This is a genomic window from Mesorhizobium sp. BR1-1-16 (genome assembly GCF_020165495.1).
Taxonomy (GTDB): Bacteria; Pseudomonadota; Alphaproteobacteria; order Rhizobiales; family Kaistiaceae; genus Kaistia.
Window position 1 is genome coordinate 230,687 of the sequence record NZ_JAIUIE010000005.1, and the last position, 54,588, is coordinate 285,274.

At 65.6% G+C, this 54,588-nt stretch carries 59 protein-coding genes, 1 tRNA gene and 1 pseudogene (2 of these 61 only partly in view); 26 read left to right on the top strand and 35 right to left on the bottom strand.

What is annotated here, in order from left to right; translation table 11 throughout:
* On the top strand, positions 1-458 hold the 3' portion of the coding sequence (locus LB518_RS13660; protein ID WP_224578063.1) for a lysophospholipid acyltransferase family protein. Its footprint begins 319 nt before the window's first position; the window shows 458 of its 777 coding nt (coding positions 320-777); its start codon lies off the left edge, out of view; its stop codon occupies positions 456-458.
* A 14-nt stretch (positions 459-472) separates the two neighbouring features.
* Here LB518_RS13660 and LB518_RS13665 read toward each other — a convergent pair whose 3' ends face one another.
* Complete coding sequence (locus LB518_RS13665) at positions 473-1,009, bottom strand: gamma-glutamylcyclotransferase (RefSeq protein WP_224578064.1); 537 nt, start codon at positions 1,007-1,009, stop codon at positions 473-475.
* Positions 1,010-1,080: 71 nt separating this feature from the next.
* Here LB518_RS13665 and LB518_RS13670 point away from each other — a divergent pair, with 71 nt between their 5' ends.
* The 4 genes from LB518_RS13670 to LB518_RS13685 all read left to right on the top strand — a co-directional run bounded on the left by LB518_RS13670 (position 1,081) and on the right by LB518_RS13685 (position 6,159).
* Positions 1,081-2,382: a DUF2125 domain-containing protein gene (locus tag LB518_RS13670; protein WP_224578065.1), complete on the top strand. Its 1,302-nt coding sequence runs from the start codon at positions 1,081-1,083 to the stop codon at positions 2,380-2,382.
* Positions 2,383-2,723: 341 nt separating this feature from the next.
* Positions 2,724-3,131, top strand: a complete 408-nt coding sequence (locus LB518_RS13675; protein WP_224578066.1) for a chalcone isomerase family protein — start codon at positions 2,724-2,726, stop codon at positions 3,129-3,131.
* A 1-nt stretch (position 3,132) separates the two neighbouring features.
* Positions 3,133-3,912, top strand: a complete 780-nt coding sequence (locus LB518_RS13680) for a hypothetical protein (RefSeq protein WP_224578067.1) — start codon at positions 3,133-3,135, stop codon at positions 3,910-3,912.
* 3 nt (positions 3,913-3,915) lie between these two features.
* The gene (locus tag LB518_RS13685) at positions 3,916-6,159 is read left to right on the top strand and encodes a phage head spike fiber domain-containing protein (protein WP_224578068.1); all 2,244 of its coding nucleotides are present in this window, start codon (positions 3,916-3,918) and stop codon (positions 6,157-6,159) included.
* Between the two features lie 51 nt (positions 6,160-6,210).
* Here the strand turns inward: LB518_RS13685 and LB518_RS13690 are convergent, their stop codons facing one another.
* The 3 genes from LB518_RS13690 to LB518_RS13700 are packed head-to-tail and all read right to left on the bottom strand — an operon-like array spanning position 6,211 to position 9,132.
* Positions 6,211-7,137, bottom strand: coding sequence for a prephenate/arogenate dehydrogenase family protein (locus LB518_RS13690; RefSeq protein WP_224578069.1), 927 nt, complete (start codon positions 7,135-7,137; stop codon positions 6,211-6,213).
* Entirely contained in the window at positions 7,137-8,255 is a 1,119-nt protein-coding gene (locus tag LB518_RS13695; protein ID WP_224578070.1) for a pyridoxal phosphate-dependent aminotransferase, read from the bottom strand. The genes LB518_RS13690 and LB518_RS13695 overlap by 1 nt, the downstream gene beginning before the upstream one ends.
* Before the next feature lie 4 nt (positions 8,256-8,259).
* Positions 8,260-9,132 (bottom strand): chorismate mutase, encoded by an 873-nt coding sequence (locus LB518_RS13700; protein WP_224578071.1) that lies wholly within the window; start codon positions 9,130-9,132, stop codon positions 8,260-8,262.
* A 188-nt stretch (positions 9,133-9,320) separates the two neighbouring features.
* Between LB518_RS13700 and metX the strand changes: the two genes are divergently transcribed.
* Positions 9,321-10,505, top strand: coding sequence for a homoserine O-acetyltransferase MetX (gene metX / locus LB518_RS13705; protein ID WP_224578072.1), 1,185 nt, complete (start codon positions 9,321-9,323; stop codon positions 10,503-10,505).
* A gap of 9 nt (positions 10,506-10,514) precedes the next feature.
* Positions 10,515-11,174 carry a methionine biosynthesis protein MetW gene (gene metW, locus LB518_RS13710; protein ID WP_224578073.1) on the top strand — a complete coding sequence of 220 codons (660 nt, stop codon included), beginning with the start codon at positions 10,515-10,517 and terminating at the stop codon, positions 11,172-11,174.
* 20 nt (positions 11,175-11,194) lie between these two features.
* On the opposite strand, the gene LB518_RS13715 is transcribed toward metW, so the two are convergent.
* Entirely contained in the window at positions 11,195-11,974 is a 780-nt protein-coding gene (locus tag LB518_RS13715; protein WP_224578074.1) for a class I SAM-dependent methyltransferase, read from the bottom strand.
* Between the two features lie 104 nt (positions 11,975-12,078).
* Here LB518_RS13715 and gloB point away from each other — a divergent pair, with 104 nt between their 5' ends.
* The 5 genes and pseudogenes from gloB (at position 12,079) to leuC (ending at position 16,433) form a co-directional block, all read left to right on the top strand.
* Entirely contained in the window at positions 12,079-12,852 is a 774-nt protein-coding gene (gene gloB / locus LB518_RS13720; protein ID WP_224578075.1) for a hydroxyacylglutathione hydrolase, read from the top strand.
* Entirely contained in the window at positions 12,849-13,289 is a 441-nt protein-coding gene (locus tag LB518_RS13725) for a cupin domain-containing protein (RefSeq protein WP_224578076.1), read from the top strand. The genes gloB and LB518_RS13725 overlap by 4 nt, the downstream gene beginning before the upstream one ends.
* A gap of 156 nt (positions 13,290-13,445) precedes the next feature.
* Positions 13,446-13,820: pseudogene (gene rplS / locus LB518_RS13730) on the top strand (50S ribosomal protein L19); the annotation flags it as partial.
* A 98-nt stretch (positions 13,821-13,918) separates the two neighbouring features.
* Positions 13,919-14,734, top strand: a complete 816-nt coding sequence (locus LB518_RS13735; protein ID WP_224578078.1) for a class I SAM-dependent methyltransferase — start codon at positions 13,919-13,921, stop codon at positions 14,732-14,734.
* 280 nt (positions 14,735-15,014) lie between these two features.
* Positions 15,015-16,433: a 3-isopropylmalate dehydratase large subunit gene (gene leuC, locus LB518_RS13740; RefSeq protein ID WP_224578079.1), complete on the top strand. Its 1,419-nt coding sequence runs from the start codon at positions 15,015-15,017 to the stop codon at positions 16,431-16,433.
* Between the two features lie 42 nt (positions 16,434-16,475).
* On the opposite strand, the gene LB518_RS13745 is transcribed toward leuC, so the two are convergent.
* Positions 16,476-16,763 carry a hypothetical protein gene (locus LB518_RS13745; RefSeq protein WP_224578080.1) on the bottom strand — a complete coding sequence of 96 codons (288 nt, stop codon included), beginning with the start codon at positions 16,761-16,763 and terminating at the stop codon, positions 16,476-16,478.
* A gap of 161 nt (positions 16,764-16,924) precedes the next feature.
* Here LB518_RS13745 and LB518_RS13750 point away from each other — a divergent pair, with 161 nt between their 5' ends.
* Both LB518_RS13750 and leuD read left to right on the top strand, forming a co-directional pair.
* A complete protein-coding gene (locus LB518_RS13750) occupies positions 16,925-17,338 on the top strand; it encodes a metallopeptidase family protein (protein ID WP_224578081.1) in 414 nt (137 codons plus the stop codon).
* Positions 17,339-17,432: 94 nt separating this feature from the next.
* Entirely contained in the window at positions 17,433-18,038 is a 606-nt protein-coding gene (leuD, locus tag LB518_RS13755) for a 3-isopropylmalate dehydratase small subunit (protein WP_224578082.1), read from the top strand.
* A gap of 86 nt (positions 18,039-18,124) precedes the next feature.
* Here leuD and LB518_RS13760 read toward each other — a convergent pair whose 3' ends face one another.
* From LB518_RS13760 to LB518_RS13775, 4 genes are all read right to left on the bottom strand, one after another.
* Complete coding sequence (locus LB518_RS13760; protein WP_224578083.1) at positions 18,125-18,400, bottom strand: DUF1344 domain-containing protein; 276 nt, start codon at positions 18,398-18,400, stop codon at positions 18,125-18,127.
* Positions 18,401-18,465: 65 nt separating this feature from the next.
* Positions 18,466-18,738, bottom strand: coding sequence for a hypothetical protein (locus LB518_RS13765; protein WP_224578084.1), 273 nt, complete (start codon positions 18,736-18,738; stop codon positions 18,466-18,468).
* A gap of 68 nt (positions 18,739-18,806) precedes the next feature.
* Positions 18,807-19,079, bottom strand: coding sequence for a hypothetical protein (locus tag LB518_RS13770; protein WP_224578085.1), 273 nt, complete (start codon positions 19,077-19,079; stop codon positions 18,807-18,809).
* 361 nt (positions 19,080-19,440) lie between these two features.
* A complete protein-coding gene (locus LB518_RS13775; protein WP_224578086.1) occupies positions 19,441-20,325 on the bottom strand; it encodes an HpcH/HpaI aldolase/citrate lyase family protein in 885 nt (294 codons plus the stop codon).
* A gap of 93 nt (positions 20,326-20,418) precedes the next feature.
* Here LB518_RS13775 and pdxY point away from each other — a divergent pair, with 93 nt between their 5' ends.
* From pdxY to LB518_RS13795, 4 genes are all read left to right on the top strand, one after another.
* Positions 20,419-21,282, top strand: coding sequence for a pyridoxal kinase (pdxY, locus tag LB518_RS13780; RefSeq protein ID WP_224578087.1), 864 nt, complete (start codon positions 20,419-20,421; stop codon positions 21,280-21,282).
* A complete protein-coding gene (locus tag LB518_RS13785) occupies positions 21,279-21,995 on the top strand; it encodes a DUF429 domain-containing protein (RefSeq protein ID WP_224578088.1) in 717 nt (238 codons plus the stop codon). Before pdxY ends, LB518_RS13785 begins: the two co-directional genes overlap by 4 nt.
* Positions 21,996-22,096: 101 nt before the next feature.
* Complete coding sequence (locus tag LB518_RS13790) at positions 22,097-22,513, top strand: DUF3830 family protein (protein ID WP_224578089.1); 417 nt, start codon at positions 22,097-22,099, stop codon at positions 22,511-22,513.
* Positions 22,514-22,613: 100 nt separating this feature from the next.
* Positions 22,614-23,123: a heme-degrading domain-containing protein gene (locus LB518_RS13795; protein WP_224578090.1), complete on the top strand. Its 510-nt coding sequence runs from the start codon at positions 22,614-22,616 to the stop codon at positions 23,121-23,123.
* A gap of 26 nt (positions 23,124-23,149) precedes the next feature.
* Here LB518_RS13795 and LB518_RS13800 read toward each other — a convergent pair whose 3' ends face one another.
* The 6 genes from LB518_RS13800 to LB518_RS13825 all read right to left on the bottom strand — a co-directional run bounded on the left by LB518_RS13800 (position 23,150) and on the right by LB518_RS13825 (position 30,814).
* Positions 23,150-24,016 (bottom strand): RNA polymerase factor sigma-32, encoded by an 867-nt coding sequence (locus LB518_RS13800; protein ID WP_502845830.1) that lies wholly within the window; start codon positions 24,014-24,016, stop codon positions 23,150-23,152.
* Between the two features lie 202 nt (positions 24,017-24,218).
* Positions 24,219-24,818 (bottom strand): CarD family transcriptional regulator, encoded by a 600-nt coding sequence (locus tag LB518_RS13805; protein WP_224578091.1) that lies wholly within the window; start codon positions 24,816-24,818, stop codon positions 24,219-24,221.
* Positions 24,819-25,276: 458 nt separating this feature from the next.
* A complete protein-coding gene (gene fdxA / locus LB518_RS13810) occupies positions 25,277-25,615 on the bottom strand; it encodes a ferredoxin FdxA (RefSeq protein ID WP_224578092.1) in 339 nt (112 codons plus the stop codon).
* Positions 25,616-25,730: 115 nt separating this feature from the next.
* On the bottom strand, positions 25,731-26,129 hold the full coding sequence (locus LB518_RS13815) for an RNA-binding S4 domain-containing protein (RefSeq protein ID WP_224578093.1): 399 nt from the start codon (positions 26,127-26,129) through the stop codon (positions 25,731-25,733).
* A 16-nt stretch (positions 26,130-26,145) separates the two neighbouring features.
* A complete protein-coding gene (locus LB518_RS13820) occupies positions 26,146-29,478 on the bottom strand; it encodes a helicase-related protein (protein WP_224578094.1) in 3,333 nt (1,110 codons plus the stop codon).
* A 478-nt stretch (positions 29,479-29,956) separates the two neighbouring features.
* Positions 29,957-30,814: a DUF3108 domain-containing protein gene (locus tag LB518_RS13825; RefSeq protein ID WP_224578095.1), complete on the bottom strand. Its 858-nt coding sequence runs from the start codon at positions 30,812-30,814 to the stop codon at positions 29,957-29,959.
* A 275-nt stretch (positions 30,815-31,089) separates the two neighbouring features.
* On the opposite strand from LB518_RS13825, the gene rpmB reads away from it, so the two are divergent.
* Positions 31,090-31,392: a 50S ribosomal protein L28 gene (gene rpmB, locus LB518_RS13830; protein ID WP_224578096.1), complete on the top strand. Its 303-nt coding sequence runs from the start codon at positions 31,090-31,092 to the stop codon at positions 31,390-31,392.
* Between the two features lie 65 nt (positions 31,393-31,457).
* On the opposite strand, the gene LB518_RS13835 is transcribed toward rpmB, so the two are convergent.
* From LB518_RS13835 to LB518_RS13850, 4 genes are all read right to left on the bottom strand, one after another.
* Positions 31,458-32,408, bottom strand: coding sequence for an esterase-like activity of phytase family protein (locus tag LB518_RS13835; RefSeq protein WP_224578097.1), 951 nt, complete (start codon positions 32,406-32,408; stop codon positions 31,458-31,460).
* Between the two features lie 80 nt (positions 32,409-32,488).
* Positions 32,489-34,384: a cobaltochelatase subunit CobT gene (gene cobT / locus LB518_RS13840; protein WP_224578098.1), complete on the bottom strand. Its 1,896-nt coding sequence runs from the start codon at positions 34,382-34,384 to the stop codon at positions 32,489-32,491.
* 13 nt (positions 34,385-34,397) lie between these two features.
* The gene (gene cobS, locus LB518_RS13845; protein ID WP_224578099.1) at positions 34,398-35,384 is read right to left on the bottom strand and encodes a cobaltochelatase subunit CobS; all 987 of its coding nucleotides are present in this window, start codon (positions 35,382-35,384) and stop codon (positions 34,398-34,400) included.
* 92 nt (positions 35,385-35,476) lie between these two features.
* Positions 35,477-36,094 (bottom strand): J domain-containing protein, encoded by a 618-nt coding sequence (locus tag LB518_RS13850; RefSeq protein ID WP_224578100.1) that lies wholly within the window; start codon positions 36,092-36,094, stop codon positions 35,477-35,479.
* Positions 36,095-36,164: 70 nt separating this feature from the next.
* Between LB518_RS13850 and LB518_RS13855 the strand changes: the two genes are divergently transcribed.
* Positions 36,165-36,428: a BolA family protein gene (locus LB518_RS13855; protein WP_224578101.1), complete on the top strand. Its 264-nt coding sequence runs from the start codon at positions 36,165-36,167 to the stop codon at positions 36,426-36,428.
* A gap of 4 nt (positions 36,429-36,432) precedes the next feature.
* Here the strand turns inward: LB518_RS13855 and LB518_RS13860 are convergent, their stop codons facing one another.
* From LB518_RS13860 to LB518_RS13870, 3 genes are read right to left on the bottom strand one after another with little or no spacing between them, the layout of a single operon-like run.
* Entirely contained in the window at positions 36,433-37,119 is a 687-nt protein-coding gene (locus LB518_RS13860) for a Crp/Fnr family transcriptional regulator (RefSeq protein ID WP_224578102.1), read from the bottom strand.
* A gap of 13 nt (positions 37,120-37,132) precedes the next feature.
* Positions 37,133-38,260 (bottom strand): 3-dehydroquinate synthase, encoded by a 1,128-nt coding sequence (gene aroB / locus LB518_RS13865; RefSeq protein ID WP_224578103.1) that lies wholly within the window; start codon positions 38,258-38,260, stop codon positions 37,133-37,135.
* On the bottom strand, positions 38,257-38,868 hold the full coding sequence (locus LB518_RS13870; RefSeq protein ID WP_224578104.1) for a shikimate kinase: 612 nt from the start codon (positions 38,866-38,868) through the stop codon (positions 38,257-38,259). The genes aroB and LB518_RS13870 overlap by 4 nt, the downstream gene beginning before the upstream one ends.
* 164 nt (positions 38,869-39,032) lie before the next feature.
* Here LB518_RS13870 and LB518_RS13875 point away from each other — a divergent pair, with 164 nt between their 5' ends.
* Positions 39,033-39,179: a hypothetical protein gene (locus LB518_RS13875; protein WP_224578105.1), complete on the top strand. Its 147-nt coding sequence runs from the start codon at positions 39,033-39,035 to the stop codon at positions 39,177-39,179.
* A gap of 2 nt (positions 39,180-39,181) precedes the next feature.
* On the top strand, positions 39,182-40,150 hold the full coding sequence (xerD, locus tag LB518_RS13880) for a site-specific tyrosine recombinase XerD (protein ID WP_224578106.1): 969 nt from the start codon (positions 39,182-39,184) through the stop codon (positions 40,148-40,150).
* Positions 40,151-40,154: 4 nt separating this feature from the next.
* On the opposite strand, the gene LB518_RS13885 is transcribed toward xerD, so the two are convergent.
* Both LB518_RS13885 and LB518_RS13890 read right to left on the bottom strand, forming a co-directional pair.
* Positions 40,155-40,790 carry an NrsF family protein gene (locus tag LB518_RS13885; RefSeq protein WP_224578107.1) on the bottom strand — a complete coding sequence of 212 codons (636 nt, stop codon included), beginning with the start codon at positions 40,788-40,790 and terminating at the stop codon, positions 40,155-40,157.
* A gap of 10 nt (positions 40,791-40,800) precedes the next feature.
* Positions 40,801-41,349: a sigma-70 family RNA polymerase sigma factor gene (locus tag LB518_RS13890; RefSeq protein WP_224578108.1), complete on the bottom strand. Its 549-nt coding sequence runs from the start codon at positions 41,347-41,349 to the stop codon at positions 40,801-40,803.
* Positions 41,350-41,538: 189 nt separating this feature from the next.
* Between LB518_RS13890 and LB518_RS13895 the strand changes: the two genes are divergently transcribed.
* Complete coding sequence (locus tag LB518_RS13895; protein ID WP_224578109.1) at positions 41,539-42,639, top strand: AI-2E family transporter; 1,101 nt, start codon at positions 41,539-41,541, stop codon at positions 42,637-42,639.
* A gap of 120 nt (positions 42,640-42,759) precedes the next feature.
* On the opposite strand, the gene LB518_RS13900 is transcribed toward LB518_RS13895, so the two are convergent.
* Positions 42,760-42,836 (bottom strand) — tRNA-Arg (locus LB518_RS13900).
* Positions 42,837-43,043: 207 nt separating this feature from the next.
* On the opposite strand from LB518_RS13900, the gene LB518_RS13905 reads away from it, so the two are divergent.
* Both LB518_RS13905 and LB518_RS13910 read left to right on the top strand, forming a co-directional pair.
* Complete coding sequence (locus tag LB518_RS13905) at positions 43,044-43,874, top strand: thermonuclease family protein (protein ID WP_224578110.1); 831 nt, start codon at positions 43,044-43,046, stop codon at positions 43,872-43,874.
* On the top strand, positions 43,874-45,379 hold the full coding sequence (locus LB518_RS13910; protein ID WP_224578111.1) for a M48 family metalloprotease: 1,506 nt from the start codon (positions 43,874-43,876) through the stop codon (positions 45,377-45,379). Before LB518_RS13905 ends, LB518_RS13910 begins: the two co-directional genes overlap by 1 nt.
* Before the next feature lie 30 nt (positions 45,380-45,409).
* Here LB518_RS13910 and LB518_RS13915 read toward each other — a convergent pair whose 3' ends face one another.
* Together LB518_RS13915 and ilvD are read right to left on the bottom strand one after the other, a co-directional pair.
* Positions 45,410-45,649 (bottom strand): hypothetical protein, encoded by a 240-nt coding sequence (locus LB518_RS13915; RefSeq protein WP_224578112.1) that lies wholly within the window; start codon positions 45,647-45,649, stop codon positions 45,410-45,412.
* A gap of 94 nt (positions 45,650-45,743) precedes the next feature.
* The gene (gene ilvD, locus LB518_RS13920; protein WP_224578113.1) at positions 45,744-47,594 is read right to left on the bottom strand and encodes a dihydroxy-acid dehydratase; all 1,851 of its coding nucleotides are present in this window, start codon (positions 47,592-47,594) and stop codon (positions 45,744-45,746) included.
* A 264-nt stretch (positions 47,595-47,858) separates the two neighbouring features.
* On the opposite strand from ilvD, the gene LB518_RS13925 reads away from it, so the two are divergent.
* Positions 47,859-48,881, top strand: a complete 1,023-nt coding sequence (locus tag LB518_RS13925; protein WP_224578114.1) for a TerC family protein — start codon at positions 47,859-47,861, stop codon at positions 48,879-48,881.
* A 62-nt stretch (positions 48,882-48,943) separates the two neighbouring features.
* Here the strand turns inward: LB518_RS13925 and LB518_RS13930 are convergent, their stop codons facing one another.
* From LB518_RS13930 to LB518_RS13960, 7 genes are all read right to left on the bottom strand, one after another.
* Complete coding sequence (locus LB518_RS13930) at positions 48,944-50,113, bottom strand: M20 aminoacylase family protein (protein ID WP_224578115.1); 1,170 nt, start codon at positions 50,111-50,113, stop codon at positions 48,944-48,946.
* 80 nt (positions 50,114-50,193) lie between these two features.
* Positions 50,194-50,820, bottom strand: a complete 627-nt coding sequence (gene ureG / locus LB518_RS13935) for an urease accessory protein UreG (RefSeq protein WP_224578116.1) — start codon at positions 50,818-50,820, stop codon at positions 50,194-50,196.
* Positions 50,817-51,530 (bottom strand): urease accessory protein UreF, encoded by a 714-nt coding sequence (locus LB518_RS13940; protein WP_224578117.1) that lies wholly within the window; start codon positions 51,528-51,530, stop codon positions 50,817-50,819. The genes ureG and LB518_RS13940 overlap by 4 nt, the downstream gene beginning before the upstream one ends.
* Positions 51,527-52,210 (bottom strand): urease accessory protein UreE, encoded by a 684-nt coding sequence (locus LB518_RS13945; RefSeq protein WP_224578118.1) that lies wholly within the window; start codon positions 52,208-52,210, stop codon positions 51,527-51,529. The genes LB518_RS13940 and LB518_RS13945 overlap by 4 nt, the downstream gene beginning before the upstream one ends.
* Positions 52,211-52,270: 60 nt before the next feature.
* Positions 52,271-53,983 carry an urease subunit alpha gene (ureC, locus tag LB518_RS13950; protein WP_224578119.1) on the bottom strand — a complete coding sequence of 571 codons (1,713 nt, stop codon included), beginning with the start codon at positions 53,981-53,983 and terminating at the stop codon, positions 52,271-52,273.
* Between the two features lie 12 nt (positions 53,984-53,995).
* Positions 53,996-54,304 (bottom strand): urease subunit beta, encoded by a 309-nt coding sequence (locus tag LB518_RS13955; protein WP_224578120.1) that lies wholly within the window; start codon positions 54,302-54,304, stop codon positions 53,996-53,998.
* A gap of 18 nt (positions 54,305-54,322) precedes the next feature.
* Positions 54,323-54,588, bottom strand: the 3' portion of a protein-coding gene (locus LB518_RS13960) for a DUF1272 domain-containing protein (RefSeq protein ID WP_224578121.1). It continues 4 nt past the right edge of the window; the window shows 266 of its 270 coding nt (coding positions 5-270); its start codon lies off the right edge, out of view; it ends in the stop codon at positions 54,323-54,325.

The window sequence follows — 54,588 nt, forward strand, 5'->3', positions numbered from 1 at the left end:
TGTTCGGCTGGTACACCTGGAAGGCTGGCATGATCGCCGTCGACCGCGCGGGCGGTTCCAAGGCGCTGCGCAAGCTGGCCGCCGACAGCAAGGCGGCGGCGGCAGAGGGCAGGCAGATCATTCTCTTTCCCGAAGGCACGCGGCGGCCGGTCGGCGCACCGCCCGACTACAAGTTCGGCATCATCCATCTCTATCGCGAGCTCAAGGTGCCGGTGATCCCGATCGCGCTCAATGCCGGGCTCTATTGGCCGCGCCGCAGCTTCATGCGCTATCCCGGCACCATCATCATCGAAGTGCTGGAGCCTATTCCGCCGGGACTCGATTCGAAGACCTTCCTCGCCCGCCTGATCGCAACCATCGAGCCGGCGACGGATCGCCTCGTGGCGGAGGCTGCTTCTGGCGCCCATCCGCCGCCGATCCCCGTTGCCGCAGCGCCGACCGCAGCCGCCAAGGCCTGACGACGGCGATGGCGTCAGACGCTGCGACCGCTCTCGCCTCCGAGCATGCCGGCAAGCCAGATCATCAGTCGATCCTCGATTCCGACCGCCGCGAGATGCTCGGCCGTCGCCAGCACATAGTCGCGGTTGTGCCCGGAAACGCCCGCGCTGTTGCGGACAAGTTCAAGCACCTCCTCGCGGCGGAGCTTGCCCGCATATTGCCGGTGGCTTCGGTCGACGACATAGGTTGTCGCCGCGACCACCGTGCCATCGGCCAGCCGCACCGGCCTGATCACCTCGCGATAGACATTGGTGACGAGTTCACGCTCGCGCAGATAGGTGAGCACGTCGTCGCGATCGGGCTCGGATATGCGAAAGGCAACGCCCCGGCACGAGCCGCCTTTATCGAGCCCCAATACCAGTCCAGGTTTCGCCTCCGTGCCGCGATGGACGAAGGACAGGATGCAGAGCGCCCGATGCTCGCCATGGAGCCGCGCCGGGACGCTTTCGGCATAAGCAAAGCCGGGCCGCCACATCAGCGAGCCATAGCCAAATACCCAGAGATCGGCCATCACCATCGTTCCTGTCCGGAGCTCTTCCGGCCTAGCAGCGGGCGAAGCGAACTTCAACGGAGAGACCTGCCGTGAGCAGCGCTACCGACACGGGGCCAGCGCCCGCGACGCCCGGCAAAGGCCGCCGCCGCTTCCAGATTCTCATTGTCGCCGTCCTTGCCATCGCTGTCCTGTGGACGGGGGGCTGGTTCGGCCTCCGCCACTATGTCGGCGGCAAGCTCGATGTGCTTGAAGCGCGCGCAAGCGCCGAGGGGGCCGTGCTGACCTGCGGCGACCGTTCGATCGGCGGCTTCCCGTTCCGCTTCGACGTGACCTGCATGCCGCTCGCCGCCGCCTGCCCGGCCGAAGCCGTCTCGCTCGCTCTCGCCGGCATCGAGGCCATCGGCATGGCTTATAATCCGAACCGTGCGCTCTTTGCCGCGAAGGGACCGCTTGCGCTGCAGGCTCCCGGCGGCGCGCGGCTCGATGCCAACTGGACCTCGCTGCAATCCAGCATCCGCATGGGACTTGGCGGACTGAAACTTGGCGGATCGGGATTTGGCGGTTTGAGCCGCTATTCGCTGGTCGCCGACGGGTTCGATGCGACGCTGGCGGATCCTTCGCGGCTCGCCGCTCCGATCCCGCTGCGCGCCCACCATGGCGAGTTCCATGTCCTGCCCGATCAGGCCGGGGCCGACATGGTCGACCTGTTCCTGTCGCTCGACCAGTTCACGGCACTGATCCCCGGTCGCCCCGCATTGCCGCCCGTCGATACCGATATCGCCGTCGCCGTTCCGGCCATGCTCGTCACGGCGCATGGTGATCGTGCCGCCGCCTGGGTCGCCTCGGGCAAGCCGGTCCGTATCGACCAGCTCGACACGACGATCGGTGGCGTCGCCTCCTCGATCACCGGCGAGCTTACGCCCGCCGCCGACGGCCTTCTGAACGGCCGCCTGACAGTGCGGCTCGACCAGCTCGATCATCTGCCCGACCTCGTCGAGACGCTGAAGCCCGGCAGCGGCGCCAGGGCACGGCAGATGATCGGGCTCGTCTCGGCGTTGCTGCGCCCCGTCACTGTCGACGGCAAGACCTGGCGCGAGGCGACGGTGACCGTGGCATCGGGCCGCGCGATGCTCGGCTTCATTCCGCTCGGCACGCTGCCGCGCATCGGCCCGGAACCTCTGGTCCAGCCGCCGGCCTCGACGTTCCCCGCGCCGCTGCCCGATACGTCCGAAGCGCCAAAACCTGTGGCGCCCGCGCCAACCCCGCCGGTCGCGTCGGCCGATCCTTCGGCAGTCATCGCCCCTGGCGGCGAGAGTGCCGGCAAACCGCTCAATCCGCAGCCGGGCGTCATGACCACCGCGCCGGTCAAGCGCTGCGCCATCACGTCCTGACGACAAGTCCCAAGAAGCGCCCTCGCCCCTGAGAGACCGCGGCAGGCACCATCCGCTTCACGCCCTTCGCCCCTGACGGACGCCTCTCCGGCGACCCTCGACCCCCGATCGGACTGACGCTTCGGCCCGCCGCGACCGCGCCGAGCACGGCACTTTATTCGTGACTTTTGCAACTTATAGTTGTATATCGGATAGCAGATGACGGCTGCAGCGCAGGCCCGCTCAGACACCCCTGCCAGGCAGCCGGTCATCGACTGAAACCCAATGCGCATACCGACGCCAGCCGCAATCACCGCGGTGGTTGTCGCTCGCCCGAATTTTCAAACGCAACCGGGGGTCTTATGCCTCTTCGAGTCGACCTTTCGATCTGGCGGGGCAACAACGGCCCTGCCCTCATCTGGACCCTGCCCGACGAGGTACCGCTCGCGGACTCAGCCTTCTTCCTGACCGTCGCGGCGGCGGGCACCCTGCTGCTCGCCAGGGACACGACGAGCGGAACGCTCGTCCTCGACGCGGAGGCGCGCCAGCTCCGCCTCGATTATACGACCGCCGAATCCCGGCTGATACCACCCGGCCAGATCGCCGAATATGAGATCGAGCGCCGCAATGCCGGCCTCGAGATCACCGAGCTCTACGGCTTCCTCGCCGGTCTCGGCGGCCTCAACGCCGACGAAGATGCGAGCAACGGCGTTCAGCTCGACTTCTCCAACCCCGACAATTCGAACCTGCAACTCCTGGGATGGATCTGACATGACCGCTTCCGTGACGACCAAGCAGATCAAGGACGCCGCCGGTAACATTTTCCTTCAGCGCGTGCTCGACGCGAGCGGCACCGGCGAGGGCCCCTTCCTGCCGCTGACCGGCCTTATCAATCCCGAGGGTGACGGCCCGGTCGACATCGCTGCTCTCGCTGACGCGATCATCGCTGCGATCGGCGCTGACGCTACCTTGCCGGCTGGCGCGTCGACCGAAGCAACCCTGGCCGACCTCAACGCCGCCATTGGCGGCACATCCGCCTCTGCAGCCGGCGATACAGGCGCTTCGACCAGCAATGGCTTCCTGCGCTATCTCCGCGACAAGCTTGCCGCTGGCATCACGCTGGGCACGAGCGCCGCGACCATCGGCAAGGTCGGAGCACAGGTTGCCGGCGCCGACGTGTCGGCAACCAATCCGCTGCCCGTCGGCTCGGCACAGATCGCGAGCGTGACGGCCACCATTGCCAACGGCGCCAGCCTGTCCAGCGCGGCCGACCTCGGCACGGGCCGGCTCGTCGGCCTGATCATGCCGGCTGCCTGGACGACGGCCTCGATCAGCTTCCAGGCATCTGCTGACGGCACGACCTTCTTCAACCTCCATGACGTCGGCGCGGAACGGACGATCGCGTCGAGCGACGCTGTTGCATCGCATTTCATTGCGCTGTGCCTTGCCGACTGGCTCGGCGTGCGCGCGATCAAGATCCGATCCGGCAGTGCCGATTCTGTCGTCAACCAGTCGGCCGATCGTGTCATCACTCTCGTGACGGCGCGCTGATCCATGTCGACCCTGATGGCAAGAAAGCTGGCGCCGCGGCCGTTCTGGCTGCCGCGCGGCGCGACCGAGCACGCCGATTTCACAAATGGGCTCTACTTCGCCGTCCGGCGCCAGCGGTCAACCTTGGCCGCGTGGCTGGCTGCCAGCGGCCACACCTTCGCCCGCGCATCCGAAGCCAGCTTCGTCGGCGCTGACGGCTTCATCGCCTGGGCGTCCGCCAACGCACCACGCGTCGATTACGATCCGGTCGCCTTGACGCCGTTTGGCCTGTTCCTCGAGGGCTCACGGACAAACCTGCAGCTGCGTTCGTCCGAGATGGATAACGGGTGGAGCGTCTCGGGCATCGCTGTCGTAGCCGATGCGGCGACGGCGCCAGACGGCACGACGACGGCCGATAAGGTCGCCGAGACAGCGGTAACCAACACGCACGCCTGTTACCGAGGCGTATCGATGACAAGTGGCGTCCCCTACGTCCGATCCTGCTTTGCAAAGCAGGCCGAGCGGATCTGGTGCTCGCTCAACTATGACTCGATCTACAAGTGGTTTCGCCTCTCCGATGGCACCATCGGGGCCTCAGGCTCTGGCGTTGCCGCGATCCAGCCAGCGCCGAACGGCTTCTTCAGATGTTCGGTTGTTGTGAGCCCCGGCTCTACGGCCTCTCACCAGATCGGCATTCGAACCTCTACAGGCGATAATGCCGGGTCTTTCCTCGGAATTGCCGGCTCCGGCATCTATGCGTGGGGCTATCAGCTCGAACAGGCAAGTTTCCCGAGTTCGCCGATCCGCACCGCCGGATCGACCGCGACGCGTGCCGCAGACATCTTGTCTCGGACCATTGCGCAGCCGGCCAGTCTCACCCGCGTGTTCAAAGTGCGAACGGCGCCAGGCGTTTCCGGCAATCAGGTCATCTGGTCGATCGGGGATGCCACGAACGGCGCCTTGCTCCGGCGCGCCAGCACCGGCCATATCCTGCTCACCGTCTTCGCCGCCGGCGTCTCCGTCGTCGACCTCGATGCGGGCGGCGTCGGCAGCCTCGGCGTCCATACGGTCGCCATCGCCCTCGACGGCACCAACGCCAGGCTCTGCCTCAATGGCGGCGATATCCTCTCGGCCGCTGCTGCCATGCCCACGCTGACGACGATGATCGAACGGATCGGATCGTCAGCGGCCGGCGAGGAATGGTTCGGCCATATCCAGACGGTCACGGCCTTTGCCGCACTTGGCGACGCGGAGATGATCGCGCGGACAGCGCCGCCGCAATACATCAATGCCCTGATCGGCATCGACAGCTTGAGCGATCCCCGCTCGACGGGCGCGGGTCGCTGGCTCGCCGATATCATGAAGGCCCGCATCGGTACCGCGTCAGCGGGCTGGGTTCCTCTGATCTTCACCTCAGATGCCCGCGTCAACGGCCTCAATTATACCGGTGGGGCGGAGATTTCCCATTCAACCGGTAACGCCGGCGACCCATTCACGCTGGACTTCCAGGGGCACTACTGGTCGGCGCCGAACAGCACGAGTTCTGGCGGATTTTTCACGCCAAAGGAACCTTACGACCAGTGCGACATGATCTATGTCAGCAATCCCGGTGACGGGTCATTCCGCTTCCAGTCGACCGGCAATGGAAGCGCGACGGTCGATGGTGACGCCGCGCCGGCGGCACGGAAACTCAGCGTCGAGTGTTTCACGGCTCCGAATGCAGCAGTGCGATGGGACCAGTTCGAAGACGGTAATCCGAACACGATCGTCGGCGTGAATTTCTCGCGGGCCGGCGCCGGCGGCTTCACTTACAACCCGATGGGCAATGGGGGTTGGAAAGTCCAATGGTTGGCCGAGATCGACGATGCCGCCATGCGGACGATCATCGGCACGATCCGGCCGACGCACTTCCTGTTCAACGGCGGCATGAACGATCGTGTCGACAGGACCGCCGTGCAGTTCGACGCCGATTGCCGCAAGGTCCTCGACAACGTCCGGGCTGCCGCGCCGCGTTGCAAGATCGTCATCATCCAGTCGCTCAATCCAGGCCCGACCGACACGAGCTATTTCGCGTCCTATGTGCCGGTCAAGCAGCAGCTCGCGATCGACTACGCAGCGCAGTATCTCGACGAGCGGACGATCAACGCCAACACGGCCACCTATGCGCTCGCCAGCGCCGCCGGCTACATGCAGGACGGTGTCCACCCGACGCTGGCGTTCAACCGCGACGTGATCGCACCGTGGCTGGCCGACAACGTCGCCTGGTAGACCTCAATCGCCAGATCGCGCGGCCGCATCATGCGGCCGCGCAACCGGCTCTCACGGCTTCGCGTGATCGCGACGGCCGAAATCGGCTTCGGCCGTATCCTGGCCGATCGCGACGATCGAGCGGCGGATCGCGCGCGTCCGGGTGAAGAGATCGAACAGCGTCTCGCCATCGCCATTGCGGATTGCCCGCGTCAACGTCGCGAGATCCTCATTGAAGCGCCCGAGCATCTCCAACACGGCATCCTTGTTGTTCATGAAGATGTCGCGCCACATCACGGGGTCCGACGCCGCAATGCGCGTGAAATCACGGAAACCAGACGCCGAGAATTTCAGGACTTCCGAGCGGATGCCAGCTTCGAGATCGGACGCCGTACCGACGATATTGTAGGCGATGAGATGCGGCAGATGGCTGGTGATCGCGAGCACGAGATCATGGTGCTCGGCCGACATCGTCTCGACATTGGCGCCGAGCGCTCGCCAGAACGCCATCATGCGGGCGACCGCAGCGGGATCGACTTCAGGTGCCGGCGTCAGCACGCACCAGCGGTTGTCGAAGAGTGCCGCGAAGCCGGCATCAGGGCCCGAATATTCCGTGCCGGCAATCGGATGGCCCGGCACGAACGAGACCGTCGGCGGCAGATGCGGCTGCATCGCGCGGACAACCGAGGCCTTGACCGAACCGACATCGGAAACGATCGAGCCAGCCTTGAGATGCGGCCCGATCTCGGCGGCGACCGCGCCGCAGGCGCCAACCGGAACCGAGACGATCACGCAATCGGCCCCCGCGACGGCCTCGGCGGCGGTCGCGAAATAGCGGTCGCCAAGGCGCAGCTCCTCGGCCCGCTTCAAGGTCTCGGGCCGGCGCGTCGACACGACGATCTCGCCGACGACACCGGCGCGGCGAGCGGCCAGCGCAATGGAAGCCCCGATGAGCCCGATACCGACCAGAGTCAGGCGGGGAAAGATGATCTCGGCCATCAGGCGCCACCGATCATGAAAGCCTTGAGAGCGGCGATTGCCGCCTCATTGGCCTCAGCCGAGCCGATGGTCATGCGGAGACTGTCGCCGAGCCCATAGCCGGCGATCCCGCGCAGCACGATCCCATGCTCGAGCAGGAACGGCTCGGCCCTGGCCGCTGTATGGCTCCCCGACTTCGGGAAATGGATCAGCACGAAATTGCCGACGCTCGGCGTCACCTCGAGGCCGATCGCCTCGATGCCCTTGGTGACACGCGGAAGCCATTCCTCGTTATGCGCAACCGAAGCTTCGACATGCGCGTGGTCGTCGAGGGCCGCGATGCCGGCATTGATCGCGGCGGTCGAGACATTGAACGGGCCGCGAATACGGTTGAGCGCGTCGACGACATGCGCCGGGCCATACAGCCAGCCGATGCGGAGCGAGGCCAGGCCGTGGATCTTCGAGAAGGTCCTGGTCATCACGACATTCTGCGTCTGCCCGACCAATTCGATGCCGCTCTCATAATCATTGCGGCGGACATATTCGGCGTAAGCCGCATCGAGCACGAGCAGGACACGCGGCGGCAGTCCGGCATGCAGGCGGCGGATTTCGCTGAACGGCAGATAGGTGCCGGTCGGGTTGTTCGGATTGGCGAGATAGACGATCCGCGTCTTCGCGCTGATGCGATCGAGGATCGCGTCGACATAGGCGGTATAGTTCTTCTCCGGCGCGACGACCGGCACGCCGCCGGCGGCGCGGATGGCGATCGCATAAACGAGAAAGCCATATTCGCTGTGAACCGCTTCGTCGCCAGGCGAGAGATAGGTATGGGCAATGAGGTTCAGCAACTCATCCGAGCCGGCACCGCACACGATGCGCGACGGCAAAATGCCATGCGCCGCGCCGATCGCGTCGCGAAGCTGCGGGGCCGAAGAATCCGGATAGATCTCGAGCCCTTGAGCGCTCACCTTGAACGCGGCAATCGCGGCCGGGCTGGCGCCGAGCGGCGACTCGTTCGCGGCAAGCTTGTAGAAGCGGCCGCCACCGGTCGCCGTGGTGCGGCCAGGATCATAGGCGGCGATGTCGAGAATGCCGGGGCGCGGCTGCGGCCGGTCTGCTCCGGTCTTCGAAGAAGTCATGGCCTTAGGCTCCGGCAACGCTCTGGTAGAGGACGGGATCGACAGCGATGTCGCCGATAGCGATGCCGCGCGAAAGTGCGCCGACCCGCGCGACATCGTCGAAACCGGCATGCGCAGAAAGATTGGCGACAGACGCCGTCGCTGGCAGCGCCACCAGCAGTTCACGGCCCGCCTCGGCCATCACGGTGCCGCTGGCGGCGCGAATGGCTCGGGCCGCCTCCGGGGCAATCGCCGTCACGGCGAACAGCGCAAGATCGGGCGGAGTCGGATCGGCAAGCTCAGGTGCGATGACGACGACCGGCATCTCGGCGGGACGGCCGGCCACGGCAATGAACGGCGCGAGTGCCATGATGCGCGGACCGGCGGGCCGGCCGAGAGCGCGCCACCAGGCGCCCGCGGCGGCGGGCTGCGCCAGCGAGATGAGGCCGAGATCGGTGCCGCTCTCGCGGATATGATTGATGGTGTCGAGCGCGCCTTGCTGGCGATGCAGCGCCACCGTGAAGCCGAACAGGAAGCGTGCGACATCCCGCATCGCATCGCCATGGGCGATCGCAGCTGGACCGCTGGCGCCCGGCGCGCCAGCGTCATAGGCGACATCGAACGGCGCCTGCATGCGCGTGAAGGTCGTGATGATCTCGCGCCAGATATGCTCGACTGTCCAGAGCGGCAGGGCGCCCTCGTGGCGCGCGACGAGGCGGCGCATCATGTCGGCCTCACGGCCGGGCCGGAACGCTGCACCGGGACGGCTGGTGCCCTTGACACGGATGAGCGTGCCGATCGCAGCGCCGCGTTCGATCAGACGCTCATGCATTTCGGCATCGAGCCGATCGATCGTCGCCCGGATCGCGGCAAGCTGGGCCGCGTCCTTCTCGCTCACGGAGGTCGTCGTCTCTGTCGTGGTCATTATCAAGGGAGGGTTCGAGCTGCAGGAAAAGGGCAGCGCTGCGCGCAGCCCGGCAGGGGCCGATTCATAGGCAAGCCCTCCCGCGAAAGCAAAGAAAACATTGACAGGCGAAAGGGTGCGACCCTAGCTAGACGCCCATTCCTAGCGGTCGCGAACCGAACATGGCCTCTTACAGGCAGTCCATTCCCGTCGACGGCGCCAGCCAGGCGCGCAGCGAAGCCGACACACCTTCCAGCCGCGTCATGCGCTTCGGGCTCGACCAGCCGCTCCGGCTCGATTCGGGACAGTTCATCGCGCCGCTGCAGATCGGGTACCAGACCTACGGAACGCTGAATGCCGACCGGTCAAACGCCATTCTCGTCTGCCACGCGCTGACCGGCGACCAGCATGTCGCGAGCGACAATCCCGTCACCGGCAAGCCCGGCTGGTGGGAAACAGTCGTCGGACCCGGCAAGCCGATCGACACCGACCGTTTCTTCGTCATCTGTTCCAATGTCGTCGGCGGCTGCATGGGCTCGACCGGCCCGGCGTCGACAAACCCCGAGACTGGCGAGCCCTATGGCCTCGACCTGCCGCTCATCACGATCCCCGACATGGTGCGAGCGCAGGCGATGCTGGTCGATGCGCTCGGCATCGATCAACTCTTCTGCGTCGCTGGCGGCTCGATGGGCGGTATGCAGGTGCTGCAATGGGCGGTCGCCTATCCGGAACGCGTGTTCACCGCGCTGCCGATCGCCACGGGTCCGCGTCATTCATCGCAGAACATCGCCTTCCACGAGGTTGGCCGGCAGGCGATCATGGCTGATCCGGACTGGCGCGGCGGCCGCTATCTCGCCGAAGGCACCAGCCCGCGCAAGGGTCTCGCGGTCGCGCGGATGGCGGCGCACATCACCTATATGTCCGACGAGGGCCTGCACCGGAAATTCGGCCGCAACCTGCAGGATCGCGACCGCGTCGCCTTCGGCTTCGACGCCGATTTCCAGATCGAATCCTATCTGCGCCACCAGGGCCTCTCCTTCGTCGAGCGTTTCGACGCCAATTCCTATCTCTACGTCACCCGCGCGATGGATTATTTCGACATCGCCGCCGACTATGGCGGACGCCTCGCCAATGCCTTCATGGGCTCGAAGACTCGCTTCTGCATCGTCTCGTTCACCTCGGACTGGCTGTTCCCGACCGTCGAAAGCAAGACCGTGGTCCGCGCGCTGAACGCAAGCGGCGCCAGCGTCTCCTTCGTCGAGATCGAGACCGATCGCGGCCACGACGCCTTCCTGCTCGATGAGCCCGTACTGTTCGCCTCGATCCGCGGCTTTCTCTCGTCGGCTGCCGCCGCGCGCTGGAAATAGGGATCGAGCATGCAGCCCCTTGCCGCCCCCGTTCATGGCGAACTCTCCAAGCGCCTCGATCTTCTCGTCATCTCCGAGCTCGTCGAGCCCGGCAGCCGCGTGCTCGATGTCGGCTGCGGCGACGGCGAGTTGCTGGCGCTGCTCGCTGAAAAGCGCGGCGTTGAAGGCCGCGGCATCGAATTGTCGCAGAGCGGGGTCAACCAGTGCCTCGCGCGCGGCCTCTCGGTGATCCAAGGCAATGCCGACACCGATCTCGTCGATTATCCCGACGACAGCTTCGATTACGTGGTCCTGTCGCAGACGATCCAGGCGACCGTGCATCCAAGGCGCGTGCTCACCGAGATGCTCCGCATCGGCCGCCGAGTCATCGTCTCATTCCCGAATTTTGGCCACTGGACCGTGCGCATGTCGCTCGGCTTCCGCGGCCGCATGCCCGTGACCGAGAACCTGCCCTATAGCTGGTACGATACGCCCAATATCCACTTCTGCACCATCCGCGATTTCGTCCAGCTCTGCCGTGACGTCGAAGCCGACATCGAGCGTGCGGTCGCGCTGGACGTCGGGGGGACCCGGATGACGCTGAATGCACCATGGTGGTTCTGGAATCTGTTCGGTCAGCAGGCCGTGTTCCTGCTCTCGCATCCCGATCGGCCGAAACCCAGCGGCTAGCCCGCTTCGCCGCAGAGGCGTCAGGCGCCACCCTCGCCGGGCCCCATCGCCTGTCGGCGACTGCCGGCCGGGATCAGCGCAGGTGCGAGCACAGACACACGGCGGCTCGAGCGCCGCGCCGGCACGCCCTGATACATGAGCTTCGTCACCTCGACGATCAGGACGCCTGGAAACGCCGGCCACATCACGCGGCCGATCCTGTCCCAGCCCTTGCCGCTTCTGAGGAACAGCCGGCTCGACGAAGGCGGCGCGAACAGCGCGCCCGACCAGCCGATCTCGCTGAACTGCGTCTCGCGCAGCAGCGTCGCGATCTGTCCGCGCGAAAAAGGTCGGCCATAGCCGAAGGGCGTCCGCTCGACGCGTGCCCAGATGCCGCGCCGGTTGGGCACGGCGATGATCAGCCGCCCGCCCGGCACCAGCACGCGCCACAATTCACGCAGGAGATCGCGGACATTGGCGGTCGTTTCCAGACAGTGGATGGCGAGAATGCGGTCGATCGAGGCATCGGTCAGCGGCAGCATGTCTTCATGCACCAGCGTTGCGACATTGCCCCCGTCAGCCGACCAGTTCATCACCCCCTGCGCCGCCGGCATGAAGGCCAGCACCCGCTCGGCGCCCAGTGAGAGTTCCTGGAGATAAGGCGTCGCATAACCGATGCCGAGCACGCGGTCGCCGGTCGCACTCGGCCAATGCGCATGGATGCGCGCCGCGATCAGCCCGCGCGCGACAACGCCGAGCCGCTCAGCGTAAAAGCTGCGCAGATCGACGATATCGGGCGAAATGGTCTGGCCTTCTTCCAAGGCGCCGCGCTCCTCCAGATCGGGACAGCGAGTTTAGGAAGGCTTTCCGCTTGGCGCCAGCCCACCGCAGTTGATAGGGTCCGCCCTCCCCGATGGAGATCGCCATGACCCTCGAAATCGTTCAGTTCCCCTGTCTCAGCGACAATTACGGCGTGCTGCTGCACGACACCGCGTCGGGCCGCACCGCCTCGATCGACGTACCCGAGGCGGCGCCGGTTCTGGCCGCCCTTGCCGAGAAGGGCTGGACGCTCACCGACATCTTCACGACGCATCATCATGTCGATCACGTCCAGGGCAATCTGGAGGTGAAGGCGGCAACCGGCTGCACCATCACCGGCCCGGCCGACGAGGCCGACCGCATTCCTGGCATCGACATCACGGTCAAGGACGGCGACAGCTTCGATTTCGCCGGCCAGACGGTGCGCGTGATCACGACGCCCGGCCATACGCTCGGCCACATCATCTATCATCTGCCCGATGCGAAGCTGGCCTTTGTCGGCGACACGCTGTTCGCGCTCGGATGCGGCCGCGTTCTAGAAGGAACGCTTGAGCAGATGTTCGAATCTGTCGAGAAGGTCGGCGCCCTGCCCTCCGACACGGTCCTCTACTGCGGTCACGAATATACCGAAGCCAATCTCCGCTTCGCGCTGTCGATCGAGCCGGACAATGCCGCGCTTGTGACGCGCGGCGAGGAAATCCGCCGCCTCCGCGCCGCCGGCCAGCCGACATTGCCGACGACGGTAGCCGCCGAGCGCTCGACCAACCCGTTCCTGCGCTCGGATGCCCCATCGGTGCGGGCGGCTGCCGGCCTGCCGGACGGCGAGCCAGCCGAGGTTTTCGCCGCCACCCGCCGCGCCAAGGACGTCTTCAAGGGATGACGACGCTCGCCGGGCTCTCCGCCGATGCGGTGATCGCGCTGCTCGACCTCGCGCCGCATCCGGAAGGCGGGTTCTACCGCCAGACCTTCAAGGACAGCGCGACCTATGATGGCCGACCGGCCTCGACAGCGATCTATTTCCTGCTGAAGGGTGGTGCGCCGTCGCATTGGCATCGCGTCGACGCGATCGAGACCTGGCATTACTACGCGGGCGCGCCGCTGGAGCTCGGCCTCTCCGAAACGGGCGAGACGAGCGAAACGCTGCGCCTCGGCATCGACCTTGCAGCCGGCGAACGGCCGCAGGGCATCGTGCCGAAGGGCTGGTGGCAGGCAGCCGCGAGCCTCGGAGACTGGACGCTGGTCGGCTGCACGGTCGCGCCGGGCTTCCGCTTCGAAGGCTTCGAGCTTGCGCCGCCCGGCTGGGCTCCGAAGGGGTGAAAATGGCGCCTTTCTTGCGGTTTGGTCTGGACTTTCCATCCCGCATCGGCTAGATGCGCGCAACCGTCGCGGCAGCAAGACCGCCGGTGAACCAACTGAAAACAGCGCACCGAAACGCTCGCGCTTCCTGAAAGCGCATCGGCAGGAGTTGAACCCATGACCAATATCATCGACGAGCTCGACAAGGAGCAGATCGAAAAGATCACCGCGCTTCGCGCCGTTCCGGCTTTCGCCCCCGGCGATACCGTGAAGGTCAATGTTAAGGTGGTCGAAGGCACGCGTTCGCGCGTGCAGGCCTATGAAGGCGTCGTGATCGCCCGTTCCGGTGGCGGCCTCAACGAGAACTTCACGGTCCGCAAGATTTCCTATGGCGAGGGTGTCGAGCGCGTCTTCCCGGTCTATTCGCCGCTGATCGACTCGATCGACGTCATCCGTCGCGGCAAGGTCCGCCGCGCGAAGCTCTATTATCTGCGCGATCGCCGCGGCAAGTCTGCCCGCATCGTCGAGAAGACCGAGCCCCGCAAGGAGAAGGCGAAGGTCTGAGACCTTCCGCCCTCCGCATCTGCGGCAGGTTTTTCGAAGGGGCGGTCCCATGGGATCCGCCCCTTTTTTATTGCCGGAGCATCGTCGTGGATCCGTTCAAGCGCAGCAATCGCCAGAATTGGGACGAGCGGGCTGATATTCACGCCCTCGACCGCACGGGCTTCTACGCCGTCGATGCCTTCCTCGCCGGCGCCGACACGCTCTATCCGATCGAAAAGGCCGAGATCGTTGAGGTCGCAGGCCTGAAGCTTGCTCATTTCCAGTGCCATATCGGTATCGATACGTTGTGCCTGGCGCGACGCGGCGCGGTAGCGACCGGCATCGACTTCTCGCCGCGGGCGATCGCCCAGGCGCGCGCCCTGGCCGGCCGCGCCGGCCTTACTGCCGATTTCGTCGAGGGTGAGGTCTATGACGCACCGGCGCTGATCGGCGACGATTTCGATATCGTCTTCACCTCCTGGGGCACGATCACCTGGCTCGACGACATGACCGCCTGGGCCGAGGCGATCGCCGGCGTATTGAAGCCCGGCGGCCGGCTTTATTTCGCCGATACGCATCCGACCGCCATGCAGCATGAAGAGATCGGTGGCGCCCTTCGCGTCCATTACGACTGGCGTTCGGCCAAGGAACGGCCGGAGCGCTTCGCTGCGCCAACCACCTATACCGGCGACGAGACACCGCTCGTCGCCTTCAACACGTTCGAGTGGATGCGCGGCATTTCCGATGTGATCGGTGCTCTGTTGAAGGCCGGGCTCAGCCTCGATTGGCTCCATGAGCACGAGGAACTGCCCTATAGGCTCTTTCCGATGATGATCCCGGCCGGCGGCCGCATGTTCAAGTTACCACCGGGCGTTCCGCGGATGCCGCTCGCCTTCTCGCTCCAGGCGACTCGCACCCGTTGAAGCCCGGCGGATCGCGCGGAAGGATTGTCCTTCGTGCCGGCCGCTGCTATCTAGAACCGTTATGAACGACGCTTGCGCCTCCATGCACTGTCCGACGACCGCGAATTTCGCGTCGATGGACGATCATGCGCGCTTGCCGTGGCGGTTCTTCTCGCGTCTCCAGGCGACCGAGGACCGCGGCCGACTTTGACGGGGCCGCGCGCTGGCCCGAGTCCGGCGCCGATTGCCCCCGATCCAACGCTGCCTCCTTCTTCATCTTCGCTTTGCCAGGAACGACGTCATGACCGCGTCCGATCAGAAACCCCGCACCCTCTATGACAAGATCTGGGATGACCACGTCGTCGAGGAGACCCCCGACGGCACCGCCATCCTCTATATCGACCGTCATCTCGTGCATGAGGTGACGAGCCCGCAGGCCTTCGAAGGCTTGCGCATTGCCGGCCGCAAGGTGCATCAGCCGACGCGCACGCTCGCCGTCGTCGATCACAATGTGCCGACCACCGATCGCTCGAACGGCATCGCCAATCCGGAATCGGCGCTGCAGGTCGCGACGCTGGCCGAAAACGCCGCCGATTTCGGCGTCGAATACTATTCCGAGCGCGACCATCGCCAGGGCATCGTCCATATCGTCGGCCCCGAGCAGGGCTTCACGCTGCCTGGCATGACGATCGTCTGCGGCGACAGCCACACCTCGACCCACGGCGCCTTCGGCGCCCTCGCCCATGGCATCGGCACCTCGGAGGTCGAGCATGTGCTCGCCACGCAGACGCTGCTGCAGCAGAAGGCGAAGAACATGCGCATCACCGTCGACGGGAAGGCTCCCGCCGGCGTGACCGCCAAGGACATCATCCTCGCCATCATCGGCGAGATCGGCACCGCCGGCGGCACCGGCCATGTCATGGAATATGCCGGCGAGGCGATCCGCGACCTCTCGATGGAAGGCCGCATGACCGTCTGCAACATGTCGATCGAGGGCGGCGCACGCGCCGGCCTGATCGCGCCGGACGAGAAGACCTTCGCCTATATCAAGGGCCGGCCGAAATCGCCGTCGGGCGCGGTTCTCGAGCGCGCCTTGCGCTATTGGGAGACGCTCGTTTCCGACGAGGGCGCACATTTCGACAAGGAAATCCGCCTCGACGCTGCCAGCCTGCCGCCGATCGTCACATGGGGCTCCTCGCCCGAGGACGTCGTCTCGATCACCGGCGTCGTGCCCAATCCCGATGACATCGCCGATGAGAACAAGCGCACCTCGAAGTGGCGCGCCCTCGATTATATGGGCCTGAAGCCAGGTACCCGCATGGTCGACATCCCTGTCGAGCGCGTGTTCATCGGCTCTTGCACCAATGGCCGGATCGAGGACCTGCGCGCCGCTGCTGGAATGATCGGCGGCAAGACCGTGCGCGAGGGCGTCAACGCCATGGTCGTGCCGGGGTCAGGCCTCGTAAAGGAACAGGCGGAGGCCGAGGGCCTCGACCTGATCTTCAAGGCAGCCGGCTTCGAATGGCGCGAGCCGGGCTGCTCGATGTGCCTTGCGATGAACGAAGACCGCCTGAAGCCGGGTGAACGCTGCGCCTCGACCTCGAACCGCAATTTCGAGGGCCGGCAGGGCTTCAAGGGCCGGACGCATCTCGTCTCGCCGCAGATGGCGGCAGCGGCGGCCATTGCTGGCCACTTCGTTGACATCCGCGACTGGCATTAATTGGAAGCCGGGACTGGCGCGATGCCGGTCCCGGCACTCCCATTACCAGCCGCGACGAACGACGTGGCAGCGCTCGCCGACCTTGACCTTCGTGACGTGCCACCCGTGATGACCGTGAACCCTCACGGTCCTGAATACCGGGCTGCACACACGGCGCGCGCTATGGTGACGCTGCCAGCCGGGACCGCGCCAGCCGTGATCATAGTGATTGCCGGGGCCGGCGACCTGGATGACGGGCGCGTTGCCGACGGGGGCTGCGGAAGCGGCACCGGCGGTGAGGGCGAGCGAACCGACAGCAAGGGAAACGGCAACGAGAGCGGATTTCAGCATGGTTGGATCTCCTTCGACTCGACGGGATCGGATCGTCCCGCTCGAGAGCCATCAAAGCCGATGGCGGCTGAACCGGACCTGAGGGGACCGTTCAGAAGGCGTTCATATTCATGAGACGCTTCGGATAATCCAACCCGTTGACGGGACAAAGGTTTCATAGAATGGCCTCCTTATCTTTGGAGACGTGGAAAGCGCCCTCGCTCGATGATTTCGAGGTGCTTGGCCGTGCTGCGCTCGCCGGGCTACCACGTGAATTCCTGAGTCTGGCCGGCGACGTCGAGATCCGGGTCGACGATTTTCCCACCGCCGAGGTGCTGGCCGATCTCGAGATCGAATCCGAGTTCGACCTGCTCGGCCTGTTCGTCGGCGTCGGCCTCGCCCATGCCGGCGCCACCACGGTCACCGGCATGATGCCGAACCGCGTCTGGCTCTATCGCCGGCCGATCCTTGATTATTGGGCGGAGCATGACGAGACGCTCGGCGCCATCGTCACGCATGTGCTGATCCATGAGATCGGCCACCATTTTGGCCTCTCCGATGACGACATGGAGGCGATCGAGGAGGCCGCAGACTGACGACGGCCCTCCAAGGGCTGCTGCTTGACCGATGCGCCTTCGCGGCGCATCACCTAACAACCCCGTCTTTCAGGACGATCCGAGGACGACCGCCATGGACAAGTTCACAACGCTGACCGGTGTCGCAGCTCCGCTGCACTTCATCAATATCGACACCGACATGATCATCCCGAAGGACTACCTCAAGACGATCAAGCGCACCGGTCTCGGCAAAGGCCTGTTTGCGGAAATGCGCTATCTCGACGACGGCAGCGAGAACCCGGACTTCGTGCTGAACAAGCCGGCCTATCGCCACGCCTCGATCCTGGTGGCCGGCGACAATTTCGGCTGCGGCTCCTCGCGTGAGCATGCGCCCTGGGCGCTGCTCGACTACGGCATCCGCTGCGTGATCTCGACGTCTTTCGCCGACATCTTCTACAATAACTGCTTCAACAACGGGATCCTGCCGATCCGCGTCGACAAGGAAGACCTCGACAAGCTGTTCGACGATGCCGAGCGCGGCGAGAATTCACGTATCACCATCGATCTCGCGGCGCAGGAAATCCATGGCCCGGACGGCGGCGTCGTCCATTTCGATATCGACGCCGAACGCAAGGAGAAGCTCCTGAACGGTCTTGACGATATCGGCCTCACCATGGTGAAGCAGCCGGAGATCGCGACCTTCGAGGCGGCCGTTGCCGAGGAGCGGCCCTGGGCCTGAACCTTCGGCCACCAGACAAACAGAAACGGCGTCCGGTCTCGCGACCGGGCGCCGTTTTGGTATTCCAACCGAAATACGACTTGGACTTAGTTGATGTCCATGCCGTCCTGCGTGGCCGGATGGGGATCGAACGCGCCGATACCCTGCTGGCCATTGGCGGTCACGCCGACTTCCTGGCCCGGGAGCAGGCCGTAAAGCACGGTGCCGTTGGCGAACTGGAACGACTGGCCGGACTTCAGGGTCAGCGTGCCGGTGGCGGGATTGACCGACTCGACGGTGCCGTTGATCTGCTCGGCGGCGAACGCAGCGGCGCCCGAAGCGAGGAAAGCGAGCGAGGCGGCGGCGATTGCGAACTTGCGCATGATGATACTCCTAGAGATAGAATGTTCTGCGCCCTGGGGCGCTGATGGTTGGGCGGTGTCAGGTCTTAGTTGACGTCGCCATCACGATTGGCCGGATGGGGATCGAACGCGCCGATGCCCTGCTGGCCATTGGCAGTCACGCCGACTTCCTGGCCCGGGAGCAGGCCGTAAAGCACGGTGCCATTCACGAACTGGAACGACTGGCCGGACTTGAGAGTCAGCGTGCCGGCGGCCGGGTTGACCGTCTCGACGGTGCCCTGGAACTGCTCGGCGGCGAAAGCCGTGGCGCCCGAAGCGAGGAAAGCGAGCGAGGCGGCAGCGATTGCGAACTTGCGCATGATAATACTCCTAAGGATTGAATGTTTCTGCGCCCTGGGGCGCTGAATGATTGGGGCGGTGTCAGGTCTTAGTTGACGTCGCCGTCACGATTGGCCGGATGCGGATCGAAGGCACCGATGCCCTGCGAACCGTTGGCCGCCACACCGACTTCCTGGCCCGGGAGCAGGCCGTAAAGCACGGTGCCGTTGACGAACTGGAACGACTGGCCGGACTTGAGGGTCAGCGTGCCGGCGGCCGGGTTGACGGTCTCGACGGTGCCGTTGATCTGTTCGGCGGCGAAGGCCGCGGCGCCCGAAGCGAGGAAGGCGAGCGAGGCGGCGGCGATTGCAAACTTGCGCATAATGATATCCCGTAGTGATTGTTCTGCCGTGACGACGACCGGGGAGCTTCTTACTGCCACCGTTCGTTGCCGGTGAGCCTGATATGGGATTCCCCTCCGGAAGAGCAATTCACGCGATTGTCATTCGAATACCCCTTGAACCCCTCCCCCGCACGTTTGATCGCCGAAGTAGCAATATTACGGAACAATTATCCGATAGAACGGGCATTTTAGGAATGACCGTCCGGTTCGAACCGTCATTGTTCACACTTCTGCACGGAGCTGTTTAGGAAATAGCGACGCTTATGATAAGCCTTCCCTATTGTCCGCGATCCTGCCTCACAATCATGTCAGTCCGTTGCGAACAATCCTCGCGAGGCTGTCAGCCACTGCGCGCTTGAATGGCTTCCAGACGGGCAAGAAGCCGCTTGCCCGCCTCGGCATGCAGCCGTTCGACCATCCGGCCCTCGAAGGCGACAACACCGAGGCCCCGATGCCGCGGCTCATCGAATAGCCCTGCGATGCGGCGGGCTTCCGCGATCGCCGCCAGATCCGGCGCGAAGATGCTGTTGGCGCCTGCGATCTGGCGCGGATGGATGAGGCTCTTGCCATCGAAGCCACAGTCGCGCGCCTGGCGGCACTCGGCCTCAAAGGCCGCCATATCGGTGAGATCGTTGAAGACACCATCAATGACGTCGAGCCCGCCGGCTCGCCCGGCGGCCAGGACATTCATCAGCCACGGCACCATCGGCGCCCGCCCCGGCAGCTGCCGCGCCCCCGTCTCCACGGCGAGGTCGTTGAGCCCGAGTACCAATGCGACAAGCGGATAGGCCGCGTCGCCCGCAAGCGCGATCGAAAGCGGATCGGCGACCGCCCGTGCCGTCTCAATCATCGCCCAGAGCGGCATTATCGCCCCGGGCGCAGCTTCAGCCGCGCTGCGCCGCATGGCGTCGAGATCGGCGGCCGTGGCGATCTTCGGCACCAGCACGCCGTCGGGCCGAGCCGGCAGGATCGCCGCGAGATCCGCCGCACCCAGGCCGTCCGCCGGCCCATTGATCCGCACGACGATCTCCGGTGCATGAGGATGCCGCGGAACGGCCAACAACGCCGCTACCCGAGCCCGGGCCGCCGGCTTTTCAGCCGGCGCGACTGAATCCTCGAGATCGAGGATCACGACGTCGGCGCCGAGCCCCATCGCCTTTTCGAGCGCGCGCGGATTGGCACCCGGCACATAGAGGACGGAGCGGCGCGGGCGGCTGGACGGCATTGTGATGTCCTCGGAAATCGCTGCTGAGCAGGCATGCGGCGCCGCGCGATCGAATCGGCTAGGGTCCACGCCTCAGTTCGAAGGTAGCAACAGATGCCGGTCAGCCCGAAGCCCGCCGTTCTCGTCCTCACATCGGAGGTGGTGCGCGGCGCCGTCGGCGGCCGTGCCGCCGGCTTCGCCCTGGAACGGCTCGGCTTTCCGCTCTGGACCGTTCACACGGTGACACTGCCCTGGCACCCGGGTCATGACCGCGCCAGCCGGATCGTCCCGGACGAACCGTCCTTCACCGCCTTGATCGACGACCTTCTCCGCGCGCCCTGGCTCGCCGAGATCGGCGGCATCCTGACTGGTTATGTCGGATCGGCCAGCCAGCCCGCCGCCATTGCCCGCCTCATCGACGCCGTCAGGAAGACGAACCCCGACGTTCTTTATCTCTGCGATCCGGTGATGGGCGATAACGGCGCGCTGTATGTCCCCGAGGCCAACGCCGCGGCGATCCGCGATCACCTGGTCCCCCGCGCCGATATCCTGACACCCAACCTGACCGAACTCGGCTTCCTCGCCGGCCGGCCGATCGCAAGCCGCAATGAGGCCATCGCAACGGCGCGTGCCCTTGCCGCGCCGCGCGTCGCCGTCACCTCGGCGCTCTCGGGCGGCGGCGAGACGGAGACGCTTCTGGTGACCGCCGACGCAGTCCTCTCGGCCCGTCACACCCTGTTCGATGGCCGCGTGCCGAACGGCACAGGCGACCTTTTCGCCGGATTGATGCTGGCGCGCCTCCTTGACGGCGCCGACGACAGCACCGCACTCAGCCAGACAACAGCAACGCTGGTCGACCTTCTCGCAGCGGCCCGCGCGCTGGGCACTGACGAATTGCCGCTGGCAACGCTGCAGGAACGGCTCGTCACGCCAGAGGCCAGGGTGGTGGTCCGCGCCGATACAACGGCCACGCCGTGACCGGTTGGGTCGCGGGAGTCGATGGCTGCAGGGCCGGTTGGATCGCAATGATGCTGCCGGATACCGGCGCACCGCTGGTGTTCGTCACGCCACGCTTCGCCGATATTCTCGCGCATGAGGCCGAACCGGGGATCATCGCCGTCGATATGCCGATCGGCCTTCCCGACAGCGTCGGACCGGGTGGGCGCGGACCGGAGCGGCTGGTCCGGGCCAAGCTTGGCGAGCGGCAGTCCTCGGTCTTCGCGATTCCGCCGCGCGCCGCTGTGATGGCGAGCGATTTTGCTGCCGCCACCGCCGCATCTCTCGCGGCGTCCATGCCACCCCGTAAGGTGTCACGTCAGGCATTCGGGTTGTTCGCCAAGATACGCGAAATCGATACCCTGATGACGGCCTCGCTGGAAGCGCGGGTCTATGAAAGCCATCCGGAACTGGCCTTCTGGCAGTTGAACGCGCACGCCCCCATGACTCTGCCGAAGAAGGTGCGCGGCAAGTCGAACCCACCGGGTCTTGCCGAGAGACAGGCGTTGCTCGTCCGTCATGGCTATGACGCCGAACTGCTTTCAACCCCGCCACGCGGCGCGGGCCTTGATGATCTGCTGGACGCCGCCGTGCTTGCCCTCATCGCCCGGCGCATTGCGCGCGGCGAGGCCATGTCTTTTCCGGCGGAGCCTGAGCGCGACGCGAAGGGTCTGCGCATGGCGATCTGGGCCTGAGCGGCTGCGACGCGGCTTGACCTTCGCCGCATCGGCGGGACAATGATCTTTGAGAGGCGGTCGCGAGATCGCTCCCCTTTCCAGAGGACAGTCGCAGTACCATGAGCAAAGTGAAGATCACCGCCGGCCCCTACACCTTCTTTGGTGAGTTCGAGGAAGAGGCCGCTCCGAAGACCGTTGCGGTGTTCAAGAAGCTGCTGCCTTATCGCGAGAAGATCATTCATGTTCGCTGGAGCGGCGAAGGCTGCTGGATCCCGCTCGGCGATCTCGATCTCGGGCTCGGCTATGAGAACCACACGTCCTACCCGGCGCCCGGCCAGTTCATCCTCTATCCGGGCGGAATCAGCGAGACCGAGATTCTGCTCGCCTATGGCGGCGTGCATTTCGCTTCGAAGCTCGGCCAGCTCGCCGGCAATCATTTCCTGACCATCACCGAGGGCAAGGAAAACCTGACCGCCCTCGGCAAGGCCACCCTCTGGAAGGGCGCGCAGGACATCCTGTTCGAAGCGGTCGACTGATCGGGCGCGGAAGGCTCGCGCGAACGCGCCAGTCTCGATAGCGGCGCCTTGGCCGATCGAAGGATCGTCCGAAGCGCCGATTCACCACGGGGAGGATGTCATGACCGATGATGCAACGCTGCTCGACGAATTGCTCGAGCAGGAGGAACGGCTCGTATTCGACCGCTTTGACAATGAAACCGCCATTCTGCTGGGCACGCGGATCCTTGAGCGTGCGCGCTCTGCCAAGCAGGCTGTTGTCGTCGACATCTCGCGCGGCGACCAGCGGCTGTTCTATGCCGCGCTCGCCGGAACCAGCCCCGACAATGAGTTCTGGGTTGCCGGCAAGATCGCGGTGGTTAAGCGCTTCGGCCATTCCTCGTTCTATGTCGGCCAGAAGGCCCGCATCCGCGGCGTCGATTTCGCCGACGCCTCGCTGGTCGACAAGCAGCAGTTCCGCGCCCATGGCGGATGCTTCCCGATTATCGTTGCCAATGTCGGCATTGTCGGCACGGCCACCGTATCCGGACTGCCGCAAGCCGAAGATCATGCGCTCGTCGTCGCTGTCATCGAAGAGGTGCTGGCCGAGATCGGGTCCGGCGAGGCGCGCACGGAGGTCTGGACAGCCTGAGCCATCCGCCCTCGCGCGGATTAGGCTCAGGCAAGGCTCATCGGATGCGGATGGTCGCGCAACAGGGCGGCCTTGACCTTCTCCATCGCCCGCCCCTCGATCTGCCGCACGCGCTCCTTGGAAATGCCGAGAGCAACGCCGAGCTCTTCCAGCGTCACCGTCTCCTCGCTCAGCCGGCGCGCCTTCAGGATGCGCGCCTCACGCGGCGACAACACGTCCATCGCCTGGCGCAGCCAGGCTGACCAACGTGCGCCATCGATCGCATCGCCGACGCGCTCGTCGGGCAGCGGTGTATCATCGACCAGGAAATCCTGGCGGTCCGATGCTGCCGACTCTCCATCGCCGACCGGCGCGTTGAGCGAGGCATCCGAGCCGGAGAGCCGCGCATCCATGACGGCGACATCGTCGGTGGAGACGCCGATCGCCAAGGCGATCTGCTGATAGATCTGGCGGCTGTTCCCGGTTTCCCCATTGCGCGCCAGCTTGGCGCGGAGCCGGCGCAGATTGAAGAACAGTGCCTTCTGAGTCGACGAGGTGCCGCCGCGCACGATCGACCAGTTGCGCAGCACGTAGTCCTGAATGGCCGCACGGATCCACCAGGTCGCATAGGTCGAGAAGCGAATTTCGCGTTCAGGCTCGAACCGCGCCGCCGCTTCAAGAAGGCCGACATTGCCCTCCTGGATCAGGTCGCTCATCGGCAATCCGAAATGCCGAAAGCGGGCAGCGAGAGCGATAACGAGCCGCATATGGGCCTGGGTGAGCTGATGCAGCGCCGCCTGGTCGTGCCCATCGCGCCAGAGCACTGCGAGGTCGTGCTCCTGCTCGCGCTCCAGATACGGAGCCTGCATGGCCGCCTTCACGAACTGGCGGCTCGAAAGTGTCGACATGGCCATTCGCTGGGGTTCCCGTTCTCACCACCCGCATTCACAAGGTGATACGGATGGCGGAGGCGAACGGTTGCGTCCGGCTTGCACACATCAGCGTGATCAAGCTCGTGGCCTTGCGAAAACAAGACGCCCGGCCAAAGGAGCCGGGCGCTTGGTCTGCTATTCAGCGATGTGGCCCGAAGACCGCGTCAATTCGGCGCAGCAGCGATCACGCCGCCTCGTCATGCGACTCGTCGCCATCATCCTCCGGCTCGGCCTCGGCAGTGGCCTCGTCGCCCTTGCCGCCACGGCGCGGGCTCTTGGCGAGGTTCTGCTCGATCTGGCGGACGGCCTCGGTCTCGGAAATCTCGCTGACGGCGGCGATCTCCCGCGACATCCGGTCGAGCGCTGCCTCATAGAGCTGGCGCTCCGAGTAGGACTGCTCGGGCTGGCTGTCGGAGCGGAAGAGATCGCGCACCACTTCGGAGATCGAGATCAGATCGCCCGAATTGATCTTCGCCTCATATTCCTGCGCCCGGCGGCTCCACATCGTGCGCTTGACGCGCGCGCGGCCGCGGATCGTCTCCAGCGCCTTCTTGACGGTGGCAGCATCGGAGAGCTTACGCATACCCACGGCCGTCGCCTTGGCGACCGGCACGCGCAGTTTCATCTTGTCCTTCTCGAATGAAATCACGAACAGCTCGAGCTTCATGCCGGCCACTTCCTGTTCCTCGAGACCGACGATCTCGCCGACGCCATGCGCCGGATAGACGATGCGTTCGCTCGTCTTGAAATCGGAACGAAGAGTGGTCTTCTTGATTGCGGCCATACTCGTGTAGACTCCTTGCGGTTACGGTCCCGGCTCGCCAAGCCAAAGGCCGGACATGACGCGCACAGCGCCAGATCCATCGCTCCTGCGTTCCGGGACGGTGCCAGTGCGCGCGAACACCCCGGCGGCGAACCACCCGGATTCGCCTTGCCAACTGTCAGTCGATGGAAAAAATCGTGTGGCGCGTCCAAAGGCCGAGGCTGCGCACGCTTTCAGGTCACGAATAAGCCCGCTGGCGTCGCTCATCGCTGCGCCAGAAGGCCATTGAACTACCGAAAGAGGGAGCTTACCAACAACCAAACACCAACCAGGTGCGGCGACGCCGTGGGTTTTTACCGACTGTGTTGGGTATATATCACAAAAAGCCGGAAAAACAAAGCGTTACAAAGCACGTCCTCGCGATCGCCCGTCTGAGGACGCGCGTCGGACCGCTTGTTGTCGGTTGGAAACGGGCCTGTTCAGTCGCCTTCGCCGGGCTTCGGCGAGAAATGCGTCTCGAACTTGCCGGCAACGCCGTCGAAGCTCGCGGCATCGGCCGGCGGCTCCTTGCGCAGCGTGATATTGGGCCACTTGTCGGCATATTCGGCGTTGATCTTGAGCCATTTGTCGAGGCCCGGCTCGGTATCCGGCTTGATCGCCTCTGCCGGGCATTCGGGCTCGCAGACGCCGCAGTCGATGCACTCGTCCGGATGGATGACGAGCATGTTGTCGCCTTCGTAGAAGCAGTCCACCGGGCAGACTTCGACGCAGTCGGTATATTTGCAGCGAATGCAGTTATCAGTCACGACATAGGGCACGGCAATCTCCTTGCCCGGGCGCGTCAGCCGCAGGCAGTGGCATGGGGTATCCGGTTTGCCGGGAGGGCGCAAGGATCGGAAAACCCGGCAAGCGGCCCCGCGGCGAAATGATCATTCAGTCATCGCCATCGTCCCGAAACACCGTTCCACCCAAGGCCGAGCCTGCGGAATGGAAGGCGTCAATGGCCCGTCTGTCACGCTTCGTGGGCCTTTCGCCGCCCGATGCGGGGCGGATCGGAGCAGGCGGCGTGACGTCCTCATAAAGCTTTTGCGCCTCCGGCGCAGGCCCCCGGCGAACGCCCGGCGCCAGCACCTTGAGCACCCTCACCTGCCGCTCCAACGCGACCGTGAGCACGTCGCCGACCCGGACCAGCCGGCTGGCGCTGTCGATCCGGTCGCGATTGACGCGGACGGCGCCCGACAGCACCAGCTTCTGTGCCGTCGTGCGCGTCTTGGCGAGGCGCGCGAACCACAGCCACTTGTCGATGCGCTGGGGGCCCGCCTCCTCGCTCATCGTCGCGCGGCCGCCGTCAGCTGCCGCGCTTCTTCGCCTCGAGATCGGCCTTCAGGGCGGCCAATGCGGCGAAGGGCGAATTCGGATCGATCGGCCGTTCGCGGCGCGGCTCCTCGCGGCGCGGCTGCGGCGCCCCGCCATGCTTGCGCTGGTCAGGACGGTCCTGATGACGACGATCGGGACGCTCGCCATCGGCATGCGCTGGGCGATCATGCGGACGGCCCGGCCGGTCAGGACGCGGGCCGCGCTCATCGCGGCGGCCCGGCTTGCCCTCGCCGCCCTGCGGCGGCCGGCTCTGGCCCGGACGATCCTGCTGCGGGCGGCCATGACGCCGGCCCTCATCACGGCGACCCTCGCGGGCTTCAGCCGGGGCAGCGTCCGCGCCTTCCTGCGGTGCACCGCGGTGGCGGCCGCTGCCACGACGTTCGCCCTGCTCGCGCGGCGGACGGCGATCAAAGCGGCCCGGCCGCCAGATCTCGATCATCTCGGGCTCGGCCGGCTCGGCCGATACCGCCGGTTCGGCAGCCGCGGCAGGCTCCGTAGCGGGCTCCGCCTCGGCAGCCACAGGTTCAGCAACCTCGTCGACAGCGACAGGCTCGGCGTCGGAAGCGGCCTCAAACGTCTCCGCTTCGCCGTCAGCCGCAACGTCATCCGATGTTGCCTCGGCGACTTCCACCTGAGGCTCAGGCGATGCCGCTTCAACAGCCTCGGGAGCCTCATCAGGAGCAACGGCCGTTTCCAGCGCAAGCGATGCCTCGGCCTCGGCGCCCGATGCCTCGCCCTCTGTGACCTCGGCAACGGCGTCCTCAGTCGCGGGCTCGGCAACAGCAACGACAGCGTCAGGCGTTTCAGCCGCGACAGGCGCAACCGGCTTCGGCGGGGCCGGACGACGATCGAGGCGGTAACCGAGCGATTTCAGCACGCCGGCGAAATCTTCGCCCGAGCAACCGAGCAGCGACATCATCGACACGGTCACGGTGAAACCGTTGCCATCGACCGCGCCTTCCGGCGGGACGAGATTGTCGGAGGTCGGCTTCCAGGCGATCAGCGGGCGAATGATGTCGGCCAGCCGCTCCAGGATATCGAGCCGCACGGCGCGATTGCCGGCGATGCGATAGCCGACGACGCGGTAAAGCTGTCGCGCAAAAGTCGGGTCGACGAGGATCGTCGTGCGGCCCGAAGCGGAGAGCTGCGGCAGCTCGGCGAGACCTGGCGTATCGAGACCCTGGTTCTTGAGCGCCCAGAGCAGCGCGTTGAGCGCGCTCGGCGCCGGCTTCAGCAGCGCCGGGACATAGACATGGTAGGCGCCGAACCGGACGCCGAGCTTCCTGAGCCCGGCACGCGATTCCTGATCGAGCGCCTTCAACTCGTCGGCAAGCTCCGAACGGTCGAGCACGCCCTGTCCCTCGACGAGGCGGAACGCGATGCCGCGCGCGGCCGCCGTCAGCTCGGCGCCGGCGAGAAGATCGAACAGCGGCTTCAGCAGCGTCTCGACATGGCTCTTCAGCCAGAGATCGACGCGATCCTGCACACGCTCGCGCGACGGGCCGGTAAGCCCGTCATCGGCAAGCAGCACGAGGCGCGGCTTCAGCGCGTCATCGGTGGAGACGATCTTGGCAACCGGCGCGCCGAGCCAGCGCAGCGTGCCATCGACCGAGAGCACCAGTTCGGGATTGGGCGCACGGCCGAGTTTCTCGGCCCGCCTTTCAAGTTCGCCGGCAAGGGCCTTGTGGGCCACCGCTGCAATCGCCTTGGCGTCCGGGCCGTCGGCCTTGGGATCGGGCGTGAAGCGGAAACCCTGCAGGCTGCCGACATGCTGTCCCTCGACCAGCACGTCGCCGGAGGTTGTGATTTCTGCTTCGAGCATCGCGTTTTCTCTTAGCCGCTTCATGAGAACGCTGGTGCGCCGATCGACGAAACGCTGGGTCAGCCTCTCGTGGAGCGCGTCGGAAAGACGATCCTCTATCGCGCGCGTGCGCTCCTGCCAATGGCGAGGATCACGAAGCCAGTTCGAACGGTTCGCCGCGAAGGTCCATGTTCGGATATGCGCGATGCGATTGGCAAGCGTATCGATGTCGCCATCCGTCCGGTCAGCGAACGCACATTGCCGGTCAAACCAGTCATCCGCAATAGCCCCGTCGCGTGCGACGAAGCGGAAGATCTCGCTGACAAGCTCGGCATGATTGGCCGGAGCAATGCGGCGATAATCGGGAATTTGGCATATATCCCAAAGGAGTTGCACCCGTTCGCGCGAAGTTGCGAGGTCCTTGACGTCGGCGTCGCGGCCGACGCGATCGAGCACAGTCACGTCGACCGAAGGCGGCGCCTTCGACAGCCCCTCAATGCCGGGCGCGCGATCGAGGCTTGCCCGCAGCGTCTCGAGCGAACGAAAATCGAGCGCACGGTTGCGCCATTGCAACGTCCGCACCGATTGAAAATGATGATTCTCCAGCGCCTCGACGAGATCGTCATCGAGCGGATCGACCTGTCCGGTGACGCCGAATGTGCCATCGCGGGTGTGCCGGCCGGCCCTTCCGGCGATCTGGCCGAACTCGGATGCGGTGAGTCGGCGATACTGATAGCCGTCGAATTTACGCTCCTGCGCAAAGGCGACATGGTCGACATCGAGATTGAGCCCCATGCCGATCGCATCGGTCGCCACCAGGAATTCGACGTCGCCGGACTGGAACAGCTCGACCTGCGCATTGCGCGTGCGCGGCGAGAGCGAACCGAGCACGACGGCGGCGCCGCCGCGCTGGCGGCGGATCAGCTCCGCCACCGCATAGACCTCGTCGGACGAGAACGCGACGATCGCTGAACGGCGCGGCAGCCGCGTGATCTTTTTCGAGCCGGCATAAGTCAGCATCGACATGCGCGGCCGCGTGACGATCGTGACGCCGGGCAGTAACTTCTCGATGATGCCGCGCATGGTCCCCGCGCCGAGCAGCAGCGTCTCGTCGCGTCCGCGGAGATTCAGGATGCGATCCGTGAAGACGTGACCGCGCTCCAGATCGCCGGCGAGCTGGATTTCGTCGATCGCCAGGAAAGACGCATCGGTCTGGGACGGAAGGGCTTCGACAGTACAGACGCGATAGCGGGGATGGGCCGGGATGATTTTCTCTTCGCCCGTGATCAGCGCCACCGCCTCGGTGCCGACACGCGCCGCGACGCGGCCATAGACCTCGCGCGCCAGGAGGCGCAGCGGCAGCCCGATGACACCACTCGAGTGAGCGAGCATCCGCTCGATGGCAAAATGCGTCTTGCCCGTATTGGTGGGCCCGAGCACGGCCGTCACGCCGCGACCGCCAGCTCCCGCGCCGGCACCGGGCGTTCTGTTCGAATCCGTCATCGCTTGGGCTGTCTCACCTCGGCGGATCTTGAAGGCCGGGACACCTTGTGCAAAGCGCGCCCAGATCGGAAACAGGAACGTCCTGCGAACAAAGCCGGCCCGAATCGCTGACTCGCGCGCTGTCCCGTTCTGTTCTTCTGACTATATGGTGTGCCGGCCCGCTCGATCCACCAGCGCGTTTCAGGAGAGGCCGAAAATCCGGTCGACACTGCAGGTTCGACGCTCGTTAATCAGGCCTGAACGTCGAAGCGACAATGGGAGGCGTCGGCCTTAACCTTTGCGCCGAACGGCGAACGGAGCATGGACGAATCGGATGGAACCCGGTGTTCGCCTTCCGTTTCACCCAGATATGGTGCCCGACCAGAGACCAGACACACCTGAAGCGTCGAAGCGGGCGGGGCCAATCAACAGGACGGCCCTGATCGTTATCATTTTCAGCAAATTGAGCGCATTTTTGTCCCGCTGTGAGACAGGCGCGTCAGTTGGCGGCAGCGGCCCGCTGGTCTCGACCGGTGCTGGCGAAGCGCGATGCATGGATGGTCAGCACGCCGGCCTCGGTGCCGATCTGCATGCGATAGGGCAGCATCAGGCCGATGTCCTCGGCCGGTGCCAGCCAGACTTCGAGATTCGTGTTGGCTTCCATGAACTTCACCTGCTCGCGGCTTGGCCGGTGGCCGGCAACCGGCACATAGCGCGCGCCGCAGACATAGACGGTGCCCGAATAAGAGCCGCCCTCGCCCTTCACCTCGGCCGTCGACTTGTAGAACAGGCGGATATCGAACCGCTGCCAGCCATCAAAGACCGGAATCGTGCGGTTGCAGGCGCGCGCCATGTCGCCCTTGTAGAGCGGGGCGATCATCGCCGACAGCGGGTCGACGATCTTGTGCTTGTGCTGCGGCAGCAAGGGCACGCGATCGGCCTTGATCGGCAACGGCGGCAACGCCGCGACGGAGACGATCGTGCCGGAGCGCATGCGCATGTCGACGACGCTCGAGGTCTGGCCGCTTTCCGTGGTGTCGAGATAATAGTCCTTCGGCAGAACCGTGGCGCCGGCGATCTGGCCGCTGCTCTTCAGAAGGCCTGTCCCGTCCGAAACGAGGCGGCTGAGGCCGCTGGTCGTACCGCGGATCGTCATCGTATAGGTGCTGCGCTCGACAATGGCGTCCAGCTTGAAGCGGCCGATGGTGATGCCGTTGAGGCCCATCGTGTAGCTGGCCTCGACCTGACCGCTGCGCACGACCGCCGTCGGCGCGCGCGCTGCCGCGGGGAAGCTGCCGATCATCGCGACCAGCACCAGCGCCGGCCGCAGCATCTTGACCATACGGCTCGGGATCATGGCTCACTCCTCATCCGGACCGCGCGGGCACATCGCGGCCGTTTCCTGCTCTCATGATTTCATTAACCATGATGCGGCTCGTTTCTGACTAAAGTGTTAGCTTCAGGCGCGACATCGTCATTTTGCAGCCTGCATCGCCCTCAGGTGAGGCGCCGCAGCGAGGCTGTGCTTGACGTGTCGGGCTGCGGTGACTATGAGAAGCGCCACTTATCCAGAATATGGGCCGTGATGACTGCCGAGGCCGGCGCGCGCGGCGGAAGAGAAGGATCTTTGTTATGTCCCGTGTCTGCGAATTGACCGGCAAGGCGGTGATGACCGGCAATACCGTCAGCCATGCCAACAACAAGAGCCGTCGCCGCTATCTGCCGAACCTCGTCAACGTGACGCTGATCAGCGACGCGCTCGGCCAGAGCTTCAAGCTGCGCGTCAGCGCCTATGGCCTGCGTTCGGTCGAGCATCGCGGCGGTCTCGACGCCTTCCTCGCCAAGGCTGATGCCAGCGAGCTTTCGGCGAAGGCGCAGCTCCTGAAGCGCCAGATCGCCAAGAAGTCGGCCGCGACGGAAGCAGCCGCCGCCTGATCGCCAGGCGACCCGGAATATCGAACAGGCCGCCTCCGGGCGGCCTTTTCATTTCTTGAGAGGCGTCACTCGGCCGCGACAACCGCCGGGTCGATCCACACGAATTCAAGCAGCAACGTCCGCTGGAAAGCGTTGAGGTTGTTGTCGGACACGATCGTCACGCGCGTCCTGCCGTCCGGATCGGTGGAAACAGCCAGGCCTTCCATATTGTCGATCTGCTCGGACATGGCGGCCTCGAGCGCCACCGGCCCGTCCAGCACCGCGCCAGGGCGGATCGCGTCGCCCGGGATGCGGCGCAGCCGCATATTGACGCCCACGGGCAACGCCGTGACCTTCCGCTCCAGGAGCAGCAGGTCGCCATTTCGCATGAAGGCGCCGTCGGTGACGTCGTAGTCGTCGCTGCGAACGATCGAGAAGGCGCCGGCAAGTTTGCCGCGCACGACAAAGGCGCGATGATTGCCATCGGCATCGAGCGAGCGCTCGGACACCAGCACCGGAATGCCGGCAAGCGGGCTGCCTGGCGGCCCCACCGCCACCGTCTCCAGCCCCTGATTGGCGACAAAGCCGCGCGCGGCGCGCGGCATCGGCACGATCTCGGCCCGCGCGGACGCTGGATCAGCGGTGAAGACGTAGAATCTCAGATCGTTGCTCTGCTCGAAGGTCACATAGGCGCCGCGGCCGGAGGGCGCGAACCGCACCGATTCGGCATCCGCGCGGCTACGACGCAGCAGCGGGCGGCCGCGCGGATCGCGCATCGTCCCCCACGCCGTACTCTCGACACCCGTCAAGCGGCCGGCGTCGCGCCTCAGGCGCCCGGAAAACCACTGGCCGAGGTCGGAGACGGCGAGGAAATCCATCCCATTGGGGCGGAGGTCAAAGCCCGAAAGTCCGCCGAAGCGTTTCATTGGCGAGGACAGGACGAGCCCGCCGCGAAATTCGAACTCGCCGAACCGCGTTTCCGAACCAAATCGCCCGAAAGCGTCGATCGGCTCGGCGTGAACCTCTATCGGCGCCATCCCGGCCTGCGGCCGGCTCGCCGCATCGGCGGGGGCGAGAGGCAATAGCGCCGCGAGAACAAGCCAAGCAAGCCTGTGCCTCACCCGGCACGCCTCCGCCGTTGCTGGGGCGCAGCAGCCACCGCCTTTTCGTCGAACAGTTCGGCAAGCTTCTCGGTCATCGCGCCAGCCAGTTCCTCAGCGTCGACGATGGTGACCGCGCGCTTGTAATAGCGCGTCACGTCATGGCCAATGCCGATGGCGATCAGCTCGACCGGCGAGCGGTTTTCGATCTCATCGATGACGAAGCGCAAATGCCGTTCGAGATAGTTGCCGGTGTTGACCGAAAGCGTCGAGTCGTCGACCGGCGCACCATCCGAAATCATCATCAGGATCTTGCGCTGTTCGGTGCGCACCAAGAGGCGCTGATGCGCCCAGTCGAGCGCCTCGCCGTCGATGTTCTCCTTGAGCAGACCTTCGCGCATCATCAGGCCAAGATTGCGCCGCGCGCGCCGCCAGGGCGCATCGGCCGCCTTGTAGATGATGTGGCGGAGATCATTGAGCCGCCCCGGCGCTGCCGGCTTGCCGGCCTGCAGCCAGGCCTCACGCGACTGTCCGCCCTTCCAGGCGCGGGTCGTGAAGCCGAGAATCTCGACCTTGACGCCGCAGCGTTCCAGCGTCCGCGCCAGAATATCGGCGCAGGTGGCTGCGACCGTGATCGGCCGGCCGCGCATTGAGCCGGAATTATCGATCAGCAACGTCACAACGGTGTCGCGGAAATCGGTATCCTTCTCGATCTTGAAGGACAGCGGCTGCATCGGATCGGTCACGACACGGTGGAGCCGCGCGGGATCGAGGATGCCTTCCTCGCGGTCGAAATCCCAGGAGCGGTTCTGCTGCGCCATCAGCCGGCGCTGCAGGCGGTTGGCGAGCCTTCCGACCGCGCCCTGCAGATTGGCGAGCTGCTTGTCGAGAAAACCGCGCAGCCGGTCGAGCTCGGCGGAATCGCAAAGATCCTCGGCCTTGATCGTCTCGTCGAAGCGGACCGTGAACGCCTTGTAGTCGGTGGTCGGCGTGGCGCGCAGCTGTGGCGGCTCGGGCCGGCGTTCCTCGCCGGCATCGCGCGCGTCCTCGCTCTCGTCGCCCTCGCTTTCTTCCTCGGCGCCGGTCTCGGTCGTTTCGGTCTCGCCGGAGTCGGCTTCCTCGCCGCTCGCCTCGGAATCCTCCGAAGCCTCGCTCTCAGCCTGGTCCGACTGATCGGAGCCGCTCTCCTGCTCGGCCCCCGAATCCTCGGACGCCTCACCATTCTCGTCATTGTCGTCGTCGTCGCCCTCGCCGAGCTCGTCGCCCATTTCGAGCGAGGCGAGCAGCGAGCGGACCGCGGAAGCGAAGCGGCGCTGGTCGCCGACGGTCGTCTCCAGACGGGCAAAGCCGTCACCAGCCTTGTCCTCGATCCATTCGCGCCAGAGATCGACGATCCTGCGGCTCGATTCGGGCGGCGCCAGTCCGGTCAGCTTCTCACGGACGAGCAGCGACACCGCATCCTCAAGCGGCGCTTCGGCGCGCTCGGTGATGTCCTGGAAATTGCCGCGGTGATAGCGGTCCTCCAGCATCGCGGCGAGATTGCCGGCAACGCCATCCATGCGCCGGGCACCGATCGCCTCGACACGCGCCTGCTCGACCGCATCGAACACCGCGCGGGCATTCTTGCCCTCGGGCGCGACGGAGCGGTGCAGCGCCTGGTCATGGCAGGCAAGGCGCAGCGCCATCGAATCGCCGAGACCGCGCGTCACCGCGATTTCCTGCGCGGTCGGCTTGCGGCCGGGCTCGGGCAGGCGTGCCCGAAGGCCCGTCAGCACCGGCCGGTCGTTGGAGAAGGTGACTTCGAGATCGGCCTTGCCGGAAATCGCGCGCACGCAGCCGGCAACCGCGCGCTTCAGCGGCTCGATCGCCGCTTCGCCCGGCTTTGGCTTCGGATCGCTGTTGGAGCCGCTCATTGCGCGCGCCGCTTCAGGACAGGACGACGTTGGCCGCCGACTCGGTCAGTTCCTCGCCAAAGGCACGCTGGTAGAACTCGGCCACCAGCGAGCGCTCGAGCTCGTCGCATTTGTTGAGGAACGTGACACGGAAGGCGAAGGCGATATCGCCGAAGATCTCGGCATTCTCGGCCCAGGTGATGACCGTACGCGGGCTCATCACCGTGGAGAGATCGCCATTGACGAAGGCGGAACGGGTCATGTCGGCGAGGCGCACCATGCGACCGACCAGCGCCCGGCCCTTCGCATCGGCGAAATGCTTGGCCTTCGAGAGGACGATTCCGACCTCGTTGTCATGCGGCAGGTAGTTCAGCGTCGTGACGATCGACCACCGATCCATCTGGGCCTGGTTGATCTGCTGCGTGCCGTGATAGAGGCCGGACGTATCGCCGAGGCCGACCGTGTTGGCGGTGGCGAACAGGCGGAAGGCCGGATGCGGGCGGATGACGCGGTTCTGGTCGAGCAGTGTCAGGCGGCCCGAGGATTCGAGCACGCGCTGGATGACGAACATCACGTCGGGACGGCCGGCGTCATATTCGTCGAACACGAGCGCGACATTGTGCTGGTACGCCCAGGGCAGGATGCCGTCGCGAAACTCTGTGACCTGCAGGCCATCCTTGATGACGATCGCGTCCTTGCCGATCAGGTCGATACGGCTGATATGGCTGTCGAGATTGACGCGGATGCACGGCCAGTTGAGGCGCGCGGCAACCTGCTCGATATGCGTCGATTTGCCCGTGCCGTGATAGCCGGTCACCATCACGCGGCGGTTGCGCGCGAAGCCCGCGAGGATCGCCAGCGTGGTAACGCGGTCGAACAGGTAGTCCGGATCAGCATCCGGCACATGCTCGTTCGGAGCCGAATAGGCGGGAACGATGAGGTCGCTCTCGAAGCCGAACGTTTCCTTGACCGAAACCTCGGTGTCCGGAAGGGCCGTGCGGTCGCTCGTGGTATCAGTCATGTTGGCTCCGTCGCGTCCAAGGGACGCTTTCGGTCGGTTTCGCGTCGGAAGGGACCGGGATTGAAGATGGCCGGGAGAGGCCGTTTTTCGTTCTAGCAGAAGCCGGCGGCCTTGAGGAAGTTGTAAGCCTGGATGATTTCGCGAAGTCGGTCTTCCGAGCCGCGATCGCCGCCATTGGCATCGGGGTGATAGAGCTTCACCAATTGCTTGTACCGCGACTTGATCGCCTCGCCTGCTTCGCCGCCTTCGAGATCGAGCGTGTCGAACGCCTTGCGCTCCAGCGTCTTCAGATGCCGCTTCGGCGCTTCCTCTGGCGGCGGCTTGAAGCCGCGCTCGAACATGTCGAACGGATCGCGGATGCCGCCGGTCCAGTCCTTGGCCGCCGTGCGGCGGACATCCTCGCGCTTCTCGCCGGCGCTGTTGACGCCCATGGTCCAGGTCGGCCGGTGCCCGGTCAGCGAATCCTTCTGGTAGGCAGCGATTGCGTCGTCGCCCATGCCGGAAAAGTAGTTGTAGGACTTGTTGTACTGGCGGACGTGATCGATGCAGAAGTGGTGATACTCGCCCTCGCGATTGCGCCCCTTCGGTGCCTTGTGCGTGCCCGGCCGGTCGCAACCCGCCCAGCTGCACTGGATGGTCGACTCCTTCAGCATCGCGTCGCCATCCGGCTTGATGCGGATGCGGTCGAAGATTTTTGAATCGAGCTTCATCGGCTGATTATGCTAGCCACCCATCGCCCGAACAAGGCGATGTTTCGGCACGGGGTGAATGGAGAGAACGATGGATACCAGGGACCGGATCACCAAGGTGCTTGCGGAAGCCCTGCAGCCGGCACGTCTAGATGTGATCGACGAGTCGCATTTGCACAAGGGCCATCATGGCGCACGGCCGGGCGGAGAGACGCATTACCGCGTCCGGATCGCCGCCGCAGCCTTCCGCGGCAAGAGCCGGATCGAGATGCACCGGACCATCAATAGCCTCCTGGCGGACGAGTTGGCGGCCGGCGTGCATGCGCTCGCCATCGAAGCCGCAGCAGCAGACTGAACGTCTAGGCGCGCGCCCTGACGCGGCTGGTGGCAAGCAGCTTCTTCGCCAGCGCCCGGCCCATCGCGTGGTAGATGCCGGCAGCGATGCGCGGATCGCTCTCGCCGGCGAGGCGCAGCTGCTCGGTGTCGAGCGCGATCACCTGGAGAGGTCCGGCTGCGCGGATCGTCGCAGTTGATGGCGCGTCGGCAAGGAAGGCAACCTCGCCGACGAAGGCCCCGCGGCCGAGCCGGGCCGCGACTACGCCGCCGACCTCCACCTGCGCCTTGCCCGTCGCGACGAGATAGATCGCATTGACGGCATCGCCCGCGCCGATCAGCACGGCGCCATCGTCGAGATCGACGAGTTCACCGAATTCGACCAGCCGCGCCAGCTCCTCGTCGTCGAGATCGGCGAGACTGTCGCGCAGCAGCGCGCCGCCGGTTGCCGCGTCGACCACCCGCCGCGCGGCGAGCAGCGCCTTGAGACGATAGAGGTTGATCAGGATGAAAAGGCCCATCCAGGCGATGCCGGTATAGAGCGGCATCGGCGACAGCGCGAAATAGACAATTAGGAAGGCGAAGGAGAGGATCAGGAAGACGCGCAGCCAGAGGATGTTCGTCAGGAACAGCGACACGGCCATCAGCAGGAAGCCGATATGGCCGGGTATATCGATCCGGTTGCCGAAGAAAAGGCTCAGGATGTCGAGCATCGCCGCCTCCCGCTCACAGGCTGTCGGCGAGGAAATCCCGCACGGCGGCCGGTGGCACGTCCTTCGCGATGAAGGCCTTGCCGACGCCATGCGTCAGAATGAAGGTCAGCGTGCCGCGTGAAACCTTCTTGTCCTGCGCGATCAGCGCCATCAAACCATCGGCATCGGGCAGCGCGCCATCGATCTGTTGAAGCTCGGTCGGCAGTCCGACATCGGCGAGATGCGCCGTGACGCGGGCCGCCTCATCGGGCGAAGCAAGGTTCATCCGCGCCGAGAAGCGATGCGCCAGCACCATGCCGATCGCGACGCCCTCGCCATGGACGAGGCGCTGCGAATAGCCGGTCGCGGCCTCCAGCGCATGGCCGAATGTGTGGCCGAGATTGAGCAAGGCCCGCTCGCCGGTCTCGTGTTCGTCGGCGGCGACGACGCGCGCCTTGGCCCGGCAGCTCGTCGCCACCGCCTGCTCGCGCTCAGGGCCGCCTGAAAAGACACCGCGCCAGTTCGCCTCCAGCCATTCAAAGAAGCCGGCATCGTTGATGAGCCCGTATTTCGCCACCTCGGCATAGCCGGCGCGCAGTTCACGCAGCGGCAGGGTATCCAGCACCGCGGTGTCGGCGATGACGAGGCTCGGCTGATGGAAGGCGCCGACCAGATTCTTCCCCTCCGGCGTATTGATGCCTGTCTTGCCGCCGACCGAGCTGTCGACCTGCGCCAGCAGCGAGGTCGGAAGCTGCACGAAGCGCATGCCGCGGCGCACGATCGACGCCGCGAAGCCGGCCAGGTCGCCCACGACACCGCCCCCAAGCGCGATCACGATGTCGCCGCGCTCCAGACGCGCGGCGAGCACCGCGCGGACGACATGTTCGAGATTGGCGAAATTCTTCGTGCCCTCGCCCGGCGCGACGTCGACCGCGACCGAGCCGATGCCGGCCGCCTCGAGCGACTTGGCGAGATCGGCGCTGTAAAGCGCACCGACATTCGCGTCGCTAACGATAGCAGCCCGGACGCCGGGCATCAGTCGCCCGATTTCAGCACCGGCAGAGGAGATGAGGCCGCGGCCGATGAGGATGTCATAGGAGCGGTCGCCGAGCGCAACGCCGACGCGGATGGGTTCGGCGAGCGCTGGGGAGGATCGGGTCACGTCGGGGGCCTTTCGTCGGGAGAGCCGGCTGCCAGGAAGCTGGCGAGCGCCGTCAGGGTCTCCTCGGCAACGATTTCATGCGGCACGTCACGGGAGACGACATGGATGTCGGCCGTCGCATAGACGGGATAGCGCTCTTCCATCAGCCGTCGCATCGTCGCCTCGGGATCCTCGGTGTGGAGCAGCGGCCGGTTCGAGCGCTTGCGCACGCGCGCCATCAGGATATCGAGCTCGGCGCGCAGCCAGATCGAGACGCCGTCGGCTGCAATCGCAGCTCGGGTCTCCGCGCTCATGAACGCCCCGCCGCCCGTCGCCAGAACTTTCGGTCGCCTGTCGAGCAGTCGGCGGATGACCCGCCGCTCGCCATCACGAAAATAGGCCTCGCCATGCTTGGCAAAGATCTCGGGAATGGTGGCAGCAGCGGCCTTTTCGATCTCGGCATCCGCGTCGACGAAAGGCAGTTGCAGCCGCGTGGCGAGGCGCTTGCCCACCGAGGTCTTGCCGGCGCCCATCAGGCCGACGAGCACGATCGCTCGTCCGCCAAGCTGTTCAACCAGCCCGGCGGCCGATCTGGCCGCTTCCTCGCCTCGTAGCGCGTCCTGTTGCATCCTCGCCCGCCGCATCCGCCGAATACGGACCAAAGAGGTAGAGCCGCAGCAGGCGCAAGCTGTCAAGCGAGGCTGCGTGTCGGCGCCGTGGTGCTTGCCAGCGGCGCGGAGCGTGCCATAAGCAGGAGACCTGAACGAAAACCTCGCGCCGGAACCGGGCTCGCATGCCGACGCTGTCGCGTTTCATCATGGTCCTGATCGCGCTCGGCCTCGCGGCGTTCGGCGCCGTTTACGCGCTGGCGACGTTCGTCGAGCCGACACCGCGGGAGATTACGATCCGCATCCCGACCGACAAGCTGCTGAAGGACTGACGATGGACCGCGAATCAGCAGCGCCGCCAGCCTTCCTGAGCGATCTCGAATCGTTTCTGGAAATGATGAGTGCCGAGCGCGGCGCCTCTCCCAATACGCTCTCGTCCTATCGCCGCGACGTCGAAGACTATGCCGGCTTCCTCGCGCGTCGAAAGTCCAACATCCGCAGCGCCGACGCCGCCGCGTTACGCGCCTATCTGGCCGAGCTGGAAGCGCGCGGCTACGCCGCTTCGTCGGCGGCGCGGCGCCTTTCGGCCATCCGCCAGCTGCATCGGTTCCTGTTTGCGGAAGGCATTCGCAAGGACGACCCCTCGGGCATCATCGCCGGCCCGAAACGCAAGCCCGCATTGCCCAAGATCATGTCGGAAGCCGAGGTGGACCGGCTGCTCGAGACCGCTGAGGCTGCCGTCGGCCAGGCTGAAACCCCATCCGCAGCGCTGCGGGCGGCTCGCCTCGTCGCCCTGCTGGAAACGCTCTATGCCTCGGGCCTGCGTGTTTCCGAGCTCGTCGCGCTGCCAGCGTCCGCCGCCCGGCCCGATCTCCGCATGCTGATGGTGCGCGGCAAGGGCGGCAAGGAGCGTGTCGTGCCCCTGACGGCGCGGGCGCGGGAGGCGATCGCCCGTTTCATGGCGCTGCGACGCGCCGCAGAGGGTGACCGGCCCGCCGGCCTCTGGCTATTTCCGGCGATCAGCGAAAGCGGCACCCTTACGCGGCAGGCTTTCGCGCGCGAGATGAAGGAACTCGCCAGCGCCGCCGGCATCAAGCCGGAGCGTATCTCGCCGCATGTGCTGCGGCATGCCTTCGCCAGCCATCTGCTGCAGAACGGCGCAGACCTGCGCATTGTCCAGCAGCTGCTCGGCCATGCCGACATCTCGACGACGCAGATCTATACCCATGTGCTCGAGGAGCGGCTGCGCAGCCTCGTGGCCGACCACCATCCGCTGGCGCGCACCGGCGAAGTCGACGCGTAGCGGTCTACCAGGCGAGGACGCGGCGGCCGATCAGCGCGCCGGCGGCCGTCAGCGCAGCGATGCCGATGCCATACCAGGTGAGCACGAAAAGCGGCGAATCGTCCGTGCAGTGAAACGCATAGAGCGCCGCGCCGAGGCCGCCCGCAGCGAGCCCTGCACAGGCGCCGGCCAGACCAGGTCGCGTCGGCGCGCCCTTGCGCATCGCCAGGAGCAGCGCTGCCAGGATCGGCGCGCCCATCAGCGGCACGAAGACCACGCAGTAGCGCGCATAGTGGCCGACCAGGCCGGGCATCCAGGTCTCAGGCGGTGTGAGGCCGAGCACGGCGGCGATGCCGAGCGCCAGCACCCCGCAGGGAACCAGAAAGCCGATGGCCACCGGTCCCGACCTGACGCCGGGCCGGACGAGCCGCGAGACGACGAGGAGCGCCGCGACGGCAAGACTGAGCGTCACCGCGAATTTGAGCGGCAACCAGGGCGTCGCCAACATCGGCAGGAAATCCGGCCTGATGCGCAGCATCAAGGAAAACAACAGGACGGCAACGGCGAGCCCAGCCGGGAGCAGCAGCGCGACGGCCCAGCCGGGGCTCGTCTCGCGCTTGTCGTCGGCGGCAAGGCCGCGAATGAGATCGTCCGTCCTCATGTCCTCGTCCTCACTCCTCTGTTCTCAGCCGCGCCGCGAGGCTCGCAAAACCGCGATGCAGAGCCACGCGAACGGCGCCCGGCGTCATGCCATGCTGCCGGGCCGCATCGCCGACGGACGCGCCGTCGACTGCCACCGTCTTCAGGATCGCGCGCTGCTTGGCCGGCAACTGTGCGAGATGACGGTCGACCTCCGCGGAATCAGCGCCCGGCCGCTCTTCGGCGGCCGGCAGGATATCGGCGAAATCCTCGATCGGAATCTCGATCCGCCGGCCGCGCTTGCGCACATGATCGATCAGCTTGTTGCGTGCGACGGTGAACAGCCACGGCCCGAACGGATCGCTCGTCCGCCATGTATGACGCTTCAAGTGAATGGCCAGCAGCGTCTCCTGCACAATGTCCTCGCACTCCTCGAGCGGCTGCCCCATGCCAGCCAGACGTCGCCGCACCGAGGCGCGCAGCGCCGGCGCGAGCGCGCGCAAAAGGGTCTGATAGGCGGCCTGATCGCCGGCAAGGCCACTGCGCATGAGCGACGCCCATGCCTCTTCGCGATCGATCATCAAATGCTTCCGAAGGCCTGTTCGTCCACAAGGCGCGGATCGTTACACCAAGGCCGCGATTTTCCCGCTTTTCCTGCCTTTAGCACAGAACCCGGCGCCGCGAACGGAGACGGATCGAAACACGCTGTCGCGCATTGTGATGGGAGCGTGGCACGGGGGCCGCGTGACATATCACCGGGGCAGAGCGCGATGTCGGACCCAATCGTCAAGTTCGAGGTGCCGACGACTGAAACGCGTCCGATCGAGGCGCCCGACCTTACCGCGCCCGATGGACCGCTTCCCTCCGATCCGAAGATCGTCATCCAGACGATGCTTCTTGTCATCGCGGTGCTGGCTGTCTGCTACTTCGCCTCGGCCATCATCCTGCCGATCGTGCTGGCATTCGTGCTGAAGATGCTGCTGCAACCGGGCATGCGAGCCTTCGATCGGCTGCGGATTCCGCGCAGCATCGGCGCACTTCTGCTCATCTTTGGCGTCTTCGCAATCATCGTCGCGCTCGGCGCCGCCATGTCGGGACCCGCTACCGACTGGGCCGCCAAGGTGCCCGAAGGGATAAACCGCATCGAGGAGCGGCTGAAATTCCTCGCCCGTCCGCTCCACACCCTGCAGACCTTCCTCAGCCAGTTCGACAATGGCTCCTCTGCCAATGAGGGCCCCTCGCTCACTGCGACGCTGATGAAGGGAACCCAGCATTTCGCGTCCGGCTTCTTCGAGACACTTCTGGTCCTCTATTTCCTCTTGATTTCCGGCGACACGTTCCTGCGCCGGATGGTCGAGATCGTGCCGAATTTCCGCGACAAGCGGCGCGTCGTGGAGATGTCTCAGCAGATCGAGGACAATGTCTCCGCCTATCTGATCACCATCACGGCGATGAACGCGCTGGTCGGTGTCGCGACGGGCCTGGCGATGTGGCTGTGCGGCCTCGGTGATCCCTTGCTCTGGGGCGCGATTGCCTTTGCCCTCAACTATGTCCCGATCATGGGGCCAGCCGCGGGCGTCGGCCTGTTCCTGATGGCCGGTCTCATTACAATCGATCCGCTGCTGCAAGCGCTCATGCCGGCCGGCCTCTATCTCCTCATCCATCTCGTCGAAGGCGAGAGCGTGACGCCCATCCTTCTGGCCCGGCGCTTCACGTTGAACCCGGTTCTGGTCATCGTGTCGCTGATCTTCTGGTTCTGGATGTGGGGCGTTCCCGGCGCGATCCTCGCCGTGCCGATGCTCGCGATTGCCAAAATCGTGTGCGACGGGGTCAAGCCGCTCAATCCGCTCGGCCGCTTCCTCGAAGGCTGACGGCGCCAGACCAGACATGATGCGGACGTTGTGCCGAGAGCGTGCTGGCGGCTTCGCGCGGAACCAGCCCCTGCCGCCCACCCGCAATCTTGAGCAATCGGCCACCGCGGCGCAGGAAAATGGCGTCCCGGAAGGGATTCGAACCCCTGACCTACGGTTTAGGAAACCGTTGCTCTATCCTGCTGAGCTACCGGGACGCGGAGATGGTCCCTCTAGCATAGTCGCGGCCCCGATTGCACCCCCGCCCCGCTGTCGCGATGCAGGAAAAACCTCGCGCAAGACCGCAAAACCGCGCGCGAGACCGCGCAATGATGGTGTTGCTGCGTTGCGACGCCGCGCGGACATGCATCGCTGCGGAGCCGTTGCCGGTTCATCGCCCGAACGTCGCGTGCGACACTGAACGCATGGGCGCGACATCTATCCCGACCGATTCGCTCGTCCGACGATACGGCGCTGCCGGCCTGGCGCTGGCGTCGTTCTTCGTGCCGATGGCGTCTGCGATGGCCGATTGCCCGCTTGAGCCGGCCGAAGGCGGGCGGGTTGCCGCCGTGATCGACGGGGCGACGTTGAGGCTCGACGACGGCCTCGTCATCCGCCTCGCCGGCATCGCCGCGCCCGAGCCGCCACTGTCCGCGGCTGTTTCGCCCTGGCCGCTCGCCGAAGCGGCTCGCGCCGCCCTCGCCAAGCTCGCGCTTGGCCAAGATATCGCGCTCGAGCTTCCCCTCGCTGGCCGCGACCGCTATGGCCGCGCCATCGCCGTTGTGACCGCCGAAGGCGCCGATGGATCATTGAACGAAGCCCTGATCGCTGAAGGTCTTGCGCGTGTGATGCCCGGCGACGAGCCGTCCGGCTGCCTGTCTTCACTCTTCGCAACTGAACGTGAAGCTCGCGAAAACCGGCTTGGCCTTTGGTCTGATCCGTATTACGCCATCCGCGCGGCGCGCGACCCGGCCCTTGCCGATCGCGCTGACGTTTACGATCTGGTGGAAGGGCGCGTTCTTTCCGTCGGCGTCCGCGGCAGGGTTGCCTATCTCGATTTCGGGAGAGACTGGCGAACTGACTTCACGGCCGTGGTGGCCGGGCCGGCGGGTGAAGCGCTTGCCGCGCTCGGACAGGCACCGGCCTCGCTCAGGGGTCGGCATGTCCGGCTGCGCGGCTGGATCGAGGATCATGACGGACCGAGCCTCCGGGTAACCAATCCTGCGCAGCTCGAACTGTTGGACGACGGTGATTGATGGCGGATTTCAGCGCTGAAGGCGGCAATATCTCCGGGACGGCCAGGCGGCGGCCGGGGATCGCGGCAGCGCTTCTTGCCGCGCTTTGGCTTGCCGGCTGCACCACCGCTTCACTAGAGGGGACCTATGGTCCGCCGCCGACGGTCGCTGGCGCGCCCGCGCAGCCGCCTGCCGATCCAGAACAGGCGCGCATCGGCGCCGAGCAGCATCCGCGCATTGTCGCGAGCTATGGCGGCATCTATCACGACGACAAGCTCGAGCAGACGCTGGCCCGCATCGTCGGCCGCGCCGTCGCCGCATCGGACGATCCCTCGCAGTCCTATCGCATCACGATCCTGAACAGCCCCTCGGTCAACGCCTTCGCGTTGCCGGGCGGCTATCTCTATGTGACGCGCGGCCTGCTGGCGCTTGCCAACGACTCATCCGAAGTCGCGGCCGTGATCGCGCATGAGATGGGCCATGTCACCGCCAATCATGCCATGCAGCGCCAGAACAAGGCGCAGGCGGCCGTGATCGTCAGCCGTGTCGTCACCGATGTTCTGCAGGACGGCGATGCCGGCAAGGTGGCGCTCGCCTCCAGCCAGCGCACGCTCGCCGCCTTCTCGCAGCAGCAGGAACTCGAGGCCGACGCCATTGGCGTGCGTACGATCGGCAAGGCCGGCTACGACCCGTTCGCAGCCGCGCGTTTCCTCGACCTGATGGGCCGCTATTCGGCCTACAAGTCTGCCGGCACCGTGCAGGACAAGCGGCCCGACTTCCTCGCGAGCCACCCGGCGACGCCGCAGCGCGTCGAGCTCGCGATCCGCGCCGCGCGGCAGTTCGGCGCACCCGGCATCGGCGAGGTCGACCGTGACCGCTATCTTGCCGGCATCAATGGCATCGTCTATGGCGACGACCCGTCACAGGGCTTCGTGCGCGGCAAGACCTTCATGCATCCGAGTCTCGGCGTCGGCTTTGCCGTGCCGGATGGCTTCGTGCTCGACAACACCAGCGACGCCGTGCTCGCCACCGGTCCAGACGGCACTGCGCTGCGCTTCGACGGCGCCAACCTCCCGGCAGGATCCTCGCTCGCGGCCTATATCGCCTCGGGCTGGGTCAACGGTCTCGACACGACGACGATCAAGACCTTCACGGTCAACGGGCTCGACGTGGCTTCCGCGCGCGCTGAAGCCAAAGGCTGGGTGTTCCGGATCGCCGTCATCCGCGTCGGCGACAGCGCCACCTATCGCTTCATCTTCGCCAATGAGAGTGACACGCCCGGACTCGAGAAGGCCGCCAATGCGACCGTGGCGAGCTTCCGCCGCCTGACCCCGCAGGAGGCCGCGGCCCTGCAGCCACTGCGCATCCGCATCGTCACGGTGCAACCGGGCGATACGATCGCCTCGATGACGGCGCGCATGCATGGTGTCGAGCGGCCGGAAGACCTGTTCCTGATCCTCAACGACATCAAGCCGGGTGCCGGCCTTCCAGCGGTCGGCGAAAAGGTCAAGATCGTCGGCGAATGAGCGTTCGGCGCCGGATCCCGGCGATGCCGATCAGAGCCTGCTCGGCCGGCGATATTTCCGGTAGATGACGATAAACACCGCTGCGAAGAACAGCGCTGCCGCGACGTCGACGATGACCGTCAGCAGGAACTCATACGGCTGATCCGCATAGATGAGGACGCCGCGCCGGCCATAGAGCCAGCCTTGCGTCGCCGCCAGTCCAAGCTGCACGACCGAGAATACGGACGCCACGGCGGCAAAAGCGAGAACGGCGATCGACCCGAACGGCATCTGCCGAGGCTCCTTGATCGGAACGGATGCCGGTGACCCGGCGAAGCTGCTGCCGCAACGGGTAAGCCCGCCGCGGCGGAAGTTCGGTGTCGCGCTACTCGACCTGCGTCACGTCGCGGACGGCGCCCCGATCGGCGCTGGTCGCCATCGCGGCATAGGCACGCAGCGCCGGCGTCACGTTCCGCTTCCGCGGGTTGGCCGGCTTCCAGCCCGCCTTGCCCTTGGCATTCATCGCGGCGCGGCGTGCCTCGAGTTCGGCGTCCGAGATGACGATGCGGATCGTCCGGTTGGGGATGTCGATCTCGATCGTGTCGCCCGGCTCGACCAGCGCGATGGCGCCGCCCGAAGCTGCTTCCGGCGCCGCATGGCCGATCGAAAGCCCGGACGTGCCGCCCGAGAAGCGGCCGTCGGTGATCAGCGCGCAGGCCTTGCCGAGCCCGCGCGACTTCAGATAACTCGTCGGATAGAGCATCTCCTGCATGCCGGGGCCGCCCTTCGGCCCCTCATAGCGGATGACGACGACGTCGCCTTCCTTGACCTTCTTGTTGAGGATGCCGTGCACGGCATCGTCCTGGCTTTCGAAGATCACGGCGGGGCCGGTGAATTTCAGAATCGATTCGTCGACACCGGCCGTCTTCACGATGGCACCATTCGGGGCAAGATTGCCCTTCAGCACCGCCAGGCCGCCATCCTTAGAGAAGGCGTTCTCGACATCGCGGATCGCACCGGCCTCACGGTCGAGGTCGAGATCGTCCCAGCGCGATGACTGGCTGAACGCGACCTGAGTCGGCACGCCGCCCGGCGCCGCGCGGAAGAATTCGCGCACGCTGTCGCTGTTGGTCTGACGGATATCCCAGCGCTGGATCGCCTCGCCGAGCGTCCGCGCATGCACAGTCGGCAGCTCGGTGTTGAGGAGACCGGCCCGCGCCAGTTCGCCGAGGATCGCCATGATGCCGCCGGCGCGGTGAACGTCCTCCATGTGAACGTCCTGCTTGGCGGGCGCGACCTTGGAGATGACGGGGACGCGGCGCGACAAACGATCGATGTCATCGAGCGTGAAGTCGATCTCGGCCTCATGCGCCGCTGCAAGGATATGCAGCACGGTGTTGGTGGAGCCGCCCATGGCGATATCGAGCGCCATCGCATTCTCGAAGGCGCCGAACGAGGCGACCTGACGCGGCAGCACGCTGGTGTCTTCCTGCTCGTAATAGCGGCGGGCGAGATCGACGATCAGGTGGCCGGCCTCGACGAAGAGGCGTTTGCGATCCGAATGGGTGGCCAGCGTCGAGCCGTTGCCGGGCAGCGACAGGCCGAGCGCCTCGGTCAGGCAGTTCATCGAGTTCGCGGTGAACATGCCAGAGCAGGAGCCGCAGGTCGGGCAAGCCGCGCGCTCGATCGTCGCAACATCCTCATCCGAAGTGCGCTCGTCGGCCGCAGCGACCATGGCGTCGACGAGATCGAGCGCCACCGTCTTGCCATGCATGACGACCTTGCCGGCCTCCATCGGACCGCCCGAGACGAACACAGCGGGGATGTTGAGGCGCAGCGCCGCCATCAACATGCCGGGCGTGATCTTGTCGCAGTTCGAGATGCAGACCATCGCGTCGGCGCAATGGGCGTTGACCATGTATTCGACGCTGTCGGCGATGATCTCGCGCGAGGGCAGCGAATAGAGCATGCCGTCATGGCCCATCGCGATGCCGTCGTCGACGGCGATCGTGTTGAACTCCTTGGCAACGCCGCCGGCTTGCTCGATCTCGCGCGCGACAAGCTGACCGAGGTCCTTCAGATGGACATGGCCCGGCACGAACTGCGTGAAGGAGTTCACCACCGCAATGATCGGCTTGCCGAAATCGCCGTCCTTCATGCCCGTCGCGCGCCAAAGGCCGCGGGCACCGGCCATGTTGCGGCCGTGGGTCGTCGTACGGGAACGATAGGCAGGCATGGTATGACCTCGCATCAGTGGCGATCGCGCCATCTGGAGACGGCTCCGCGCGCTCGTGAAGCGTGCGGTGGTGGGTAGATAGTCTCGTTGCACCAGAATCCGAAGGGTGTCGAGTATTTTTGCCTGCCTCCAGCCCTTGAAACCGCTTCTGCGACCTCCTAGCTGCCGCTGCACGAGCGGGGTCCGGGCCCCTCTGGCGGTGCGTCGCCCACCGCGATGTCGGACCCTTGAAGCCCATCGGCACGGCGACGATTGCTCGTACCCATGGAAATCGTCTCCGTTCTCCCGCAATTCCTTTCTGCGGACTTCCTCGGCCAGCCCGTCGCAGCCTGGCTCGGTTTCGTGGTCATCATCGTGGCGCTGCTCGCCTTCGATCTCGGCTTCGCCAACAAGGGCGACCATGAGATCGGCATCAGCCGCAGCCTCGTCTTCTCAGCCCTTTATATCGGCGTGGCGCTCCTGTTCGGCGGCTGGGTCTGGTGGCAGATCGGCCCCGAATCCGGCATGGATTATCTGACCGGCTTCGTCGTCGAGAAGAGCCTCGCCCTCGACAACATCTTCGTCATCTCGCTCATCTTCACCGCATTCGCGGTGCCGCGCGCCTATCAGCACCGGGTCCTCTTCTGGGGCATTGTCGGCGTCGTCGTGCTGCGCGCGATCATGATCGGCCTCGGCGCAGCGCTGATCAGCCAGTTCGGCTGGATCCTCTACGTCTTCGGCGCTTTCCTGATCCTCACCGGCATCAAGATGCTGATCGCCGGCGACGACGAACCTGATATCGAGAAGAATCGCATCGTCCGCCTGGTCCGGAAGTTCATCCCCGTGACGCGCGAACTGCATGGCAACCGCTTCTTCGTCCGCGTGCCGCATGGACCGTCCGGCAAGCTGACGCGGATGGCGACGCCGCTCTTCCTGGCGCTGATCACCATCGAGATCATCGACATCGTCTTTGCGGTCGATAGCGTGCCGGCGGTGTTCGCCATCACGACGGATCCGTTCATCGTCTACACCAGCAACATCTTCGCGATCCTCGGCCTCCGCGCGCTCTATTTCGCGCTCGCTGCGGCGGTGCACCGTTTCCACTATCTGAAATACGCGCTTGCCCTGGTCCTGATCGTCGTCGGCGCCAAGATCTTCTGGGCGCATCTCATCGGACCGGTGGATTCGCTCGTCTCGCTCGGCCTGACGGTCGGCCTTCTCGCTGGCGGCGTGATCGTCTCGTTGTGGCGGACCCGTGATGAGCCGGTGCATCCGCTGCCGGCGGAAAAGCACGATCTCGTCGCCTGAATGCGAAACAGGCTCCCGCCAGCGTGGGAGCCTGTCTGAAGGTTGCCGCCGGGTTGAAAAGATCAGGCGGGCGCCAATGCCGTCTCGACCAGCTTCGCGAGATAGGACGCCCCGACAGGCAGGGCCTCGTCGTTGAAGTCATAGTCGGAATTGTGCAGGCCGGCGCTGTCGCCATTGCCCATGAAGATGAACGCGCCGGGTCTGGCTTCCAGCATGTAGGAAAAGTCCTCGCCGCCCATCATCGGGGCCACCGCCGTGTCGACATGCGACGCCCCCGCGATCGCGCTGGCGACCCCGGCGGCAAAATCGGTCTGGGCGACGTGATTGACCGTCACGGGATAATTGCGGTTGTACTCGACGTCGATCCCCGCGCCGGAGGCAAGCGCGATGCCGGCCGCGATCTCGCGGATACGCGCTTCCGCGAGATCGCGCATCTCCGGCATCAGCGTCCGCACGGTTCCAACGAGGCGGGCATCGCCGGGAATGATGTTGTGCGCCTGTCCGGCATGGAACTGCGTCACCGACACGACCATCGCTTCGAGCGGATCGACCGAGCGCGAGACAATCGTCTGCATCGCGGTGACGAGTTGCGCCCCGGTGACGATCGGATCAACCGTGACATGCGGCTTCGCGGCATGACCGCCAACGCCAATGATCTCGATATTGAACTCATCGGTCGCCGCCATGATCGGTCCTGGACGGATCGCGAAGCTGCCGACCGGAATGCCCGGCATGTTGTGCAGCCCATAGACCTCATCGATTGCAAAACGGTCCATCAGGCCGTCTTCGACCATCGCCCGGCCACCGCCGCCGCCCTCTTCGGCCGGCTGGAAGATGACAACCGCCGTGCCATCGAAATTGCGCGTCTCGGCCAGATAACGCGCCGCGCCAAGCAGCATGGCGGTATGTCCGTCATGACCGCAGGCGTGCATCTTGCCAGGCTCGGTCGAGGCGTAATCCTTGCCGGTGGTCTCCAGGATCGGCAGCGCATCCATGTCGGCGCGCAGCCCGATCGTCCGCCCGGCAGCGCTGTTGCGGCCACGAATGACGCCGACGACGCCCGTCCGTCCGAGACCCGTCACGACCTCGTCGACGCCGAATTCCTTCAGCAACCCCGCTACTGTCTCAGCCGTACGATTGACGTCGTAGAGCAGCTCCGGATGGCGATGGAAATCATGCCGCCAGGCGACAATGTCGTTCTGGAACTCGGCCAGACGATTGATGATCGGCATGTTGCACTCCGCGGGCGGCGTCAAAGCAGAAGTCTAGCTGCACTGCAGCAGAAAATCACGCCACCACCGCGCTCTTTGCCTCAGGCGGCAGCCTTCAATCCACCCGCGGCCTCGATGAAGGCGACGACGTCATCGACATTGTGGCCGGAGCGCACATTGGTGAACACGAACGGGCGCGGGCCACGCATCTTCTTTGAATCGCGATCCATCACCTCGAGCGAGGCGCCAACCATAGGTGCAAGATCGATCTTGTTGATCACGAGAAGGTCGGAGCGCGTGATGCCGGGGCCACCCTTGCGCGGGATCTTGTCGCCGGCCGAGACGTCGATGACATAGATTGTGATGTCGGCAAGCTCGGGCGAGAAGGTCGCCGCGAGATTATCGCCGCCGGATTCGATCAGGATCACGTCGAGCGCCGGGAAGCGGCGATTGAGATCGGCGACCGCCGCGAGATTGATCGAGGCATCCTCACGGATCGCCGTATGCGGGCAGCCGCCCGTTTCGACGCCGAGGATGCGATCCGCCGTCAGCGCGCCCGAGCGGGTCAGGAACTCCGCGTCTTCCTTGGTGTAGATGTCGTTGGTGATCGCGGCGATGTCGTAGCGATCACGCAGCTTCTTGCAGAGCGCATCCATCAGCGCCGTCTTGCCGGAGCCGACAGGGCCGCCGACGCCGACGCGGAGCGGGCCGTTGGGGGAACGGGTCATGAGCGGAACAGCCTCGTATACTGAGTTTCGTGTTTCATGCTGGCGATATCGGCGCGGAACGCGGCGCCGCCAAGTGCCTCAAGTGGCAGGCCCTCGACACTGTCGACGACCCGCGCCACCACCGGCCCGAGCCGCGCGATGATCTTCTGTCCGTCGGTCTGGCCGAGCGGCACGGCGCGCAGCCCCGCCGAGATGATATTGGCCGCGAAGGCATGCAGATAGGCATGGACCGCGGGTCGGCGCGGCACGCCATGCGCCGCGGCGGCAACCGCGACGGCGACTGCATAAGCAGGACCTTCCACGCCATCAATGACAGCGGCGGTCCGTTCAAGCGCCGGGTTTGGCCATGCGGCACGGACGGCGATCAGGAAGGCGCGACCCTGCGCCAGCGATTCGAGCCGCCGCTCGGCGCCCGGCTGGAACGCCGCCGCGAGATCGACGATGTCGCGCAGCGCCACGGGGTCATCGATCGCAGCCGCCGCATGCGCGAACAGGATCGCATCGCTGCGGCCGGCGCCATGCATCAGGATATCGCCGACCCACGCCTCGAGCTTCGGCGCATCGGTGACGGTGCCATCCTCAATCGCCCATTCGAGGCCGTGGCTATAGCTGAACGCTCCGACAGGAAACGATGGCGACAGCCAGGCGAGCAGCCGATGCAGCGCAAGCGGATCGACGCTGTCGCTCAGGATGGGCTCTTGAAGGGTCACGGCCGGCCCCGGCGCCCGCCGCCATGGTCGTGGGCATCATGATTGTGGGCATCATGATCGTGGCCATGGTGATCGTGGGAATGCCCGTGATCGTGGGAATGCCCATGGTCATCATGATCGTGATCATGCGCGTGCCCGCGATGACCATGATCGTGGTCATGAGCCGCCCCCTTAGGAGCGTGATGATCGTGAGCGTGGTGATCGTGGTCGTGATCGTCGGCAGGGCCGTGATCGTGGCCATGCACGCGGCCATGGCCATAGGCCCCGCCCTCGGGATTGAACGCCGCCTCGACAGGCTTAACGACGGCGCCGAGCCCTTCCAGCATCGCCTCGATCACGTGATCGCGGCGGATGCGAAGGCGCGTCCCGAGCAGTTCGGTCGGCAGATGGCGGTTGCCGAGATGCCAGGCGATGCGCACCAGATGGGCTGGATCGCGCGCCGTGACCTCTGCCAACGTCTCGGGCGCCGCCTCGACGGCGATGATCCGGCCGTCCTCGAGCAGCAGCCCGTCGCCATGGCGCAGCGCCACAGCGCCCGGCAGGTCGAGCAGGAACGACGTCCCGCCCTTGGCGGACATCGCCACCCGTCGCCGGTGCCGCGCATCGAAATCGAGCAGGACCGCGTCGGACGCGGCTTTCGACCACAGGCCGGCGGGATAGACGGAAATGGCGCGGATCATCGCAAACTCTTTCCGGCCGCCGCCGATGCGGCAGGGCGGCCCTGGTTGTGACCGCCCGCGCTAGAACAGGAAATAGCGCTGGGCCATCGGCAGAACGTCGGCCGGCTCGCAGATCAGAAGCTCACCGTCCGCGCGGACCTCATAGGTCTCCGGATCGACCTCGACATGCGGCATGGCATTGTTGTGGATCATCGACGCCTTGCCGATGCCGCCGCGCGTGTTCTCGACGGCGACCAGTTCCTTGGCGACGCCGAGCCTGCCGGCAAGGCCGTTCTCGGACGCCGCCTTCGAGACGAACGTCACGGATGAATTGGTCAGCGCCTTGCCGAACGCGCCGAACATCGGCCGGTAATGCACCGGCTGCGGCGTCGGGATCGATGCGTTCGGGTCGCCCATCGGCGCCGCAGCGATCATGCCGCCGACCAGCACCATGTCAGGCTTCACGGCGAAGAAAGCAGGCGACCACATCACCAGATCGGCGCGCTTGCCGACCTCGATCGAGCCGACATGGCGCGAAAGGCCCTGCGCGATGGCCGGGTTGATCGTGTATTTCGCGATGTAGCGCTTGGCGCGTGCATTGTCGTTGTCGCCCGTCTCGCTCGCGAGGCGGCCGCGCTGCAGCTTCATCTTGTGTGCGGTCTGCCAGGTGCGCATCGGCACCTCGCCGACGCGGCCCATCGCCTGGCTGTCCGACGACATGATCGAGAACGCGCCGAGATCATGCAGGATGTCCTCGGCGGCGATCGTCTCCTTGCGGATGCGGCTCTCGGCGAAGGCGACATCCTCGGGGATCGACGGATCGAGGTGATGGCAGACCATGAGCATGTCGAGATGCTCTTCGAGCGTGTTGCGCGTATAGGGCCGCGTCGGATTGGTCGATGACGGGATGACGTTCGGCAACGACACCACGCGGATGATGTCCGGGGCATGGCCGCCGCCGGCGCCTTCGGTGTGGAAGGCATGAATCGTCCGGCCCTTGAAGGCGGCAATCGTGTCTTCGACGAAGCCCGACTCGTTGAGCGTGTCGGTGTGGATCATCACCTGGATGTCGTGATCATCGGCGACGGAGAGGCAGCAATCGATCGCCGCCGGCGTCGTGCCCCAGTCCTCGTGCAGCTTCAGCGACGAGGCTCCGGCCTCGATCATCTCGACCAGCGCCTCCGGCCTGGACGCATTGCCCTTGCCCGCGATGGCGATATTCATCGGGAAGGCGTCCATCGCCTGGATCATGCGGGCGATGTGCCACGGGCCGGGCGTGCAGGTGGTGGCGAGCGTGCCATGCGCCGGACCGGTGCCGCCGCCGACCATGGTCGTGACGCCGGACATCAGCGCTTCCTCGATCTGCTGCGGGCAGATGAAATGGATGTGCGAATCGATGCCGCCGGCCGTGAGGATCTTGCCCTCGCCCGCGATCACTTCCGTGCCGGGACCGACGATGATGTCGACGCCGTGCTGCACATCGGGATTGCCCGCCTTGCCGATCGCGACAATGCGGCCGTCCTTCAGCGCGACATCGGCCTTGATGATCCCCCAGTGATCGAGGATCACGACGTTAGTGATGACCGTGTCGACGGCGCCGCCGGCGCGGGTCACCTGGCTCTGGCCCATGCCGTCGCGGATCACCTTGCCACCGCCGAACTTCACTTCCTCGCCATAGGTGGTGAGGTCGCGCTCGATCTCGATGATGAGATCAGTATCGGCGAGACGGACCTTGTCGCCGACCGTCGGCCCGAACATGTGGGCATAGGCGTGGCGTGAAATCTTGGCAGCCATGTCCGTCTCCTGTCAGGCGAGGGTGCCCATGATCTTCTGCTGGAAGCCGTAGACGGTGCGTGCGCCGCCATAGGGCACCAGCGTCACCGTGCGGCCTTGGCCCGGCTCGAAGCGAACCGCCGTGCCGGCCGCGATATCGAGCCGCATGCCGCGCGCTTTCTCGCGATCGAAGCGGAGCGCCGCGTTGGTCTCGTAGAAGTGATAGTGGCTGCCGACCTGGATCGGACGGTCGCCGGTATTCGCGACTTCGAGCGTCACGGTCGGCTGGCCGACATTGAGTTCGATGTCGCCATCGCCGGTGATGATCTCGCCTGGAATCATGATGCGTCCCTCGCCGGTTCAGGCGCCTGCGGCAAGCATGCCGCGGCGATCGAGACATGATGGGTCATTGCTCACGACGCGACGCGCCGAGGGCGGGTTGGCGGCCAGCTTGCCCGCCGGGCGCACCGGCCGCGCCGTCAGGCCGCCGCCGCAATTCGGACAGACGCCGCCGAACACGGACGAAGCACAATCCGGGCAGAATGTGCATTCGAAGCTGCAGATCATCGCAGCCGCCGCCGGCGGCAGGTCGCGGTCACAGCACTCGCAATTTGGGCGCAGCTCCA

Coding starts and splice junctions, on each gene's coding strand:
- LB518_RS13665 (WP_224578064.1), bottom strand. CDS start 1,009: ATGGCCGATCTCTGGGTATTTGGCTATGGCTCGCTGATGTGGCGGCCC.
- LB518_RS13675 (WP_224578066.1), top strand. CDS start 2,724: ATGCCTCTTCGAGTCGACCTTTCGATCTGGCGGGGCAACAACGGCCCT.
- LB518_RS13680 (WP_224578067.1), top strand. CDS start 3,133: ATGACCGCTTCCGTGACGACCAAGCAGATCAAGGACGCCGCCGGTAAC.
- LB518_RS13685 (WP_224578068.1), top strand. CDS start 3,916: ATGTCGACCCTGATGGCAAGAAAGCTGGCGCCGCGGCCGTTCTGGCTG.
- LB518_RS13690 (WP_224578069.1), bottom strand. CDS start 7,137: ATGGCCGAGATCATCTTTCCCCGCCTGACTCTGGTCGGTATCGGGCTC.
- LB518_RS13695 (WP_224578070.1), bottom strand. CDS start 8,255: ATGACTTCTTCGAAGACCGGAGCAGACCGGCCGCAGCCGCGCCCCGGC.
- metX (WP_224578072.1), top strand. CDS start 9,321: ATGGCCTCTTACAGGCAGTCCATTCCCGTCGACGGCGCCAGCCAGGCG.
- metW (WP_224578073.1), top strand. CDS start 10,515: ATGCAGCCCCTTGCCGCCCCCGTTCATGGCGAACTCTCCAAGCGCCTC.
- gloB (WP_224578075.1), top strand. CDS start 12,079: ATGACCCTCGAAATCGTTCAGTTCCCCTGTCTCAGCGACAATTACGGC.
- LB518_RS13725 (WP_224578076.1), top strand. CDS start 12,849: ATGACGACGCTCGCCGGGCTCTCCGCCGATGCGGTGATCGCGCTGCTC.
- leuC (WP_224578079.1), top strand. CDS start 15,015: ATGACCGCGTCCGATCAGAAACCCCGCACCCTCTATGACAAGATCTGG.
- LB518_RS13745 (WP_224578080.1), bottom strand. CDS start 16,763: ATGCTGAAATCCGCTCTCGTTGCCGTTTCCCTTGCTGTCGGTTCGCTC.
- LB518_RS13750 (WP_224578081.1), top strand. CDS start 16,925: ATGGCCTCCTTATCTTTGGAGACGTGGAAAGCGCCCTCGCTCGATGAT.
- leuD (WP_224578082.1), top strand. CDS start 17,433: ATGGACAAGTTCACAACGCTGACCGGTGTCGCAGCTCCGCTGCACTTC.
- LB518_RS13760 (WP_224578083.1), bottom strand. CDS start 18,400: ATGCGCAAGTTCGCAATCGCCGCCGCCTCGCTCGCTTTCCTCGCTTCG.
- LB518_RS13765 (WP_224578084.1), bottom strand. CDS start 18,738: ATGCGCAAGTTCGCAATCGCTGCCGCCTCGCTCGCTTTCCTCGCTTCG.
- LB518_RS13770 (WP_224578085.1), bottom strand. CDS start 19,079: ATGCGCAAGTTTGCAATCGCCGCCGCCTCGCTCGCCTTCCTCGCTTCG.
- LB518_RS13775 (WP_224578086.1), bottom strand. CDS start 20,325: ATGCCGTCCAGCCGCCCGCGCCGCTCCGTCCTCTATGTGCCGGGTGCC.
- pdxY (WP_224578087.1), top strand. CDS start 20,419: ATGCCGGTCAGCCCGAAGCCCGCCGTTCTCGTCCTCACATCGGAGGTG.
- LB518_RS13790 (WP_224578089.1), top strand. CDS start 22,097: ATGAGCAAAGTGAAGATCACCGCCGGCCCCTACACCTTCTTTGGTGAG.
- LB518_RS13795 (WP_224578090.1), top strand. CDS start 22,614: ATGACCGATGATGCAACGCTGCTCGACGAATTGCTCGAGCAGGAGGAA.
- LB518_RS13800 (WP_502845830.1), bottom strand. CDS start 24,016: ATGGCCATGTCGACACTTTCGAGCCGCCAGTTCGTGAAGGCGGCCATG.
- LB518_RS13805 (WP_224578091.1), bottom strand. CDS start 24,818: ATGGCCGCAATCAAGAAGACCACTCTTCGTTCCGATTTCAAGACGAGC.
- LB518_RS13815 (WP_224578093.1), bottom strand. CDS start 26,129: ATGAGCGAGGAGGCGGGCCCCCAGCGCATCGACAAGTGGCTGTGGTTC.
- LB518_RS13820 (WP_224578094.1), bottom strand. CDS start 29,478: ATGACGGATTCGAACAGAACGCCCGGTGCCGGCGCGGGAGCTGGCGGT.
- LB518_RS13825 (WP_224578095.1), bottom strand. CDS start 30,814: ATGATCCCGAGCCGTATGGTCAAGATGCTGCGGCCGGCGCTGGTGCTG.
- rpmB (WP_224578096.1), top strand. CDS start 31,090: ATGTCCCGTGTCTGCGAATTGACCGGCAAGGCGGTGATGACCGGCAAT.
- LB518_RS13835 (WP_224578097.1), bottom strand. CDS start 32,408: ATGGCGCCGATAGAGGTTCACGCCGAGCCGATCGACGCTTTCGGGCGA.
- cobT (WP_224578098.1), bottom strand. CDS start 34,384: ATGAGCGGCTCCAACAGCGATCCGAAGCCAAAGCCGGGCGAAGCGGCG.
- cobS (WP_224578099.1), bottom strand. CDS start 35,384: ATGACTGATACCACGAGCGACCGCACGGCCCTTCCGGACACCGAGGTT.
- LB518_RS13850 (WP_224578100.1), bottom strand. CDS start 36,094: ATGAAGCTCGATTCAAAAATCTTCGACCGCATCCGCATCAAGCCGGAT.
- LB518_RS13855 (WP_224578101.1), top strand. CDS start 36,165: ATGGATACCAGGGACCGGATCACCAAGGTGCTTGCGGAAGCCCTGCAG.
- LB518_RS13860 (WP_224578102.1), bottom strand. CDS start 37,119: ATGCTCGACATCCTGAGCCTTTTCTTCGGCAACCGGATCGATATACCC.
- LB518_RS13870 (WP_224578104.1), bottom strand. CDS start 38,868: ATGCAACAGGACGCGCTACGAGGCGAGGAAGCGGCCAGATCGGCCGCC.
- LB518_RS13875 (WP_224578105.1), top strand. CDS start 39,033: ATGCCGACGCTGTCGCGTTTCATCATGGTCCTGATCGCGCTCGGCCTC.
- xerD (WP_224578106.1), top strand. CDS start 39,182: ATGGACCGCGAATCAGCAGCGCCGCCAGCCTTCCTGAGCGATCTCGAA.
- LB518_RS13885 (WP_224578107.1), bottom strand. CDS start 40,790: ATGAGGACGGACGATCTCATTCGCGGCCTTGCCGCCGACGACAAGCGC.
- LB518_RS13890 (WP_224578108.1), bottom strand. CDS start 41,349: ATGATCGATCGCGAAGAGGCATGGGCGTCGCTCATGCGCAGTGGCCTT.
- LB518_RS13895 (WP_224578109.1), top strand. CDS start 41,539: ATGTCGGACCCAATCGTCAAGTTCGAGGTGCCGACGACTGAAACGCGT.
- LB518_RS13905 (WP_224578110.1), top strand. CDS start 43,044: ATGGGCGCGACATCTATCCCGACCGATTCGCTCGTCCGACGATACGGC.
- LB518_RS13910 (WP_224578111.1), top strand. CDS start 43,874: ATGGCGGATTTCAGCGCTGAAGGCGGCAATATCTCCGGGACGGCCAGG.
- LB518_RS13915 (WP_224578112.1), bottom strand. CDS start 45,649: ATGCCGTTCGGGTCGATCGCCGTTCTCGCTTTTGCCGCCGTGGCGTCC.
- ilvD (WP_224578113.1), bottom strand. CDS start 47,594: ATGCCTGCCTATCGTTCCCGTACGACGACCCACGGCCGCAACATGGCC.
- LB518_RS13925 (WP_224578114.1), top strand. CDS start 47,859: ATGGAAATCGTCTCCGTTCTCCCGCAATTCCTTTCTGCGGACTTCCTC.
- LB518_RS13930 (WP_224578115.1), bottom strand. CDS start 50,113: ATGCCGATCATCAATCGTCTGGCCGAGTTCCAGAACGACATTGTCGCC.
- ureG (WP_224578116.1), bottom strand. CDS start 50,820: ATGACCCGTTCCCCCAACGGCCCGCTCCGCGTCGGCGTCGGCGGCCCT.
- LB518_RS13945 (WP_224578118.1), bottom strand. CDS start 52,210: ATGATCCGCGCCATTTCCGTCTATCCCGCCGGCCTGTGGTCGAAAGCC.
- ureC (WP_224578119.1), bottom strand. CDS start 53,983: ATGGCTGCCAAGATTTCACGCCACGCCTATGCCCACATGTTCGGGCCG.
- LB518_RS13955 (WP_224578120.1), bottom strand. CDS start 54,304: ATGATTCCAGGCGAGATCATCACCGGCGATGGCGACATCGAACTCAAT.